We start from the raw sequence: 57,671 nt of genomic DNA, 5'->3' as shown, positions 1-57,671 counted from the left end.
TCGCGTTTAACCAGATGGCCGAGAATATCAACACGCTGGTCGCCAGCAAGAAGCAGCTCATTGATGGCATCGCGCATGAGCTGCGGACACCGCTGGTGCGTCTGCGTTATCGGCTGGAGATGAGCGACAACCTCACAGATGGCGAACGGGTAGCGCTGAATCGCGACATCGGCCAGCTTGAAAGTCTGATTGAGGAACTGCTGACCTATGCGCGCCTTGACCGACCCCGCGTCGATCTCAATCTGAAATCGCTGGATCTGGCCTGCTGGCTAGGCGAAAGACTGGACGATTTCCGCACCATCAACCCGGACATACGCCTTGACCTTGACCTGCCACAGCGGGAAAACATCGGCATTTCTGATACCCGCCTGATGGAGCGGGTGCTGGATAACCTGGTGAACAACGCACTGCGCTATGCCCAACAGCGGCTGCGCGTCAGTTTATGGTTCGACGGCCCGACTGGCTGTCTGCAGGTTGAAGATGATGGCCCGGGTATTCCGCCGGAAGAGCGTGAGCGCGTTTTCGAACCCTTTGTCCGGCTTGATCCTAGCCGCGATCGCGCCACAGGCGGCTGCGGACTCGGCCTGGCGATTGTTCACTCTATAGCCCAGGCACTGAGCGGCAATGTTACTATTGAGTCCAGCCCGCTGGGCGGCGCCAGCGTTCGCTTTTGCTGGCCGGTTGATCTAACCTTGCGGGAAATTCCGCTGCGTTAAAAACCACAAGGAGTCCTGCGTGACCTCAGCGTATCAACAACTTACCAAAACCTTCCAGCGCCTTTCCCGCTTCAGTCACGTCACAGCCATTGCAGGATGTGATATGCAGACCACCATGCCGCCAGGCGGCAGTCAGGCGCGTGGTGAAGCGCTGGCAGAAATGAGCGTGTTGCAGCACCAGATCCTCACCGCTCCTCAGGTCGGCGAGTGGCTTAAAGCCGCTGAACAGCAGTCGCTGAACGATGTCGAACGTGCCAATCTCAACGAGATGCAGCGCGCATATCAGCAAGCCAGCCTGCTGCCAGATGATTTTGTTGAAGCCAAATCGATCGCCGGTTCGGTCTGCGAACATGCGTGGCGCACTCAGCGTCCAGCCAATGACTGGCAGGGTTTCGCCGCCAACCTCAAAGAGGTGGTGCGTCTGAGCCGTGAAGAGGCTCAGCGCCGCGCCGACGCCAGTGGCTGCTCCCGTTACGATGCGCTGCTGGATCTCTATGAGCCGGGGATGACCCGCGCCCGGCTGGATGCGACCTTTGGCGAACTGAAAACCTGGCTGCCTGACTTACTGCAGCAGGTAGTGGAAAAACAGGCGCAACAGCCCTGTATTACGCCTCAGGGTCCGTTCGCCGTGCCTGCACAGCGTCAGCTCGGTCTCAGCATCATGGAAACCCTGGGTTTCGACTTTAACCACGGCCGCCTCGACATCAGTGCGCATCCCTTCTGCGGCGGCGTGCCGGAAGATGTGCGTATTACCACCCGTTACAACGAGAATGAGTTTCTCAGCGCCATGATGGGCGTGATTCACGAAACCGGTCACGCCCGCTATGAGCAGAATCTGCCGCAGCAGTGGCGCGGTCAGCCGGTAGCGCTGGCGCGCTCTACAGCTATCCACGAATCACAAAGTCTGTTTATGGAAATGCAGCTGGGTCGCAGCCGCGAATTCCTCCAGCGTATTATGCCGCAGGTGATCGCCACCTTTGGCGATCAGCCCGCCCTGCAGCCGGATAATTTCGTGCGCCTGGCCCAGCAGGTGAAACCCGGCCTGATCCGGGTTGATGCCGATGAGCTCAGCTATCCGGCGCATGTCATTCTGCGCTACGAAATCGAGCAGGCGTTGATCGAAGGCGAGATCGAGGTTGAGGATATCCCTGCGCTGTGGGATGAGAAGATGATGCAGTCGCTGGGCCTGGATACCCGCGGTAATTACCGCGATGGGTGTATGCAGGATATCCACTGGACTGATGGTGCATTTGGCTACTTCCCAACCTATACGCTGGGCGCCATGTACGCCGCGCAGCTGTTCCGGTCGGTACAGAACGCCATTCCGCAGCTCAGTGAGCTGATTCAGCATGGTGAGCTGCAGCCGGTATTCGACTGGCTGCAACAGAATATCTGGCAGCACGGCAGCCGTTTTTCCACCGACCAGTTACTGACAAACGCTACTGGCGAAGCACTGAATCCGGCTTTCTTCCGCCAGCATCTTGAACAACGCTACCTGAATAGCTAAGCTTTCGGGCGGTCATCTGACCGCCCTTTCCCGCCTTTGTACAATCGGTTACACGCCGATACCAAACACCCACGGACACCGTTCATTGATTTCCCTATAGTCTCTTCACCGGCCCCGCAGTGGGCTACACATGAAAAAATAGTCTCCGAGGGATTTGCAATGAAAAAATTATTTGCACTGGTTGTCGCCGCTGCTATGGGTATGTCTTCTGTTGCTTTCGCTGCTGACACCACAGCTGCTCCAGCTGCTGCGCCAGCCGCAACAACTACCACTACCGCTGCAGCACCGGCTAAAACTGTTCACAAAACTGCGCACAAGAAACACCATAAAGCTGCTCAGAAAGCCCAGGCTGCTAAGAAAGTTCACCACAAAAAAGCAGTGAAAAAAGATGCAGCGCAGAAAGCGCAGGCTGCTAAAAAAGTTCACCACAAGAAAGCGGTAAAACCTGCTGATCAGAAAGCACAGGCCGCTAAAAAAGTTCACCACAAAAAAGCAACTAAACCAGCCGCTCAGAAAGCCCAGGCTGCTAAAAAAGTTCACCACAAAAAAGTAACTAAACCAGCCGCTCAGAAAGCCCAGGCTGCTAAAAAAGTTCACCACAAAAAAGTAACTAAACCAGCCGCTCAGAAAGCTCAGGCTGCTAAAAAAGTTCACCACAAAAAAGTTGTGAAACCAGCAGCTAAAAACTAAGGTCGCCTTCAGCGCACGGCCACATGATGATTTAAAACACCCGGTTCTGCCGGGTGTTTCTTTACTGGAGTGGATGAAATGACGAGAGTGGATGAAATAGTGCGTCGCTATCGCTTCGAAATTATTCTGCTTGTTATGATCCTGTGTGGCATTGTTGCAGCCAGCTTTTTTATTTAGAAGCTGTAGCGTACTGATTAACCAATAAAACTCCCTTTTTCAACGCTCACCGACTATAGTTACCGTACTTACGTAATAACAATAACGTTAACTTTTCTCGCCATTGAGATTTCTATGCGCCTGGCTACCCTGTTAATGGTTGGACTCTTCAGTTTTGTCACCACGGTTCATGCCGATGATGACGACGACTCACCCACTCCTGCTGAAATTAAGATGCTGTTTTTCGGCAAAGATCATCGCCAGGCCATTACCGATATTACCGCGGCCCCCTGGGATGCCATTGGTCAGCTGGAAACCGAAAGCGGCAACCTCTGTACTGCCACGCTCATCTCTCCGCATCTGGCGCTGACGGCCGGACACTGTCTGCTCTCCCCGCCGGGAAATTTCGATAAGCCGGTTGCGCTGCGATTTATGGCCAGCGATAAAGGCTGGCGCTACGAGCTTCATGATATTGATGCGCGGGTTGAACCTTCGCTGGCGTCAAAACTAAAAGCGGATGGTGAAGGCTGGATCGTGCCGAGCAGTGCAGCACCCTATGATTATGGCATCGTGATTTTACGCAATCCGCCGTCAGCGATTACGCCTATTCCGCTGTTTGATGGCTCACGCAGCGATCTCACTGCCGCTCTTAAGCTGACCGGACGTAAAGTGACGCAGGCGGGCTATCCGGCCGATCATCTCGATACGCTCTATTCTCACAGCGATTGCCTGATTACCGGCTGGGCGCAGCGCGCCGTGCTGTCGCACCAGTGTGACACTCTGCCGGGTGACAGTGGTTCACCGCTGCTGCTCAAAAGCGATAAAGGCTGGCAGTTAATCGCGGTACAAAGCTCAGCGCCGGCAGCGAAGGATCGTTACCTGGCTGACAACCGTGCGATTTCAGTCACCTCGTTTAAAGACAAACTGGAATCCCTCGCGCAGTAACCGCACTGACTCTCTGCCAATTGGGTGCGCGCCTGTTACGACGCGCACCCTGGCTTCTTAACCCGCTATCTGTTCCATCGTCTGCAGAATACGCTTTTCTGAGATGGGATACGGCGTACCCAACTGCTGAGCAAAGTAGCTGATGCGCAGCTCTTCAATCATCCAGCGAATACTCTGCACCTCTTCATCATCCTGACGCTGCGGCGGCAGCTTATTGCGCCACGCCTGATACGCCTGTTCCACGGCTTGCACTTTTAACATCCGGGCACGATCGCTGTGCGGATCGGCAGGCAGTTTTTCCAGTCGCCGCTCAATGCCCTGCAGATAACGCAGCGTATCGGCCAGCCGCTGCCAGCCGTTGCCGGTGACAAAACCGCGATAGACCAGACCATTTACCTGCGCCTTGATGTCAGATAACGCCAGCGCCAGGGTCATATCGACCCGGCCCTTAAGACGCTTATTGATGTTGAAGACTGCGGTGAGGATCTGCTCAACCTGCTGTGCGATCGTCACTACGGTCTCATTGAGTTCACCACGTACTTTGTCACGCAACTGCTCAAACGCGCCCTGGTCCCAGGCCGGACCACCTGCTTCCCCTATCAGCTTATCGATGCCACAGGCGATGCAGTCGTCGATCAGCTCCAGCACTTTGCCATAGGGGTTAAAGTAGAGTCCGAGCTTGGCTTTGTTCGGCAGCTTCTCATGCAGATACTTAACCGGCGACGGCACATTCAGCAGCAACAGGCGACGCTGGCCGCGCCACATCATTTTTTGCTGCTCCTGCTCGCTGTCAAACAGGCGAATGGCGACGCTCTCATTCTCATCGACCAGTGCAGGCCAGGCTTTGACCTGATAGCTGCCGCGCTTCTGTTCATAGCTGCGCGGCAGATCGCCAAAGCTCCAGATGTGCAGTCCGCTCTGCTCCAGCCCGTCATCCGCCACTTTCGATAGCGTTTCCTGCACTTTATCTTTTAGCTGAGCCTTGAGCGCAGTGAGGTCTTTACCTTCCAGCAGCTTGCGATTGTGCTCGTCCACCACACGGAATGTCATTTTCAGATGATCGGGCACCTGTTCCCACTGCCAGTTTTCCCGCTCCAGGGTAACGCCGGTCATGCGGCGGAACTCCCGCGACAGCGCGTCAAGCAGCGGCATCTCCATCGCTTTCACCCTGCCTAAAAACGCCTCGGCGTAATTAGGGGCTGGCACCAGGTTACGGCGCAGCGGCTTGGGCAGCGACTTAATCAGCGCGATGATTAGTTCACGACGTACGCCGGGGATCTGCCATTCAAAGCCGCTGTCATCAATCTGATTCAGCAGCGGCAGCGGAATATGCACTGTGACGCCATCCGCATCTGCACCTGGCTCGAACTGATAGCTCAGCTTCAGCTTGAGGTTGCCCTGATGCCAGAAGTTGGGGTAATCGAGCTGGCTGACTTTATCCGCGCCCTCTTTGATCAGCATCTGCTTGTCGAAGTTCAGCAGCTCGGCGTTTTCACGGCTGGCCTGCTTCCACCAGCTATCGAAATGCTTCGCCGACACTACCTCTTTGCCAATGCGCTGGTCATAAAAAGCAAACAGCGTTTCGTCATCCACCAGGATGTCGCGGCGACGGGATTTGTGTTCCAGATCTTCCACTTCACTGCGCAGCTTCTGGTTAGCCCGGAAGAAGGCATGGCGGGTCTGCCAGTCGCCCTCCACCAGCGCGTGGCGGATAAACAGCTCACGGCTCAGCGTGGGATCGATGCTGCCATAGTTCACCTTGCGGGCCGCGACTATCGGCAGGCCATAGAGGGTGACTTTTTCGGCGGCCATCACCGCGCCCTGCGATTTCTCCCAGTGCGGTTCACTGTAGCTGCGCTTAATCAGATGCTGCGCCAGCGGCTCAATCCACTCTGGCTCAATACGGCCCGCGGTGCGCCCCCACAGGCGGCTGGTCTCAACCAGTTCTGCCACCATCGTCCACTTCGGCGGCTTCTTAAACAGTCCGGAGCCAGGGAAGATAGAGAAGCGGGTATTGCGTGCGCCGGTATACTCCTGTTTATCGCTATCTTTCTGGCCGATATGCGACAGCAGACCGCTTAACAGCGCGCAGTGAACGGGCTGCAGCTCAGCCGGTTCACTGTTCACAGGAATACCCAGTTCACGCACCACCTGCCGCAGCTGGGTATAGATATCCTGCCATTCCCGCACGCGCAGATAGTTAAGGAAATCGGTTTTGCACTGACGACGGAAAACATTGCCGGACAGCGCTTTCTGTTGCTCCGCCAGGTAGTTCCAGAGATTCACATAGGCGAGGAAGTCGGAATCTTTGTCGGCAAAGCGCCGGTGCTTTTCATCAGACGCCTGCTTTTTATCAGCCGGACGCTCACGCGGGTCCTGAATCGACAGGCCAGCGGTGATGATCATCACTTCACGCACGCAGCCAAACTTCTGCGCTTCCAGCACCATCCGCGCCAGGCGAGGATCCACGGGCAGCTGTGCCAGCTGACGCCCGGAGCCGGTGAGTTTGTAGTGACCGTTTTCTTCATTCAGGGTCAGCGCGCCCAGCTCTTCCAGCAGGCGAACGCCATCCTGGATATTGCGCTTATCAGGCGCTTCCACAAACGGGAAGGCGGCGATATCACCGAGTCCCAGCGAGGTCATCTGCAGGATCACCGACGCCAGGTTGGTGCGCAGGATTTCAGGATCGGTAAAGGCCGGACGACCCAGAAAGTCATCTTCTGCATACAGACGAATACAGATACCGTCCGAAACACGGCCGCAACGCCCTTTACGCTGGTTGGCAGAGGCCTGTGATATCGGTTCAATCGGCAGTCGCTGCACTTTGGTACGGAAACTGTAGCGACTGATACGAGCCGTACCGGGGTCGATCACATATTTGATGCCAGGCACCGTCAGCGAGGTTTCCGCAACGTTGGTCGCCAGCACAATGCGACGGCCACTGTGCGACTGAAATACCCGGTTCTGTTCCGCATTCGACAGTCGCGCATAGAGCGGCAGCACTTCGGTGTGCGGCAGATCGCGTTTGTTCAGCGCATCTGCTGTATCACGGATTTCGCGCTCGCCGCTCATAAAGATCAGGATGTCGCCACGGCTTTCCCGCCCCAGTTCATCCACCGCATCAAAAATCGCCTGCAGCTGATCACGATCGCCATCCTCCGCGTCTTCGACCACCGGGCGGTAGCGCACTTCAACCGGATAAGTCCGGCCAGAAACTTCAATCACCGGCGCATTATTGAAATGACGGGAGAATCGCTGTGGATCGATGGTCGCAGAGGTGATGATGACTTTCAGATCGGGGCGGCGCGGCAACAGCTCACGCAGATAACCGAGCAGGAAGTCGATATTCAGGCTGCGTTCGTGTGCCTCATCAATGATGATGGTGTCATATTGCATCAGCAGGCGATCCTGCTGGATTTCCGCCAGCAGAATCCCGTCCGTCATCAGTTTAATCTGCGTCAGATCGCTGACCTGGTCGTTGAACCGCACTTTATAGCCGACACAGCCGCCCAGTGAGGTGCTGAGCTCATCGGCAATGCGGTTTGCCACGGTCCGGGCGGCCAGACGGCGCGGCTGGGTATGGCCAATCAGACCGGTGATACCGCGTCCCAGCGCCAGACAGATTTTCGGCAGCTGGGTGGTTTTACCCGAACCGGTTTCACCGGCAACAATCACCACCTGATGGTTGCGAATCGCCTCAGCAATATCCTGCTGCTTCTGACTGACCGGCAAATTATCCGGGAAGGAAATCGCTGGCGTCGCCGCGCGGCGCTGGGCCACGCGCTGTTCAGCGGTGATAAATTCCTGCTCAAGCTCGCTGGCGATGCCCTGCTGAGCCTCAGGATTTTTGGCTTTTCTGGCACCCTGTAAACGGCGCTGTAGCCGCTGGCGATCGCGCAGCATTAAACCGTCGAGCCGTGACCAGAGCGCTGCCAGTGGGGAAGTATCGGGAGATGACATAATTGTGACGTACCTTACTCAGACGGTGTCGCTGCCTGAAGCAGCGCCCTGCAAGCCGGGATAACCAGCTGATCTAATAAAATAATTGCGCGTATCTTAGCACATTCTGAACCGTTCAGGCGGCTGGCCCCGGCTGCGCTTATTCAATAAATTCGAACATGGGTCTCGAAATATTGCGCTTTCACCGCGCCATCGATAACCGTAGAGTGTAAACCATTGAGCGGAAACTCTTCCGCGTTACAGACAGGAAACCACCATGACCAAAGTTTTAGTTCTGAAATCAAGCATCCTCGCAGGCTACTCACAATCAAGCCAGCTCGCTGACTTCTACGTTGAACAGGCAAAGGCACAGGGTAAAGAAGTGACTGTACGTGATCTGGCTGCTAACCCGATTCCGGTTCTGGATGGCGAGTTAGTGGGGGCAATGCGCCCTTCCGATACGCCACTGTCACCGCGTCAGCAGGAAGCACTGGACCTGTCCGATGAACTGATTGCAGAACTTCAGGCTCATGATGAAGTGGTGATTGCCGCGCCAATGTACAACTTCAACATTCCTACGCAACTGAAAAACTATTTCGACCTGATTGCCCGTGCTGGCGTGACGTTCCGCTACACCGAAGCAGGCCCGGAAGGTCTGGTTAAAGGCAAAACTGCGGTCGTTATCTCAAGCCGTGGCGGCATTCATAAAGACACCCCAACCGACCTGCTGACCCCATACGTTAAGCTGTTCCTGGGCTTCATCGGCATCACTGATGTTGAGTTCGTGTTTGCTGAAGGCATCGCTTACGGTCCGGAAGTGGCCAGCAAAGCGACGGCTGAAGCGAAAGACGCTATTAAGCAGATCGTGACCGCATAGTCTGAGCCATCTCAGGATGACACTGTAAAAAAACCGGGCCTCGCGCCCGGTTTTTTTTCGCCGGTTACTGACTGCTGTCTGCTTCTTTTCTCAGCCATTGACCATTAATGCCGCGCACATACTCCCCTGCAGCCGCACGGCTCACCAGCTTCTGTCCGGCAATACTGGCGACATCGGTCGTGGAGAGATTATTTTGCTCTGCCAGCCGCTGATACTCCAGCTGACGCCCGGCATTAATCCGCTGCACCAGCGCCAGCGTTTCACTGTCCTGCGAACGTGCCGCCAGATAGCCGGAGAGCGTTTCACCTGCACGGCCTGATTGCCTTGCCTCATCCAGCGTCAGTGCCCAGGCAGGTTGCGTCATCGTCAGGGCGAGTAACAGCGCCGCGCTTATGCGTTTCATCGTGGATCTCCTCAGAACAGTCCGCTCTGGTTTTTCAGTAACGCCTCCACGTCTTTATCAACTTTGATGTGAATCTCATGCTCGATTTTCACGTTCATGTTGATGGTGATGGGGTCTTTGGGTGCCGTGACTTCAATGCGCGGCACGCAGCCGATGCTCAGCAGTCCGGCTGCCAGAACCAGTAGTGGCCTCAGGCTCATGGTGAAGTGTCCTTGTTCGATGGCAAAGTCGCATGTTGCTCTAACCAGGATTGCAAATTATCGCCAAAGCGCAGGCTGCGCCAGAGCTGAAACAGGTTTTCCTGATGACGATAGTTGAGATTGACCGTCTGACGACGGTTACTGAACTGGCTGACGCCCTGTACCTGCGCCGCCATGGTGAGGTCGCCGAGGTTATTCAGATTGATTGTCGCCCAGGTGCGGGAGACTTCCATATAGCGTAACCAGTCCAGTGCGGCGCCGGTCGCTACGTTGTTGCGGGTAATCGCATCTGCCATATCTTTATCCAGCCGGAAAGTCAGCGGACCGCTGTTGGCAATCCACCCTTTCTCCACCAGCCAGCGCGGGTTATTGAGCCACAGCGGCAGCTCGCCGTTAACCTTGCCTGACATGGCAAACTGATTAGGCTTCAGCGCCGTCACCAGCTCGCTAAGGCTGATATTACGCAGCGACACCCTGGCAGGTTCATGCTGCGGCATACGCAGAGATGGCAGCGTGATTTGCCCGCCCAGCACATCAAGGCTGACATCCTGTAATGTCAGCGGTGTCTCTTCAGACCACGGCCAGTTACCCTGCAGATCGGCACGAATATTCTGCATCGCAAACTGGTTCTTCACCTCGGCAATGCGCAGTGACACCGGGCCATGCTGACCAAACTGCCATTGCTGCTCATGGAACCTGAACGGCAGTGAGAAGTCGATACCGTTCACCTGACTGTCCGGCGTCCAGACGCTGCCCTGTTTAACCGTCCAGTGGCCTCCGGCCTGGAAGCCCTGCTCACTGGCGGCGGAGAAAGCGACCTGTGCCTGCAAACTGCCGCCCTGAATCTGCATTTTCATGTCGGGGCTGAGCAGCGGCTGAAACACGGTCAGCGACTGTGCCGGCCACCACGCCTGGCCGCGTAACCGTTCGCCGTCCCAGCGGCCGTTCACCCGCAGCGGGCCAACCTTGCCCGCTTTTAATTCGCCACGCCAGAGAAAATAGCCGGGATCGCGGCCTTTCGCCTCGAAGTCCAGCGTGGAGTCAGCCAGACGGCCGCCATAGCTGAAGCGGGTCGGCCCCGCCTGCAGTCTGAAATGGCCCTTGAAGGAAGGTTGCGCCGCATCACGCTGCCATTTTACGGGTTCAGTCAGCGTCAGACGCGGGTTTGCGACGTTAACGCTGCCATAGGCCAGCTGATTAAATCCGGTGGAGAGCGTATCCAGATGGATCATTGTGTCGTGCCAGCCGCCAGTGCCTTTAACATCCCAGCGCGCCTGCAGCGGCAACATCTCGCCACCTCCCCAGTAGCGCCAGTTCCATTCGCCCTTATCGGGCCAGAAATCCGTGGCGCGACCATCAAGATGAAGCCGGAAGCGGCCAAAGCTGGCATCGTGCGCGTTGAGAATAGCCTGCAGGCGGCCATCAATACCCTGCGAGGAGAGTCGCACACCCGCCAGCGGCCAGCGCGCCTCATCGACCTCCAGCGTTGACAGCAGTTGACCCCGCAGACGCAGCAGCGATTTGGGTTGCAGTACTAACTGAGGATCGAGCAGCGAGCCGCTGAGTACGCCTGGGATGGAACCATAGAGTTGCAGATCAGCCAGCTTGCTTTCGCCGGTCAGCTGAAATGGCAGATTGCTGTTGGTGAGGCTCAGGTTGCCGGGACCGAGGCCCAGGACCACGTTGCCCTTGCCGCCGCGCCCCTGAGTCAGCAGGTTGATGCGACCGGTGATCTGACTGCCCTCCAGGCCCGACTGCCAGTTATCCAGCGTCAGGTTAACAAACCCTGACAGCGGCTGGGCCGCCAGTGGCCAGACGTATTCGCCCTTTTCAATCCGAATCTGATCGCGGCTAATCTGCCAGGGCAGTCTGAGAAGCGGCCGGTTCTCTTCCGCCATTGCCACGCGCAGCTCGCCCTGCTGATGCTGCCAGTTAAGGCTCAGTTGCAGCGGATGCGGCAATGCATTGAGTGCCAGCTTTCCGGCTACCTCGCCATTCACCGGCAGATCCGTGGCGAAGGTGGGTAACTCAAGATGACCACTCAGCGTGATGGGTTCAGGTAGTGCGGGATGAGTGAGCGTCAGGCGGCTGATCGCGAGTTGCTGACCGGTCAGCGTAGCCGCCAGTTGCAGATTATCGCCCTGGTAATTGAGTTGCTGGCGATCTTTTTCCAGCGTCAGATCCAGCGCGCCCGCATAGGTCTGCCACGGCGCGACGATCAGCTTGCCCAGATGAACGTCAGCGCCCGGCAACATGGCCTGCCATTCGGCCAGGGTTTTGGGCGCTGTCGTGCTGCCGTCACCAACAGGTAATTTTTGCAGACAGGTGCTGTCCAGCGTCAGCTCTTCCGCATTGAGTTTCCACCGGGACTGATGCCAGCCCAGTGATACCGCCTCTACGGTTGCCAGCGAGCAATCGCCTGCGAGATAACGAATCCGGGGCAACCACAGGCCGCCCTCACGCCAGCGCGGTGCACCGGTCAGCTCAATGCGGGTCGTATCAGGCAGCCAGATGCCGACCAGCCTTGGCAGCCATTGTGTCACTGTCAACATCAGGCCGAGCAGCAGCAGAATCAGCGCCAGAATGGCCGCCAGCCGTCGCCGAAAAATCCGTGGCATAAAAGCCATAATCCTTTCCCTTACCCTATCCTGACGCCGATGATGGCATGTAATCTGCCTGAGGTGAAGGACTGCGCCAGGTGCAGGTCAGCTGTTTCAGCAAAGTCAGTCAGAAAACGTTATCCTTGAAATATCACTCTGCAGGAGCATAACGATGAAGATCGCGGTATACAGCACCAAACATTACGATCAGAAATACCTTGAGCAGGTTAATCAGCAGTTCGGCTTTGAACTGGTTTTTTTTGACTTTTTACTCTCTGAAAGTACGGCCAAAACCGCTGTGGGATGCGATGCCGTCTGCATCTTTGTAAACGATGATGGCAGCCGTCCGGTACTGGAGGAGCTGGCCGGGCTGGGTGTGAAAACTATCGCGCTACGCTGTGCCGGCTTCAATAATGTTGATCTGACCGCGGCGAAAGAGCTGGGGCTGGAGGTGGTGCGGGTGCCGGCTTACTCACCGGAAGCGGTCGCTGAACATACGATCGGCCTGATGATGACCCTGAACCGCCGTATTCATCGTGCTTATCAGCGCACCCGTGACGCAAACTTTTCGCTTGATGGGCTGACCGGCTTCAACATGCATAACAAGACCGCTGGCGTTATCGGCACCGGTAAAATCGGGATTGCGACGATGCGCATTCTGAAAGGTTTTGGTATGCGGCTGTTGGCATTTGATCCCTACCCAAGTGAGCAGGCGCTGGAACTCGGTGCGGAATATGTCGATCTGAAGACGCTGTTTGCGGAATCCCACGTTATTACGCTGCACTGCCCGCTGACACCGGAGAATCATCATCTGCTCAACGCCGATGCGTTTAAACAGATGCGCGATGGGGTCATGATCATCAACACCAGTCGCGGTAGTTTAATCGATTCCCAGGCTGCGATTGACGCGCTAAAACAGCAGAAGATTGGCGCACTCGGCATGGATGTTTATGAAAATGAACGAGACCTGTTCTTTGAAGATAAGTCGAATGATGTGATTCAGGACGATGTGTTCCGCCGTCTGTCAGCGTGCCATAACGTGTTGTTCACTGGCCATCAGGCGTTTTTAACCGCCGAAGCGCTGACCGCCATTTCTGAAACGACACTGAATAATCTCAGCCAGCTCGACCGGGGTGAAGACTGCCCGAACCGACTCACTGCCTGACTAATCTCAGGATGACTGTGCGGGCCGGAGCCATCCGGCCTGTTTATCAGCGCGCGCAATTCCCGCCAATCAACGCTTGCTCATCACAGCGACGACCATTCACTAACTGACACATTCCCACACGCGTTCCATCCAGCTGGTGCGAAAACGCCAGCGTTCCACCCGCATTCGAACAGGTACTTTCTGCCAGGGAAGACATCACCACACGTGGCTGGATATGGGCGGCGGTGGCTTGTTGCGGTGGCTCGTTATCATCACTGTTACTGCTGCAGGCAGAGAGTAATAACGCGGCACCAGCCAGCAAAAAGGGGGCTGCTTTCATCAGTCGGACTCCGGGAATGGGGGTAATAGGCTGGCTCAGCATATGTCAGGCAGCACAAGGGGTCGAGAGGTGAAACAGCTTTTTACAAAATTCTCCGACATCATTTGCAAGCAGAATTATCTTGTTTACCTGTTATCGCTGAACTGGCACCCTTTTTCGGCCCCTATTATTTCGGAGTTAAGCCATGTTAATGGATATGTTAATTCGCATCGCCCTGGCCGGTATTCTCGGCGGTCTGATTGGCCTGGAGCGTCAGATGCGGGCCAAAGAAGCGGGACTGCGTACCCATATTCTGGTTGGTATCGGCAGTGCTATGTTCATGCTGGTGTCAAAATATGGTTTCGCCGACATGCTCACCAGCGACCATGTGGCACTGGACCCCAGCCGTATTGCAGCCCAGGTTGTCAGCGGCATGGGCTTCCTGGGCGCGGGCACCATTATGATTCAGAAGCAGGTGGTGAAAGGCTTAACCACGGCGGCGGGATTATGGGTGACGGCGGCGATTGGTCTGGTGATCGGCAGCGGCATGTATGAGATTGGCATTTATGGCACGGTGCTGGCGCTGGTGGTGCTGGAGGTGTTCCGCCGCCTGAGCCATCTTTTAATCGGCAAACATCATACGCTGCTGGTTTTCCTTAAGCCTAAAAGTGTGCCGCTGGTACTGCTGGTTATGCAGCGCGAAGGCATTCGCTACGGCAACGTGACAGTGGTTAATCGTGATGAGGAAAGTGGTCTGTGTGAACTCAGCGTTCAGGTGACGCTATCTCGCAAGTCAAACGATGCCCACCTCTATGATAAGGTCATGGAGATTAAGGGCGTGCAGTCACTGGAGATGATGTAACTCCCCCTCTATATACCCTTCTCTTCAGACACGGCCAGACAGGCATCCGCCGCCAGCAGAGGGCAGTCACCGCCCTCTGCTGGCTATTCAACTCTCTTCTGTAAAAATCAGAATCGCTGGCAGCCTGACCTGAAACATAGAGACCGCCGGGAATTGATGGCATAATCTGTCACTGTTTATTAGTGTGATAATTTTATCCGGAAACCAATGCCTCATAAATCTGACCTTCCTGAAGATGCCTTATGCGCTACAGCGCCTAAAAATCGGGTAGCGATAAGCGTGCTGATTTTTACGCTGATTGCGGGTGCTATCGCCATCATGGTGATTCTGGATCATCGTAATACGGTAAATAATGCGCTGGAGACCGGGCAATGTCTCGCTGAGGAGGGGGCAGAAGATTTATTTGAAGCACTCAGGCATTTTTTACATCACGCCTATCGCTGGATTTTCAGAGCCTGTGGCTGACAGTACAATTCCATTGCACATTCAGTGCAGCAGGAAATGCAGTAATCCGTGTCGGTTTACCAGCAGCAAAATGCCACAATACATGACTGCAACATAGCAGAGTAAAAAGAGTAACAGCATCATAATAAATTTGAGGCCATACTTTTTTATTTTTTGACGGCTAACCGAAAGTCTCATAATCGTTAATATTTGATTCATTTTACTCACATATATAGCCGGACATTAAACGGCTTCATCTGCACCCTGTATTGCCGAAATGTGCGAAACGAATAAGCTGTCGAAGCAGACACTATAATAATTCCCTGATACGCACAATCTATCGCCTGTTCCTTAACAATTTACTGATTATCATGACGTAAATGATACATATTCGCGCTAAATAAGACGACATCAACATCTGCAAGCCTGACACAAAACGGTTTGATTTTAATGCGATACATTATTTTTCAGCAAGATGAAGTGTAATTATATACGCGCAGTATTAACGCATACTCAACAGGCAGCACTTATCAGCATGCGATATCTGAAAATCAATCACGGTTCACAAACTCATCGCTAATGGATTTATGAAAAAATATTTAATTTGATTCGTGTAAAATCATAAGCGTACCAACAGGACCTCTGTTTATAGGGGATTGATTAATAGCGGCGCATGCTGTTTTTATTTCCGCATCCGGAAGCATGAATGAAAACGCTGTTACTTCTCACTGTCATGTTAATAACCGCCGGCTGTGCGGCAAAAAAAAACATTTGCAGGCTGATGCTAATCAGGCATCACTGCCCTTCTGCTCAACGTACAGTAATGAGATCGATTGTCAGTGGGAAAATGTCCCCACCCGCTGACATCGCGCACCCACGACTCGCCGCCTCCGGCAGCGATTATCCGCTGATTACTTCACTCCAGTACTGGCATTCGCGGCAACAATCCGTACCATACGCTGCATATTCGTGACACCGCAGTGAAGTGTCTGGCTGAGCGCGCACAGTAATTTGCCCTTCGGCTACGCTTTCTGGTTTTTGAGATAGGTGAAAATGCAAGATAATCAAACGGTTGACAAGAAAGAACAGTACAATCTGAATAAACTTCAGAAACGACTGCGTCGTAATGTCGGCGAAGCCATTGCAGATTTTAATATGATTGAAGAAGGCGACCGCATCATGGTCTGCCTGTCAGGCGGTAAAGACAGCTACACCATGCTGGAAATTTTGCGCAGTCTGCAAAAAAGTGCGCCGGTCAATTTTAGCCTGATTGCCGTTAACCTCGACCAGAAACAGCCAGGCTTCCCCGAGCACATCCTGCCGCAATATCTTGAAGCCCAGGGCGTTGAGTACCGGATTATCGAAGAAGATACCTACTCTATCGTCAAAGAGAAAGTCCCGGAAGGCAAAACCACCTGCTCACTCTGCTCGCGCCTGCGCCGTGGCATTCTCTATCGCGTTGCGACTGAACTGGGTTGTACTAAAATTGCGCTGGGCCACCATCGCGATGACATCCTGCAGACGCTGTTCCTGAACATGTTCTACGGCGGAAAACTGAAAGGTATGCCGCCAAAGCTGATGAGCGATGATGGCAAACAGATCGTGATCCGTCCGCTGGCCTACTGCCGCGAGAAAGATATCATTCGTTTCTCAGAAGCGCGTCAGTTCCCGATTATCCCGTGCAACCTCTGTGGTTCTCAGCCAAACCTGCAGCGTCAGGTCGTGGCTGATATGCTGCGCGACTGGGATAAGCGCTATCCTGGCCGTATCGAAACCATGTTCAGCGCAATGCAAAACGTCGTGCCGTCGCACCTGGCAGATATCAATCTGTTCGATTTTAAAGGGATTAAGCATGGCGATGCCGTCGTTGATGGCGGCGATCTCGCCTTTGATCGTGAAACCCTGCCGTTGCAGCCTGTGGGCTGGCGTGCTGATGAAGATGATGTGCCGGATCTTAGCGTACGTCTTGATGTGCTTCAGATTAAATAAGCCCCTTGCAATTTTAAGGGCGTGCTGCTGGCAGCACGCCCTTTTTTTATATGTTGCGGTGTGGCGGTGGATCCATTATCGGCGGATATTCCGGATCGGTCGGCTGATCAGGCTGGGGCTGCGGGTGGGGAATGGGCTCAGGAATCGGGACTGGATCCGTAGGGATCGGCTCGCTGTTAAAAATCGCGCTCATGCCGTACTCCTTTTCATGCGAATGGACTTTAAGCTTAGGAAAGGATTGGCGTTCCAGCCAGGCGGGCAAAAAAAAAGCCGGCACAATGGCCGGCATGTTTCGAATTAAATGTGCTATGCAATAATTCTAAATATGGAAATAAGACAATATGGAGCGCAACGCCCATCGCTTGACGTTGCATTCACCTGCGGGAGAGAGTTTGCGTCAGCGGCGACATTCGGTTATTGATGTCGATCAGCTTTTGTTTTCTTAACGCGATTTTCAGCCCACCCGACGGTACTTCCGTAATCAAATGAGACTCCCGCCCGGGTCACCTCTCCCTCGCTAAAGCCAGTGCCGTTTGCGCAGGTAGCCCGCGACCCCCACCGCCAGTGCCACCAGCAACAGACAAAAGATAGTAAAGCCATACTCCCATCCGCCGCCTGGAATGCCGCCCAGGTTGACACCAAACAGGCCGGTCAGGAACGTGGCGGGCAAAAAGATCATCGCCATCAGTGACATGGTATAGGTGCGGCGGTTCATCGATTCTGCCATCGCAGAGGCGACTTCGTCAGCCAGAATCGCGGTGCGCGCCACGCCCGCATCCAGATCATCCAGCCCGCGCCCCAGACGGTCGGCAATCTCCTGCATCCGGCGCCGTTCGCTGTCATCCATCCAGGCCAGTTTTTCACTGGCGAGCCGGGCATAGACATCCCGCTGGGGTGCCATGTAACGCCGCATCACAATCAGCTGTTTGCGCAGCAGACCGAGCTCGCCGCGCGCGGGCATCTGCTGGTCAAGCAGCGCATCTTCCAGCTCGATGATTTTGTCATGTAACTCTTCGATAAATTCACTGGTGTGATCGGTCAGGGCATCACAGACATCAACCAGCCAGCTGCCGCAGTCAATCGGGCCGTTGCCATTTTGCAAATCAGTGAGCACTTCATCGACGGCAGAAACTTTACGCCGTCGGGTCGAAACGATGAGCTTATCGTTGATAAACACCCGCATCACCACCAATTGGTCGCGGCGCGCATCGGTATTGTGGTTGACGCTGCGCAGCACGATCATAAATCCGTCGCCCAGTCGGCTGACGCGTGGACGCATGCTGTCGCCCGCTAAGGCATCACGCACGGCATCGGGGATCTGTGGCGTCGACTGCAGCCATTCTGCGCTCTTGCTGTGGGTATAGTTCAGATGCAGCCAGCAAGGCTGCTCACACTCAATAACTTCATCTTCAGCAATGGGGATCATCCCCCCCTTGCCATCCAGCTGGCAGGAGATGATAGCATCTGAAACCTGTAATGCTTTTCCTTCAATGACGTCCACAACGTTGCCTCACCACTAATATCAATACGATACAGTCTAACGTGAGGGCGTTGAGTTGCAATCGCAGGGCTGTGAAGAAAGATGTCAGCAGGTGGCCGGAAAATCGGCCACCACAGGCTTAGTGCTTTTCAATCCACAGTTCACGGCTGTAGGCGACATCTTCAGGGTTGGTGATCGGATAGCCTTTAACCCAGGGTTTAATCAGTCGGCCATTGGTGTACTGATAGAGGGGGGCGACCGGGGCCTGCTCAGCCAGGATTTGCTCGGCACGATTGTAATCGCTGTTACGTGCCTGATCGCTGGTTTCACGGCTGGCTTTAGCGATAACCGCATCATAATCCGCGTTACTGAAGCGTGAGATATTGCTGCTGTTGCCAGAAGTCAGCAAGTTCAGGAAGGTTGAGGGCTCGTTGTAGTCGCCGACCCACGAAGCCCTAATCACATCAAAGTTTCCGCTGTTACGGCTGTCAATGTAGGTTTTCCACTCCTGGTTCTCCAGGGTGACATCCACACCGAGATTCTTTTTCCACATTGAGGCCACGGCAATCGCAATCTTTTGATGGCTCTCTGAGGTGTTATAAAGCAGTTTGAGTTTTAATGGCTTGCCGGGGCCATAACCGGCGGCAGCCAGCAGCGATTTGGCCTGCGCATTCAGGCTATTCTGATCGTGCTGTTGCATGAAAACAGGCAGAGGCTTAAAGCCTGCAGTGACATCGGGCGTAAAGTGCCATGCCGGTTTTTCTCCGGTACCCAGCACTTTTTCGGCAATCACTTTTCGGTCGATTGACCAGGACAGCGCTTTGCGCACCCGCACATCAGCCGTCGGCCCTTTCTGCGTGTTAAACGCATAGTAATAGGTGCCTAACTGGTCGGGTGTGTAGACCTCTCCCGGCAACGTTTTCTTCAATAGCGCATACATATTTTTAGGGAAGGATTCGGTGATATCGATATCATTGGCACGATAACGTTTGGTCGCGCTCGACTCTTCATTGATGGGCACAAAGGTCACTTTTGTCAGCACCGAATGTGCATCATCCCAGTAGTGAGGATTACGGGTCAGGACGATCTTCTCGTTCACGACCCGCTCGCTCAGCTGATAGGCACCGTTACCGACCAGTTTGCCGGGTGCCGTCCAGCTGTCACCTTCCTGTGCAATTATTTTCTGGGGCACCGGGAAGAGCGCCACGTTGGCCACCAGCGCCGGGAACCACGGCACCGGACGATCCAGCGTCACCCTCAACTGGTATTTACCCTGGGCAGCCACGCCAAGCTTATCGGGCGTCATTTCGCCTTTGGTAATCGCCGCTGCATTTTCAATGCCACTCAGGCCTGCGAACCAGGCAAAAGCAGAACTGTTTTTGGGATCGACCAGGCGCTGCCAGCTGTAGACAAAATCCTGAGCAGTGACCGGATCGCCGTTCGACCAGCGCGCGTTATTGCGCAGGGTGAAGACCCAGGTTTTGTTATCGCTGCTGCTCCAGCTTTGCGCCACACCCGGTACAATTTTGCCCTGCGCATCCTGATTAGTCAGGCCTTCAAACAGATCCCGAATCACCTGAATTTCCGGCAGCCCCACCGCTTTAAGCGGATCGAGGGAAGCGGGTTCATCTTTAATGTGGCGGACGATCTGCTGCTGTTCAGCCAGCTGCGCGCCAGCGGGAGGATTCGCCGCGATGGCGGGTGTGAGGATGCTGCTCAGACTGATTGCTGCCAGCGTCATGCGAAAGGTCTTTACCATTATCACTCCTTTACCCCAAAGAAGTGCTGCACCAGTCTGTTGCCGATGCAGCTTGTGCAGGGCACTTTATCGCAAATGGCTGACAGATAAATAGCTATTTTCCGCGCACGGCTTTTCCGCTACTTTTAGTAAAACCCTATGAGGAAATGAGTATGTCGCCACTCCATCCGCGTACCCTGCGCGGCAAACTGGACGTTCCGTATCAGCAGTATGGCCGCTCAGTGCTGGGTGCACCGCTGCTGTGGTTTCCGGCCCCGTTGGGCGATCCCGACAGCGGTCTGATTCTGGCCGGCACCCACGGCGATGAGAATGCGGCCATCGCCACCCTCTCCGCTGCGTTACGGACATTACCCGATGGCATGCGTCGGCACCACGTGGTGCTGGCGGTCAATCCGGATGGCTGTCAACTGGGGCTACGCGCTAACGCAAACGGCGTCGATCTCAACCGCAACTTCCCGGCGGCGAACTGGCAGTCAGGCGAGACGGTTTATCGCTGGAACAGTGCGGCCGATGCGCGCGATGTGGCGCTGTCGACCGGCACCCATCCGGGTTCTGAACCGGAAACCCAGGCGCTCTGTGCCCTGATTCATCAGCTGAAACCGCGCTGGATCGTCTCATGGCATGAACCGCTGGGCTGCATTGACGACCCGCATCAGGTGGAGATTGGCGGCTGGCTGGCCAGCCATACCGGCCTCCCCCGCGTCAGCAGCGTCGGTTATGATACGCCCGGCTCATTCGGCAGCTGGTGTCACGATCTCAGCCTGCCTTGCGTGACCGCTGAAATGCCGGTGATTTCAGTGGATGAAGCCACAGAGACCTATCTTGAGATGATGGTTAACCTGCTGCGCTGGCAGCAATAATCAACTGACCGTTGCGCACGGTGATTGCCGGTTCTGAATCCACCGCCAGCCAGGTTGGCCCGTCAAGATCCGCGAAGCGGGTCTGCGGTACCAGCGGCAGCGCAGCGTGTATCGCCCGTGAGGTGCAGAGCATGCAGCCGAGCATTACTGCAAAACCCTGCTGCTGGGCGGCATCCGCCAGCGCCAGCGCCTCGGTCAGCCCGCCTGCTTTATCCAGCTTGATGTTGACCATCTCATAACGCCCTCGCAACGCCGCCAGGCTTTCACGGGTATGACAGCTCTCATCGGCGCAGATCGGTAAGGGATGGATAAAGTTCGCCAGCGCCGCATCTTCACCTGCAGGCAGGGGCTGCTCCAGCATCGCCACATTGATGTCCGCCAGCAACTGACAACGTGCCGCCAGGCCTTCGGCATGCCAGGACTCATTTGCATCCACAATCAAAGTCGCTTCCGGCACGGCGGCGCGGATCGCCATCAGACGTTCGGTAATGAAATTATTATCCAGCTTAACTTTCAGCAGCGTTGCACCATGCTGCCACAGCGCGAGTGCGCTGCTGGCCATCGCTTCGGGGGTATCAATACCGACGGTCTGCGCGGTCACCACATCCTCAGGCGGAGTGACGCCGTTAAGCTGCCAGAGGCTGCTCTGCTGCTGGTGCACGGCGAGATCCCACAGTGCGCTGTCGATGGCGTTGCGCGCGGCCCCGGCAGGCAGTGCCTGCTGAAGCGCCTCACGTGTCATGCCCTGCTGTAGCGCAGGTAGCAGGGTACCGATTTGCGCCAGTACAGAGGCTTCGCTTTCACCGTAACGGGCATACGGTGTCGCTTCTCCGACGCCTTTAACACCGTCTTCTTCGATTTCAACCACCACCACTTTAACTTCGGTCCGGGTTCCACGGGCGATGACAAACGGCGTATGCAAGGGCCAGGCTTCGGGATAACTTTTTACCGTTCTCATTTCCACTCCACAATGTGTGACGCAGTGGGTGAGCGCCACGTTAAATTCCACAATTGAACTCGTAAACCCTTAACTTTTATGTCATAAACAACGGCTATCTTTAGCCGTTTTGTGTCAGATCTTTTTTATCATCAAAAGGAATCACTATGTCTCAGACTGTTCATTTTCAGGGTAATGCCGTACCGGTTGCAGGTCAGTTTCCTCAGGCTGGCGATAAAGCCAAAGCTTTCACACTGGTCGCTAAAAACCTGGTCAACGTCGCGCTCTCTGAGTATGCAGGAAAACGCAAAATTCTGAACATTTTCCCAAGTGTTGATACCGGTGTCTGTGCTTCATCAGTGCGCAAGTTCAATCAGGCTGCTAGCGAGCTGAATAATACGGTGGTGTTATGCATCTCTGCCGATCTGCCCTTTGCTCAGTCGCGTTTCTGTGGCGCAGAAAACCTGAGCAACGTGGTAACGCTGTCGACGCTGCGCGGTTCAGAGTTTAAGTATGACTATGGCGTGGAAATTGCCGATGGTGCGCTGGAAGGTCTGACCGCACGTGCAGTGATCGTGCTGGATGAGAACGACAAAGTGATCTACAGCCAGCTGGTTGATGAAATCACCACTGAGCCAGATTACGACGCTGCGCTGGCCGCGCTGAAGTAATAAAAAAAGCGGATAACCCGGTTATCCGCTTATCACCTTCTCTTTGCCGCTTATTCGCTTTCGTTGCGCTTTTGCCCCAGACCATATTCCCGCAGCTTATTGGCTATCGCGGTGTGTGAAACGCCCAGCCGTTTTGCCAGCTTTCGGGTGCTGGGATAAGAGAGATAAAGCCGCGTCAGAATTGAGCGTTCGAACCGGCTGGTGATCTGATCCAGCGTTCCTTCCAGCGCCTCATCCCCCAGTGACACATCCAGCGCCTGTTCGGGCAACACGATATCCTGCGGACGCAGTTCGTAACCTTCCAGCTGAGTTAATGCGCGATAAAGGGAATTTTTTAGCTGACGCACATTGCCAGGCCAGGCATAGCGGGTCAGAAACGCATTGAGCTGTGATGAGAGGCGCGGACGCGCCATACCCTGCTCATCCGCAAAGCGGGCCACAAACATTTCGGTCAGCGGCAGAATGTCCTGTGGGCGATCGCGCAGAGGCGGCAGCTGCAGCGTCAGCACATTAAGGCGGTAGAAGAGATCTTCGCGGAACTCCCCGCGCTGCACCAGTTCAATCAGGTTTTTTTGCGTGGCGCAGATCACCCGCACATCGACATGCACTTCATGCTCTTCGCCGACGCGGCGGAAGGTGCCATCGTTGAGAAAACGCAGCAGTTTGGTCTGCATTCTCGGCGACATCTCGCCAATCTCATCCAGCAGGACCGAGCCGCCATTCGCCTGCTCAAAAAAGCCTTTCTTGCCTTCCAGCGCATTGGGATAGGCGCCGGCTGCATGTCCAAACAGCTCGCTTTCCGCAACGTCGTCAGGCAGAGAGGCACAATTCAGCGCCAGGAAAGGATTTTTTCCACGCGCACTGCGCAGATGACAGGCGCGTGCCAGCATATCTTTTCCGGTGCCGGTATCGCCAACAATCAGCAATGGTGCATCGAGCATCGCCAGTTTGCGCGCCTGATCGACCACCTGACGCATCTTCGGCGTGACGGCAATAATATGATCAAACTCCGATTCGTCGGTGACCACCAGATTCTGCAACTGACGGCCCATACGAGCGGTTGATTTCAGCATCACCATCGCGCCCACCGGCCTGTCATTCTGTCCCTCTTCGCCCGGCAAATAGATAGGACGCGCTTCCATCAGGAAATCACGCCCTTCAATGACGACATGCTGCGCCTGCGCCTCAACCCGATCGCTTTCCAGCCAGCGCATAAAGTTAAAGCCGTTGATGAGATTACCGGCGCTGAAGTTACGCATCTTCTCTTCATCAAGATTAAACAGGTTTTGCGCTGCCGGATTAGCCAGTTCCACCTTGCTTTTCAGATCGACCGAGAAGACCGGATCAGGCATTGCCACCAGCAATGCACTCAGTGCGCGATGCTCCCGTTCAGAAGGCATGTACGGGACCGTGCGCACATCTGTTACGCCTGGTGTACGGCGGATTTCCGCCATCAGATTGCTGAAAGCGTCGAATTCCAGGGCAGAGAAGTTCAGGTAGATGCGGCCCAGCGCCGTGATTTCTATACCGCGTAAATCAATGTTGCGTGCCACCAGCAGATCGAGCAGTTCACGCGTCAGGCCAATACGGTCCTGACAGAACACTTCCAGACGCATTGCGTTCGCCTTAATCAGGTTCAGATAAAATAATATTACGCTAAGTCGCAGGCCGGTAGAAAGGGATCTGTCAGGAAAAGTTGACAGCTCAGGCGCGTATGGCGGAGTTTTGTACTTCCTGCTGAATTCAAAGTTCGATCGCTGATTGTCAGCCTTTGTCAGTACCAGACTGTTGATTACTGGCTGATTGCTGTATATTTTTTCCAACTGATTAGAATTGATTATAATATGCTGACTTTCTTCGCAAAATATCTGACTGTGGGCCTGGTGAATACGTTGATCCACTGGGTGACCTTTTTTATTTGCCTCAGCCTGGGATTGTTCCAGTCGACTGCTAATCTGATTGCTTTTTGCCTGGCCGTCACCTTCTCTTTCTTTGTTAATGCGCGCTGGACCTTTAAACAGCAGGCGACCGCCTGGCGTTATATTCTTTACGTCGTTTTTATGGGCGCGATGGCATTCAGCGTAGGTTATCTGGCCGATTGGTACGGCCTTTATCCCCTTGTTACGTTGATTGCCTCATCGGCTATCAGTCTGGCGTGCGGCTTTCTTTTTTCCCGCTTTATCGTATTCAAAGGAGAATAATGAAAATCTCTCTGGTGGTACCGGTATTCAATGAAGAGGATGCCATCCCTCTTTTTTATGATGCGGTCAGAAAAGATGAAACGCTGGCCGCCTTGCAGGTTGAAATCGTATTTATTGATGATGGCAGCACAGACGCAACGCATGCGCTGATTACGCAACTCAGCCAGCGCGATCCGTTGGTGCACAGCCTGTCGTTTATTCGAAATTTCGGCAAAGAACCGGCGCTGTTTGCCGGGCTGGACGCCGCAACCGGTGATGCCGTTATCCCGATAGATGTGGATTTGCAGGATCCAATTGCGATTATTCCCGAGATGATTCGAAAGTGGCAGGCAGGGGCTGATATTGTTTTAGCCAAACGGATTGATCGCCGTGCCGATGGCCACCTCAAACGCAAAACAGCCCGCTGGTTTTACAAACTGCACAACAGTATTAGTCATCCTCAGATAGAAGAAAACGTCGGTGATTTCAGGCTTATGTCGCGTGAAATGGTTGAGAATATTAAGCTGTTGCCTGAGAAGAATCTCTTTATGAAGGGCATTCTGAGCTGGGTCGGCGGACAGACTGATATCGTGGAGTATGTGCGAACTGAGCGAATCGCGGGCCGCAGCAAATTCGGCGGCTGGAAGCTGTGGAACCTTGCGCTGGAGGGGCTTACCTCCTTCTCGACCGTTCCGCTGCGCATCTGGTCCTATCTGGGCTTTCTTGTTGCCTCGCTGGCCTTCCTGTATGGACTCTGGATGATCGTGGATAAACTGCTGTTCGGTAACCCGGTGCCTGGCTACCCCTCTATTCTGGTTTCCGTACTGTTCCTCGGGGGGGTTCAGCTGATTGGCATTGGGGTGCTGGGTGAATATATTGGCCGCATCTATATGGAAACTAAAAACCGGCCTCGCTATATTTTGCGGAAATCCGCGCCAGCAAAAATACACTCACCTCAGAACACCGAATAAACTGCCCATCCAGGAGCAGGGAAAAGAGTCAGATTAAAAAGGATGAATGATGATTGCCACTGATACCGGCTTATCCCACCGTAAGGTTTTTTTGCTTTTTGCGATCGTTTTTCTGATTGCTTACAGCCCCGCGTATTTAACCCAGTATGCCTACACCGATGACTGGACAAATCTCTACTGGGCTAACACTGATAAGCTCAGTATTTTAAACTGGGACACGTTATCCGGCAGGCCGGTATATGGCATTATTCAGTACAGCGCCTCTTTTCTGGTGGAGAGTGTAGAGCGGCTGGCGCTGTTACGATCTGTCGCGATTGTTCTGCTCATTTTTACCGGATATTACCTTTATAGCCTGTGTCAGAAAAATGCACTGCTGGAGAATCAGGCTCAGCGGATAACCTTTGCGTTATTGCTTTGTCTGCTGCCTTCATTCCAGGTATATGTTGCATGGGCATCCTGTTTCCCCTACATCGCTGCCATTTTACTGGCGGGTGCCAGCTACCGTCTTTCAATTAAACCGGGAATCGCCTGCCGCCTGTTCGCGTTCAGCCTGCTGACCATCGCTTTCTGTCTCTATCAACCGGCCGCAATGAGTTTTACCTTCTTTGCCGCGCTGGACCTGTGCTTTTCAGAACGAAAAATTGATAAGAAACGGGCGCTGATCTCTTTAATGGTCCTTGGCGCAGGCATGTTTGCCGCGCTGATAGCTTCAAAGGTTCTGCCGGTCCAGCTCTATGGCCATACGCTGCCACGTTCGGCCTTCAGCTACGACATCCCGATTAAGCTGAAATGGTTTTTCACCGAATACCTGAAGAACGTTATTTGTAACTTTGATCTCGGCGCAAAAACGGTGTCGGTGATCATCTCAGCAATCATTATTGGTTTTGGACTGAAGAAAATTAAAGCTGCGGGCAACGACAAATTTTATCTGATGTTCGTCTTACTGCTGATTGCCGCACTACCCAATCTGATTGTCAGTGAAAGCATGGCGGCCTACCGCACTTTAATCGCCGGTGCGCTAATTACCACCAGCGCATTTATCCTTGGCCTGTTTGAAATCAGCAAAAAGTTAAAATGGAAAAATGCTTTTTGTGCACTGCTGGTCACAGCGGCGGCCTCGCTGGCCATCAGTCACCTGATTAACGGTTACTCCGTCCCGGCTCGCAAAGAATTTGCCCTGCTCGATCAGGCGATCACCCAGCAGGTACCGAAAGGTTTCCGGGGTGCGCTCTATTATCGTCTGACCGGTGAGTATTTACCGAAGGTCGCGACGTTACGAAAATATGATGATTTCGGCGGGCTGGGCCTGAGCATGTCATGGACATTTGCCGGGATGGCGCATTTCATCAGGGAGAGAAATGGAATGGCCTTTACGCTACCGGCAGATCCGGTGATCACCGATGAAGCGACCTGTCCGGGTGAGTGCCTGACTATCGATTCGCGGCAGGTGCTTCGCCAGCCACACTGATTAATAAAGGCGGCCTGGCCGCCTTTATTGTGTCACGTGAACATCAGGCTGACTTATTGCCGCCCTTCTGTAACGCCTCTTTCAACTGGCCCAGCAGTTCACGTCGGAAATCGCCGAGTCGTGGTTTGTCCTGCTCCAGCCAGGGGAGTGGACGACAAAGCTCCATCGCTTTAATGCCCAGTCTTGCGGTCAGCAATCCTGCCCCAACGCCTTGCGCGGCTCTTGTGGAAAGCCGGGCGGCGATGTCCTGAGACATCCAGTCCATGCCCACTTCCCGTACCAGTTCCGAAGCACCGGCAAAAGCCATATTGAGCAGCACCAGGCGGAACAGCCGGATACGGCTGAAGTAGCCCAGCTCGATGCCGTATATCGCCGCGATGCGATTGACCAGCCGCAGATTACGCCAGGCGATAAACGCCATATCCACCAGCGCCAGCGGACTGACTGCAATCATCAGTGTCGCTTCCGCAGCATGGCGGCTGATTTCGCGCCGCGCCTGCCGATCCAGTACCGGCTGCACCAGTTGCGCATATAAGCGTACAATTTCACTGTCATTGTGGGTTTCATGCAGGGAGGCACGCCAGCGCTGCAGAGCCGGATGCGCCTGATCAAGCTCCGCCTGCTGTGCCAGTTTTTCGCAGAATGCCCGACCTTTGCCGATGCCATGACTGTGCAATAGCTCCCGGCCCACATCCCGCTCTTCGGCACGCTGACGCAGTTGATAAAGCCGACGCCACTCAGTAGTCAGCGCGCCGACACCTGCCAGCACGATCAGCCCACCCGCCACACCGCTGCCCAGCGAAAACCAGTCGCGGGCCAGCCAGGCGTCATGTGTCCACTGCACACCCTGCGCAATCACGCTGACGCCAAACAGCAGCGCGCCAGCCGTCACCATTTTGCGCCACAGACTGCGCTTAGGTTTCAGCGCGGCTTCCACCGCCCGTTCACCGGCACCCTCCTCTTCGACAGCGACATCTTCATCCTGCACCGCCAGAAAGGCAGCCTGCGCGTCCGCTTCAAAGGTCTGCGCCGGGCGCAACGGCGTGGTGGTGCTCTCATCCAGCGGGCGGGCAAAATCGATACGCGGCTTCAGTGGATCACTCATCGCAATTTATCTCCCAATAGAAATTCCAGCGCGGCATCCATGCGGATATGCGGCAGCGGGCGATCGACATCGAGCTGCTGCGGCCGGAACTGTTCAAACTGAAAACCCTGCTGTTGCCAGAAAGCGTTGCCGGGCAGGCGCGGCGGGACTTCGCCCGGATAGACGGTGAGCGGTTCGCCATCATCCAGCCGGTGACCGCGCAGGGCCGGGATCTTCTCGCCACGGTGATCGACCAGGCCGCTCTGCGTGGCCTGCACCGATGCCAGCCCGATGCAATCCATACTAATTCCCTCAAACGCGGCGTTCTGCCAGGCATCCTGCACCAGTTGCTGCAACAGCGAGACCATGTTGCCGTGCTGATCGCTGGTGATGTGATCCGCTTTGGTCGCGGCAAAGAGTAATTTGTCGATCACCGGTGAGAAGAGCCGGCGAAACAGGGTGCGCTGACCGTAATGAAAACTCTGCATGAGTTGCGTCAGTGCCAGTCGCATATCGTTAAACGCCTGGGGTCCGCTGTTCAGCGGTTGCAGGCAGTCAACCAGCACAATCTGGCGATCAAAACGCAGGAAATGATTTTTATAAAAGCCTTTCACCACATGCTGGCAGTAGTAGCTGTACCGCTGTTGCAGCATGCTGAAGTTACTCCCCTTGTCCGCCTGCGCCAGCTTAGTGCGTTGCGCCTCATCAGCCGTTGGCCAGGGGAAGAACTGCAGCGCGGGCGCGCCAGCCATATCGCCAGGCAGCACGAAGCGGCCGGGCTGAATAAAGTGCAGACCTTCAGATTTACAGCGGTGCAGATAGTCGGTCCAGGCCGCTGCAATCTCTGCCAGTTGCGTTTCATCGGCGGGAGCAAGCGGGTCGAGTTTTTCGCAGAGGGCGCGCCAGGGTTTTGCCCACTCAGCACGATCGCCCTGCAGCAGACCGTTCATCTGCCGTGACCAGCCGAGGTAATCCTGCGCCAGCATCGGCAGATCCAGCAGCCACTCACCGGGATAGTCGACAATCTCCAGATAGAGCGTTGCGGTCTCTTTCAGGTGGCGCAATAGCGAATCATTGGGACGGTAACGCAGCGCCAGACGCATTTCACTAACGCCACGGGTTGGCGTCGGCCAGGCGGGCGGCGAGCTGTAGAGCTGGGCCAGACCTTCGTCGTAGGTAAAACGCGCGGTGCCCATATCACGCTGGGGCACCCGTTTAACGCCTAACAACCGCTCATCCCGGACAACGGAAAACAGCGGCAAACGCGCGCCGCTGTGAACCGTTAAAAGCTGATTAACCAGTGAGGTAATAAAGGCGGTTTTACCGCTGCGGCTTAATCCGGTAACCGCCAGCCGCAGGTGGCGATCAACGCCACGGTTCATCAACGCCATTAATTCAGTTTGCAGTCTTTTCATCGTTCTCCCTGATGAAGCGCGATGCCAACCGGTTCATCACGCGTTTCAGCAATGGCTCAAGGGCCACAGCCAGCAGCAGGCGCAACGGGCGTCGCGCTACCGATTTTACCGCCCAGCCAGTAACGCCGGCGGGGCCGTAGGTAACCGCATTGATAATGATGAATTTAGCCGCCGACTTCAATGCAGGTGCCGCGCGGTGACGAAAAGCAGTGGATCGCGAAAAAGACATCAACACCTCCATTGAGAGAGCGGACGGGCCTTAAACGGCCCGTTAATAAAATGATCAAATCTGGCGAAAGCGGCTTCGCACGCTGAAGGTTTCAGACGTCACATAGCGTTCCACGTCGCGCACGCTGCGCTCATCCCGCTGCAAGGCGCTCTCCAGCTGGTCCAGCAATTCGCTGGCGCTGGGCTGGCGTTCACCTTCAAAAGCAGTGGCGGGTTTCACATCCAGCACAAAACCCAGTACGAAATAGGCGATCACCGTAAACACAAACAGGCCAAAGAACAGCGATAACACCACGATGACCCGCAGCAGACGGACCGGAATGTCGAGATATTCTGCCAGGCCCGCACAGACGCCCATCAACTTTCCTTCGTCAGGCTTGCGCCACAACTTACGGCCTTTCATCATGGCTGCCTCCAGTTAGGATGTTCGGCATCCAGAATGGCTTCCAGCGCGTCGATGCGTTCGCGCATCCGCTGCGCATCCTGCGTGACGCGCTGCAGGCGCTGGATTTCGCTTTGCGACAGTTCCGAACCGCCGTTGCGTTTGTTGTTGTAATGCAGCCATAACCAAATCGGTGCGACAAAAAGCACGAAGATCGTTAAGGGTATGGCGAGAAAAAGTGCGCTCATTGACTCTCCTTAATCACTTATTGCAACGTCAATAATTACTCACTGCGGTTCATTTTGGCTTTCAGCGCGTTGAGCTGCTGGCTGATTTCATCATCCGCTTTCAGGTCAGTAAATTGCTGATCCAGCGTTTTAGGTTTACCAAAACCGTGGCTCTCTGCTTCCGCTTCCATATGATCGATGCGACGCTCGAAAGATTCGAATCGTGCCATCGCTTCATCGATTTTACCGCTATCCAGCTGACGACGAACATCGCGTGATGAAGAAGCCGCCTGATGACGCAGGGTTAACGCCTGCTGACGGGCACGTGTTTCGGTCAGTTTTTTCTCCAGCTCGCTGATTTCGCCTTTCATGCGTTCCAGCGTCTCTTCAACCTGGCCCACTTCCTGTTTAAGAGAAGCAATCAGGTCGGTGAGTTTCTGTTTTTCAATCAGCGCGGAACGCGCCAGATCATCTTTATCTTTGCGCAGCGCCAGCTCGGCTTTTTCCTGCCATTCGGCCTGCTGGATTTCCGCCTGCTCAATACGGCGTGACAGCTGTTTCTTTTCAGCCAGCGCCCGCGCAGAGGTCGAACGCACTTCTACTAACGTGTCTTCCATTTCCTGAATCATCAGGCGGACCAGTTTCTGCGGATCTTCGGCACGCTCCAGCAGGGAGTTAATGTTGGCATTTACGATGTCAGCGAAACGAGAAAAAATACCCATAATGATGTTCCTCTTTTAATGTTTTAAAACGTGTTGCCCTGCTGAGCTAATACAAGATGCATGCCAATTTTACATCACTATGATTTTTAAGGTTTTTTAAATTTTACAGCTTTCAACGCTTATTTTAAGATAGCGAAAATGATTAAGGGGTGGCGAAATTCATCATGACAAACACTAACGATAATCTTCTGGGTGAATCGAACAATTTTCTTGAGGTACTTGAGCAGGTTTCTAAGCTGGCTCCCCTGGAAAAACCGGTTCTGGTGATTGGCGAGCGCGGAACAGGTAAAGAGCTGATCGCCAGCCGTCTGCACTATCTCTCTGACCGCTGGCAGGGACCGTTTATCTCGCTGAACTGTGCCGCGCTGAATGAGAATTTGCTCGACTCTGAGCTGTTCGGTCATGAGGCGGGCGCCTTTACCGGTGCACAGAAGCGACATCTCGGACGGTTCGAACGTGCTGACGGCGGCACGCTGTTTCTGGATGAGCTGGCAACCGCGCCGATGCTGGTACAGGAAAAACTGCTCAGAGTCATTGAATATGGGCAACTGGAGCGCGTCGGCGGCAATCACTCCCTGCAGGTCAATGTGCGACTGGTCTGCGCCACCAACGAAGATCTGCCTGTGCTGGCAGCCGAGGGGAAATTCCGCGCCGACCTGCTGGATCGTCTGGCCTTCGATGTGGTGCAGTTACCGCCCCTGCGTGAACGCCGCAGCGATATTCTGGTGATGGCCGAGCACTTTGCTATCCAGATGTGTCGCGAACTTGGTCTGTTACTCTTTCCCGGCTTTACCGACCGCGCGCAGCAGGCCCTTCTGGATTACCACTGGCCAGGCAATGTCCGCGAGCTGAAAAACGTGGTGGAGCGCTCGGTCTATCGTCATAACAGCAGCGAGCAGCAGCTGGATAACGTCATTATTAATCCGTTTGCTTCACGCCCTGAACCGGTTGCTGTCATTCGTGCCAGTCAGAATGCGGATAATAGCGGTCTGCCTGCCCTGCCGTTGGATCTGCGTCAATGGCAGAATCAGCAGGAGCGGGATCTGGTGGAAGCCAGCCTGCAACAGGCACGTTATAACCAGCGCCGCGCTGCCGGGTTGTTAGGTGTTACCTATCATCAGTTGCGCGCGATGATGAAGAAACACGATATAAAAGCGGAAAACTGAACACGTCCATCATGACGATATTTTCTGTATGTCATGAAATCTGATTAATCGATGTTGAAACAGTCCGGTCTGTTCCGGGCTGCTTTCGCAGTAAGAAAAACAGCCGTCAGGAGTTGTGCGGCTTAATTCTCATTCTTTCAGGTTGCCTGATGTCCGGTACTAATCCGATGCCAGCGGTAACAATGACCACAGCCAGTGCTGACATCAGCAAAACATTGGCTGTGCCATATTGTGCCGCCAGCGGCCCCGCAACCAGTTGACCAAAGGGAATGGAGATAAAGGAACCCATCGCATCATACGCATACACGCGAGCCAGCTTATCCGCTGGGATGTGAGTCTGTAATGACTGCGCCCAGGTTACGCCAAACAGACCTAATGAAACACCCGCAATAAAGAACCCGGCTATCAGCCATGCTGCTGACGCATTCTGGCTCAGCATAAATATCGGGAGTGCGCACAGACCTGCCAGCATAGCGCCAATCAGAAGGTCACGACGCGGATGCCATTTCATCGCCAGAAATAATCCAGCAATTAACCCTGCGCTATGGGCGGCCACAATCATCCCCCATTGCGCCCGCCCGAAAGAGGCGTCGGCAATCATCGGGCCATAGACCTCTACAATGCCATTCAAAGCGACGTTGATAATGGCGAACTGAAGGACTATCGACCAAATCCAGCTTCGGCCAGCAAATTCTGCCCAGCCTTCTTTGATATCGCGCAGGATGTTGCCTTGCGTCGTCCCGGCATTATTTGGGCTCACACGCATAAGGAAATAAAGCGGCGCGGAAACCGCAAAGCCCAGCGCATCAATCGCCAGCCCCCAGCCCGGCCCGACAGCGCTGGTGATCACACCGCCCAGCGACGCCCCCATCACCGTGCCCCCATAAATACCGAGCTGAATGAAAGCATTAGCCTGCCGCAGGTGATTTGCAGGCACAACCTGCGGAACCAGTGCGGATGAAGCAGGCAGTGCGATGCCCGCTGCCGCGCCATTCAGCGCACCCAGCAAGGTGAGGCTTATTACAGTGGCTGAACCCTCCAGCACAGACCACGCCACGAAAGCCTGAGAAACAGCAGCAAACAGCGCGGATACCACTAATACCTGACTACGTGAGTAGCGGTCGGCAACCACACCGCCCACCAGCAGAAACAGCACGTTGAACAGGGAGCGGGACGCCACCACTACGCCTAAATCAGAGGCAGAGCCCCCCATATCCAGAACGGCAAAGGCCAGCGCAATGGGTGCAATTCCATTACCCAGGACGGTAAACAGACGTCCGAAAAAGAGATAGCGAAAGGATGGATAATGGAAAGCCTGAGCGCTTTTCAGAAATTTAATCATTGTCCGGAATTGGGTGAGCAGAAGTTGTCGTTATAGTAACTGCGTTTTTGTAATAGTTAAGTCCGGTTTTATGCATGTGATGCTTAACAAACCGGGATACCCGCAGAGAAAGCTTCGATGGTTTGTCATGCCCAACAAAAAAAGCCCGCCATAAGGCGGGCAACAATACTGGAAGCAATGTGAGCAATGTCGTGCTCTTCTTCGGCAGAGCCACCGTCGAAGTGCAGAGGAATAATAATCATTCTTATTATCATCTGTAAACCCCTTATTGAGAATTTTTCTCATTACCACACCTTCTGTACGCTCTTTTTGCTGCTGCCAGGATGAAAAACAGGCGGGTGGCGGTTGCGGGTTTTGGGACAATGACCGCTTTGCGATACACTCTGTTTAATGCCTCAAAATCGTTGAGTTCTATGTCAAAACTATTATGTTCGCTGTTGCTCAGCCTCAGTGTGTTGAGTGTCCCTGCGTGGTCAGCCCCTGCGGGTGATATCCGACAGACCGGATTTGTCTATTGCGTCAGCGGCACGCTGAACACCTTTAATCCGCAGATGGCCAGCAGCGGGCTGACTATCGATACACTGGCGGCGCAACTTTACGACCGCCTGTTGGATGTCGATCCCTACACCTATCGGTTAAAGCCCGATCTGGCGTCGAGCTGGGAAGTGCGCGACAACGGCGCGACGTATCGCTTTCATCTGCGCAGCGGCGTGCAGTTTCAGCAGACTAATCAGTTCCGCCCTACCCGCACGCTTAACGCTGACGATGTAGTATTCAGCTTCGCAAGGATGTTCGACCGGAATCATCCCTGGCATAACGTGAACGGGGGGAACTATCCTTACTTTGATAGCCTTCAGTTTGCCGATTCGGTTCAGAGCGTGAAAAAGATTGATAGCAGGACGGTTGAGTTCAGGCTGAACAGCCCGGATGCGTCCTTCCTGTGGCACATGGCAACCCACTATGCGCCGGTGCTGTCAAAAGAATATGCCGACCAGCTTACCGCTCAGGGCCGCCAGGAAGAGATGGACCGACAGCCTGTTGGCACCGGTCCTTATCAGCTCAGTGAATATCGCACCGGCCAGTACATTCGCCTGGCGCGCAATCCTCATTACTGGAAAGGTGTGCCGCGTCTGCAGCAGGCGGTCATCGATCTTGGTTCTGGCGGCACCGGTCGATTATCAAAACTGTTAACCGGTGAATGTGACGTACTGGCCTATCCTGCGGCCAGCCAGCTCAGCATCCTGCGTGATGACCCGCGCCTGCGGATGACACTGCGTCCCGGCATGAACATCGCCTATCTCGCCTTTAATACCCGCAAACCGCCGCTCGACCGCCCCGAAGTGCGTCACGCGCTGGCGCTGGCGATCAACAATGAGCGGTTGATGGAGTCGATCTATTACGGCACTGCCGAAACGGCCGCCTCAATCTTACCGCGCGCCTCCTGGGCTTATGATAACGATGCGCGCATTACCAGCTACGATCCGGATAAATCGCGGGCCGCGCTGGCAGCATTGGGCATCCGCGATCTGCATCTGCGGCTGGTGGTGCCGGTTGCATCGCAGTCCTGGAACCCCAGCCCGCTGAAAACCGCTGAACTGTTACAGGCGGATCTGGCGCAGGTTGGCGTCCGTCTGACAATTGTGCCGGTTGAGGGCCGTTTTCAGGAGGCGCAGTTGATGGCGATGAATCATGATCTGACACTGACTGGCTGGGCAACTGACAGTAACGATCCGGACAGTTTTTTCCGGCCGCTGCTCAGCTGCGCGGCGATTCGCTCGCAGACCAATTATGCGCACTGGTGTTCTCCGGCCTTTGACGAAACGCTTCAGAATGCCCTGCTATCGCAGCAACTCGCTGGCCGCATCGACAGTTATGATAAAGCGCAGCTGATTCTGGCGCAGGAGTTGCCGGTGCTGCCACTGGCATCCTCACTGCGACTTCAGGCGTTTCGTCATGATATTAAGGGCCTGGTCCTGAGTCCGTTTGGTAACGCCTCGTTTGCCGGAGTTTATCGTGAAGCTGATGAGGGTAAGTAAGTGATTATTTATATTCTGCGGCGCCTGCTGCTGCTGCTCATTACCCTGTTTCTGCTGTCGCTGGTCAGCTTCAGTCTGAGCTACTTTACGCCTAATGCGCCGCTGGAAGGCGCGGCACTCTCGGACGCCTGGTGGTTCTGGTTCAAAGGGATGCTGCAGTTTGATTTCGGCGTCTCCAGCACCAACGGTCAGGAGATTGGCCTGCAGCTGCGGGAGGTGTTCCCGGCCACGATGGAGCTGTGTATTCTGGCGTTTCTGTTCGCGCTGCTGGTCGGCATCCCGCTTGGGATTTGTGCCGGCGTAATGCGCAATAAGTGGCAGGATAAAACCATCAGTGCCCTGGCGTTAATTGGCTTTTCTGCGCCGATTTTCTGGCTGGCGCTGATTCTGACGCTGTTCTTCTCGCTGACACTGGGCTGGCTGCCGGTTTCGGGTCGTCACGACCTGCTCTATCCGGTGCAGAATATTACTGGCTTTGCGCTGATTGACGCCTGGTTGAGTCCTTCACCGTGGCGACATGAAATGATTATCAGCGCCCTGACCCATCTGATTTTACCCGTGCTGGTGCTGGCGATGGCACCGACGACGGAAGTGATTCGCCTGCTGCGCAACAGCACCAGCGACGTGATGGACAAAAACTATGTCAAAGCAGCTGCTACGCGGGGTCTTTCGCGCTTTACCGTTATCTACCGTCACGTGCTGCATAACGCGCTCCCGCCGGTAATCCCGCGTCTGGGTCTGCAGTTTTCCACCATGATTACGCTGGCGATGATCACTGAAATGGTCTTCAACTGGCCGGGTCTGGGACGCTGGCTAATCAACGCGATTCGTCAGGAAGATTATGCGGCGATCTCAGCCGGTGTAATGGTGATCGGCGGGCTGGTGATTCTGGTGAATGTGATTTCTGACGTGATTGGCGCGGCAATGAATCCGCTGAAACATAAAGAATGGTATGCCCTGCGATAGGGCTTTCCACGTCAATAGAAAGCGATTCGAAACAGATAGAGAGTACTTTAACGGGCTGAAACTGCCTGCTTAACATGCAATTCCCTACACAAAATTTTCTCTGTTGTGACCGGTTTGTGTTTAAATCGTTAAAATTTTATGAGGTTCTGAATATTTATGGACGATGTAGATTTGGCTCAGGCGCGTGAAGAAGCGCATCTCGCAGCTTCTCTGGCCGCTCGTAAGAGCAAACTTCAAAGCCCTAACGGCTTATGCGTCTGGTGCAAAGATGAAGCTGTCGTGGCCGAAACGGCTTTCTGTTCAGCCGAGTGTGACGAGGATTATCACAAGCATCAGCGCGAGAAGAAGCAGCGCATCAGTTAATCGCGCCACGTATTCTGGCGTGTCCGGTGTAAGCAGGCAGTTCATACGAGGAAAGGCGATGAGTCTTAGCAGAGTGTTACTGGTACTGATATTTGCTGCATGTATTGCACTGTTAGTAAAGGCGGGATCAGTTCAGATTACGCATTATCTCGACGGCAGAATCGATGATCAGATTACTAAATGGGCTGATAGCAAATAGGCCATCCCATTCGTTTCAGAGAGCCCGCCATTGAGCGGGCTTTTTTGCGCCAGAGTTACCCGTTGTCTTTATTTATAACCGGCGTCGGGAACCCGGGCCTGAAGAGATCCACCTTCACCTCACCAGGCTGCCGTTTCATTATCGCGCGGTCAATCAGGCAGCGGCGCGTTAACTTTCTTCAGCGCTTTTTCATAGCACCCGCGCAGTTCCTGGGTGCAATTAAACGTCGGCCTGCCAGCTGGCTCAGTGAGAGCGCACTGTTTGCCGACAGTTGATCATTCTACGGCAGTGCGACCACGCACTGCGACTGCTCTGCAAAAGAGAATGTGATGCTGGCCCAGCTCGACCCTAAAGCCATCAGTAACCACGCTTTATCAGGATGATAATACTCCACTCGCTGAGAGGTATTCTCAGGCCAGGCTAAGATTCAATAAGAAAGCCTCGGCAAAAAGCACTGAGGTGACGACACGGTTCATCACAAAGAGGACAGAAAATGAAATACGCTGTGATTTTTGAAGATACAGGTGTTGAGGAAGAACATGAGTTTGACACCAAACCGGTGGCCGGAGATCTGGTGACATTAACGCGCGACGGAACAGGCAAAGATTATATCGTGATCATTGAGCCGGATCCGGACCATACCCATGACGATGGGCCTGAAGGACATCCAACCAAAGCCAGGGTCAGGCCAGCGTAGTAAATGATGATCTGCCCGACGCGGATCGTAACCCTCTGTAATCCAGCACCGAAATTGCTGACGCCCTTCCCTTGCCTGCGACAGGGATATCGACGGATAATCCCCTGTAATAGGCTGAACAAGCTTACCCTCCCGGCGAAAACGCCGGGAAAATTGTACACAAACACGTAAATTCACGCGATTCAGAGTTATCGATGACAAAGCAACATCAAGCATGCCAGCGGGGCAAACACCTGATATGAATGATTTTTATAAAGCAATGTTGCCCGAAGTTAAGCAGAGTAAAGTGAACGCGTATGCCCTCCGATAATATTTACGCCGAAAAGCGCCTGCCCAGTGCGTTTCGTCAGAGCTGGCATCATTTTTATGGTAATCCGATCTCGATGGTCGGCCTGTATGGCTTTGGTGCGTTGCTGCTGCTGTGCCTTTTTGGCGGCCTGATTGCGCCTTATGGTATTGACCAGCAGTTTCTGGGGTATCAACTGCTGCCGCCCTCCTGGTCGCGCTACGGCGATGTCTCATTCTTTCTCGGTACCGACGACCTGGGTCGTGATGTTCTGAGCCGCCTGCTGAGCGGCGCAGGTCCAACGGTGGGTTCAGCAATCCTGGTGACGCTGTTCGCCACGCTGGGTGCGCTGGTGCTGGGCGTGCTGGCGGGCATGACCCATGGCATACGCTCGGCGGTGATGAACCACGTGCTCGACACTCTGCTCTCAATTCCGTCGCTGTTACTGGCAATCATCGTAGTGGCGTTTCTCGGGCCGCGGCTTGAGCATGCGTTACTGGCGGTCTGGCTGGCGCTGATGCCACGCCTGGTGCGCGAGATCTACAGCGCCGTGCACGATGAGCTGGAAAAAGAGTATGTGGTGGCAGCGCGTCTTGATGGCGCACGCGGCCGCAATATTTTGCGCTATGCCATCCTGCCCAATATTCTGCCGCTGCTGATCACCGAGATAACCCGCGCGTTGTCGATGGCGATTCTGGATATTGCCGCTCTCGGCTTCCTTGACCTGGGCGCGCAGCTGCCTTCGCCGGAATGGGGAGCAATGCTGGGCGATTCGCTGGAGCTGATCTATGTCGCTCCCTGGACCGTGATGCTGCCCGGTGTGGCGCTGATGGTCAGCGTATTAATTGTTAACCTGCTCGGTGACGGCATCCGTCGCGCCGTCGAAGCGGGAGTGGAATAAATGCCATTACTCGATATCCGTAATCTGACCATTGAATTTATGACCGCTGACGGGCCGGTCAAAGCGGTCGATCGCGTCAATCTGACGCTGGGCGAAGGCGAAATCCGCGGTCTTGTCGGCGAGTCCGGTTCCGGCAAAAGTCTGGTCGCCAGGGCTATCTGCGGCGTGACCAACGATAACTGGCGCGTAACGGCCGATCGCATGGTGTTTGATGATGTGGACCTGCTGCGCCTGTCGACGCGCGAGCGCCGCCGCATTATCGGGCATAACGTCTCGATGATTTTCCAGGAGCCGCAATCCTGTCTGGATCCGTCTGAGAGAATTGGTCGTCAGCTGATGCAGGTGATTCCGCGCTGGACTTATAAAGGTCCGTGGCTGAAACGCTTCTGGTTCTGGCGCAAAGCCCGCGCCATCGAACTGCTACATCGCGTCGGCATCAAAGATCACAAAGACATCATGCGCAGCTTCCCCTATGAGCTGACCGAAGGCGAATGTCAGAAAGTGATGATCGCCATTGCGCTGGCAAATCAGCCGCGTCTGTTGATTGCCGATGAGCCGACCAACGCCATGGAACCGACCACCCAGGCGCAGATTTTCCGCCTGCTGAGCCGTCTGAACCAGAACAACAACACCACTATTCTGCTGATCAGTCACGATCTGCGCACCATGAGCCAGTGGGCGGACCGCATCAACGTGATGTACTGCGGTCAGACGGTGGAAACCGCTCAAAGCGAAGATTTAATGACTACGCCGCATCATCCTTATACGCAGGCGCTGATTCGGGCGATGCCCGATTTTGGTCGCGCGCTGCCGCACAAAAGCCGCCTCAATACCCTGTCAGGCGCGATTCCGTCGCTGGAGAGCCTGCCGATTGGCTGCCGTCTCGGACCACGTTGCCCTTATGCACAGCGCAAATGTATTGAAACGCCTCGCCTCACCGGCAGCAAAACGCATCTCTACGCCTGTCATTTCCCGCTGAATATGGAGGGCCAGTAGCATGGAGACCCTGCTGGAAGTGCGCAACCTGAGTAAAACCTTCCGCTATCGCACGGGCCTGTTCCGTCGCCAGCACGTTGAAGCAGTGAAATCAGTGAGCTTTACCCTGCGTGAGAAACAGACGCTGGCGATTATCGGCGAAAATGGCTCCGGCAAGTCTACACTGGCGAAGATGCTTAGCGGGATGGTCGCGCCCACCGAAGGCGACATTCTGATAGACGATCATCCGCTGACCTTCGGCGATTATGGCTATCGCAGTCAGCGCATCCGCATGATTTTTCAGGATCCCTCCACCTCACTGAATCCGCGTCAGCGCATCAGTCAGATTCTGGAGTTCCCGTTGCGGCTTAACACGGAGCTGAATGCGGAGGAGCGCGAGAAACGGATTATCGCCACCCTGCGTCAGGTGGGCTTGCTGCGCGATCACGCCGGCTATTATCCGCATATGCTGGCACCCGGTCAGAAGCAGCGTCTGGGCCTGGCACGCGCGTTGATCCTGCAGCCCAAAGTGATTGTGGCGGATGAAGCGCTGGCCTCGCTGGATATGACGATGCGGTCCCAGCTGGTGAATCTGATGCTGGAACTGCAGGAGAAGCACGGGATCGCCTACATTTATGTCACCCAGCATCTGGGCATGATGAAGCACATCAGCGATAAAGTGCTGGTGATGCATCAGGGGGAAGTGGTCGAGCGCGGCGGTACGGCGGACGTGCTGGCCTCACCGCTGCACGATCTGACCCGGCGGCTGATTAGCAGCCATTTTGGTGAAGCTTTGAGTGCCGAAGCCTGGCGGCGTGAGCGCTGATTTTTGCTGCATATCGCGGAAATTGCGGGCCGATTTACCTGATTTATGAGAGACGTGCTAGAATCCGCACGTCGATTAACGTCGGTCGCTTACTTATTAATCATGCGGCCGCCAACTACAATGACCATAAGGATTACAGCTATGGGTTTTCTTTCCGGTAAGCGCATTCTGATTACTGGCGTTGCCAGTAAACTTTCCATCGCCTACGGTATTGCACAGGCGATGCACAAACAGGGCGCAGAACTGGCTTTCACCTACCAGAACGACAAATTAAAAGGTCGTGTGGAAGAGTTTGCCAAAGATTTGGGTTCAGACATCGTGCTGCCATGTGACGTAGCCGAAGATGAGAGCATCAAATCGCTGTTCACTGAACTGGCAAAAACCTGGCCGAAATTTGACGGTTTCGTTCACTCAATCGGTTTCGCCCCTGGCGATCAGCTGGTTGGCGACTACGTGAACGCCGTTACCCGCGAAGGCTTTAAAATCGCGCACGATATCAGTGCTTACAGCTTCGTCGCGATGGCCAAAGAGTGCCGCGAGATGCTGAATCCACATTCTGCTCTGCTGACCCTTTCTTACCTGGGTGCTGAGCGCGCAATTCCGAACTATAACGTGATGGGTCTGGCGAAAGCGTCGCTGGAAGCTAACGTGCGTTACATGGCAAATGCCATGGGCCCGGAAGGCGTGCGTGTTAACGCCGTTTCAGCGGGTCCGATCCGCACCCTGGCGGCATCAGGCATCAAAGATTTCCGTAAGATGCTGGCACATTGCGAAGCGGTTACCCCGATTCGCCGTACCGTTACCATCGAAGATGTCGGCAACTCAGCAGCATTCCTCTGCTCTGACCTGGCTGGCGGCATTACCGGTGAAGTGGTACACGTTGATGGTGGCTTCAGCATCGCCGCAATGAACGAACTGGAACTGAAATAAGTTCTGCAAGGGCGAGCCTCGCTCGCCCTTCTCCGTGCTCCCGCCTCGCTCTTCCTGCCTGATTTCGCTCCCGTTATACCGTAACGCTATTAATTATCACCGATCATTCTTTTGCCCGGGACGGCCCATCAGCGACGATAACCCTGCCCTTCGGTTTATGCACATTTTCAGATTTTGCCGCCTGCATGCCGAACCCGAATTTGCAAAAGGATTGATCATGGAACAACGCCGCTATCCGGGCCATAACCACTGGTTTTACGAGAGCCAGACCAGTCCACGTATCGCTCAGGCCGCACCGCTGGTACCCGAGGCCGCCCATATTGATGACCGTTTCCTGCTGGGATGTTACGCCGATAACACCGTCGTGCAGTCACTGCTTCATGCGAACCAGCCGGCCCTGCTGGCAGCGCGCGATCTGGCGCAATTACTGTTCCCGGATCGCGTGGCGACGTCACTGACCCATACCTTAACGCTTTACGATCGCCTCAGCACCGCGCTCACCGTGGCGCAGGTTGCGGGTGTGCAGCGGTTGTGTAATCACTACTCTGCCCGTCTCAATCCGTTGCCCGGACCTGACTCTTCGCGCGAAAGTAATAATCGTCTGACTCAGATTACGCAGTATGCGCGCCAGCTGGCGATGCAGCCTGAGCTCATTAACGCCAGCGCCATCACCGCCCTGGACGGGGTCGGCCTGACCGAACCCGATATTGTGACGCTGAATCAGGTCATCGGTTTTGTCAGTTATCAGGCGCGGGTGGTCGCCGGATTACAGGCGCTGCAGGCCCAGCCGGTACGCTGGCTGCCCGGCACCACTGCACCTCCGGATGCGGATGCGACGGGTTTTGACCGGCCTGCACGCTGGCAACCGGTGCTGAAACCGCTGGAGTTACGTTATGCCAGTGCAGAGCAACTTGCTGCCGTTACCCGGTGTCAGTCACTGCCCGGCATGCAGGAGGCGGTATGGCTTCTGGCCCACGATCCCGCCGCGCTTTATGGCTGGGCGCAGCTGCGTCAGCATCTTTCGCATGACAACACGCTGGCTGAGGCAACTGTTGCCCGAATTCTTGGCAGTCGCTGGGCGTTCGGACTGCTGGAGGGAAATGAAGCTTTAATTGAGGGCGTGGATGATGCGGCTTTAAAAGCTGAAGAGCAGCAGATTATTGCGCTGGCAGCACAGCTGACCCGTTCACCTGAGCGATTCAGCGCGGCCCATCTGCAACCGCTGATGGAAGCGGGCTGGGAAGCTGAGGCGCTGTTCGCGCTGATTCAGAGCGTGGCGACAGGCAACTGGAACAGCCGCCTGTTTTACGCGCTTGGCGAGGCGCAGTAGCTGCGCTATACCGGCAGCAGGCCACGCGCTTCGTCGAAAAAATGCTGCGCAAGCGGTGTAGCACGGCCCGGTTCGGCAATCACCAGCGCCGCCTGGCGCGCCATCGGCGGCAGCGTAATCGCTCGCTGCTGCAGTCCCTGGCGTGATGCGGGCAGCAGATGCCCGACTGGCGAGACCAGTACACCCAGACCGACCTGTGCGCACTGCATCAGTTGCATAACTGAGGCGCTCTCCACAATCACCCGGGGCACCAGCGCCGCTTCACGAAAAGCCATATCAAGGTAGCGGCGGAAATAACGCGTTGGCTCCGCAAGGCAAAGAGGTTGTTGAGCCAGTTCATCCAGCGTCAGCGGGGTTTCGCCCACCAGCTCCGCGAAATGGTCAGGATGGAATATGGCTTCAACGCCCCGGTCTGCCAGCATCTCGGTCTGAAAATGGAGTTCCCGCAGGGTTGCCATCTCAAAAAAACCAATTCCGACATCCACGGTGTGGCTGTTGAGCGCTTCCAGCAGTTGGTCAGCACTCAGTACCGCAATACGGTAATCGAGCTGAGGGTAACGCGCCTGCACCGCTTTCAGCAGCAGCGGCAGTGCCATGCTGCACTGCGGTACCACGCCAACCCGCAGCGTGCCGTTCACCCCATGTTTCAGCGATTCGACTTCCAGCTTTAACCCCTGATAGACCGACACGATCTCCCGCGCCCACGCCAGCACGCGATCGCCCTCTGGCGTAAATCCGGCAAAGTTATTGCTGCGGTTAATCAGCGGCAGGCCCAGCTCGCGCTCCAGATTTTTCAGGCGCATTGAGAGAGTTGGCTGTGTCACAAAACTGGCTTCCGCGGCCCGCCCGAAATGGCGTTCCCGCTCCAGGTTACACAAGTAAATTAGTTGTTTAATGTCGATGTTAATTATCCATCAGCAGGTTGAAGGCTGTTTGCGTCACTGTCTCACCGCCAGGGTTAACCAAAGTATAAGACTCAATGTTACCCTGCTCAGGTCCTGATGTTTTAACCGCACGGTTCATTTGCACTGGCGAAACGATAAAATCAGGGCCGGGCACCACCCTGATTTTAACAGCAGAGGATAGTGCGCCATTAACGCACCGCACCCTGCTCTTTTGCTGGCTGAGTAAAAATAGCATTCAGCGCCAGGCAGATTAAACCGAACCCCACCGGCAGCAGGAAATCGTAGCTGAGCAGCCGGTAAAGTCCGATTCCGGCTACTCCCCCTGTGAGGAAAGCCAGCAGAGTCAGGCAGTGCAGCCGCAGACGTCCCAGCCAGATCGGCGCATCTTTCGGTGACGCTTTTCGCCGCAAAACCTCAAACAGCATCGCCAGCTCAATGCCGATATCGGTCGCCGTGCCGGAGATATGGGTGGTGCGAACACGGGCATCAGAGATCCGCGTGACGACCGCATTCTGCAGACCCATCAAAAAACTCAGGCTCATGATTAATACCACGCCAGGCGAAAGCGGCGGAAAGTGATTCTCAATCATGCCGAGCGCAATCAGCGCGGCGCCCTCAATCAGGATCACAAAGGCATAGATGGTACGAATGTTTCTGCGGTGTCCGGCGTTAATGGCAAGCGTTGAACACACAGAACCGGCAATAAACAGCAGGACGATCGACAGAAAAAACAGGCCAGGCCCCAGATTCGCTTTTGCCAGATGATCGGAAAGCAGCGAGACGTTCCCGGTCATGTTAGCTGAAAAAAAACCAACGATCTCAAAGGCAGCGGTGTTCAGCGCGCCTGCTGCAGCGGCAAGCGTGCAGGCCAGTCGGGTATCGGCGCTGTTACTGCGGGCAATGGTGCTAATGAGCATGACGACCCTGTTTTCAATGGAAAGCCCTATAATCTGCCGATTAACCGCTTGCTACAAGCCGCTGAATCAAACTCTCCCTTTTTGTCGTGCGTTGCTCAGCATCGTGGCATTCAGGGCTCCGCGCTGCATAAACTCAGCGCGGAGTGACCGGATTAATGGGTTGCCAGACGGAAGGTAGAAACCGACTGCGTCAGATACTGCACCTGTTCTTCCAGCGAGGCAGAGGCTGCGGCAGACTCCTGTACCAGCGCCGAGTTCTGCTGGGTGACGCTGTCCATCTCGGTGACTGCCTGTTCAATCTGACCGATGCCGCGACTCTGTTCATCAGACGCCGTGGAGATGTGCTCCATCAGCAGGTTCACGCGGCTGACCGAGGAGATAATTGCGCTCATCGCTTCACCGGTCCGGCTGACCTGATCGGAACCGGCATGAATGATGGAGACCGATTCTGCAATCAGTCCTTCAATTTCTTTGGCTGCGGTGGCGCTGCGCTGGGCCAGATTACGCACTTCGCCTGCCACTACCGCAAAGCCACGTCCCTGCTCACCCGCACGGGCAGCTTCGACTGCCGCGTTCAGCGCCAGAATATTGGTCTGGAAAGCGATGCTGTCGATCACGGTGGTGATCTCCTCAATCTTTTTCGAGCTGGCATTAATCAGCGCCATCGAAGTCACCACTTCCTGCGAGACTTTCTCACCGCTTTCCGCGTTTTTCACCGCTTCACTGGTAAGACGACAGGCTTCAAAGACGTTTTCCGTGTTCTGTTTCACCGTGGCCCCGAGCTGCTCCATGCTGGCTGCCGTTTCAGTCAGTGCGGCAGCCTGCTGTTCGGTACGCGAGGCGAGATCGATGTTACCTGCCGCAATCTCCTGCGAGGCGGTAGAAACGGAGCGGGTCGAATCACGGACCTGGAGAATAATGGTGGTCAGCGCGCTGCGCATCTGCTCAAGCGAGCCCATCAGCAGCTGAATTTCACTGCGTGAACCCGGTTTGACCGGCACGGTTGCATCCAGCACACCCGCCGCAATCAGCTTGCAGTGTTCCTGCGCATCATTAATTGGCGACAGCACATAGCGCTTTATGAAGAGATAAATGGCAACGATGATGGCGAAAAACAGCACGCCAAACAGACCCAGCAGGGTAATGCCGGAGGTGAAGTGGCTTTGTGCGTCGCTGTTCAACTTTTTGGCATAGGTTTCATGCTGCGCCAGTACCCGATCCAGGATGATTTCATACTGACGATCGAGGCGAACCACGTTGGGGATCTGACTTTTAAAGCGTACCTGATCGTGTGCTTCTGCCGCATCAATCAGCGGCTGCAGCCCCTGCTGACGATAGGCCAGATAAGCCTGACTATAGGCGTCAGCCTCGGCCTCTTCGCCCGGCAAACGCGGCGCATTCATGTAGGCCTGGAATGCGGCATCGGCTTTGCCTGCCACGATCCGCACGCTGTCCAGCGTAGCGGGATTATTCGCATCGCTGCCCTCAATCTCCTTCATGTACTCCATCAGACGGACACGCAGCGTGCGGCTGTGGTTGATCGGGTCAATGACCGAGAGCACCACGCGGATCTCTTTGTTAACCGCATTCAGGGAGTGATTGCTTTGAATCAGCAGCCAGGTACTGATCGCTACGCTGGTGAGAAACAATGCCAGCAGAAAGGAGAAAATAATCAGGGAAGATTTTTTTAACGACATGACTCAGTTCCAATAATCGGGAGGATGAGTCGCTATATCGGCAGAAAGATGCGGCCCATTAGGGTCATGCTTTTTTTAGTTACAATAAGCGGGACGGCAGCGGTCTGTATCTGTGCACTAAAAGGCGCTAACCACCCGCTTGCACCAGGCGGTTAGCTGGGTAATGCAGTCTGAAGCGGATTGTCGTTACGCGATGCCCAGCGCAGTTTTCACCTCGTTAGCGATCTTCTCAACCTGCGGGCCGTAGATCACCTGAACATCGTGCTCGCTGACGCGATTAACGCCGTTGGCACCCGTGCTCATTAGCGTCTGATCGACGACCTGATTCATCTCTTTGACCCGCACCCGCAATCGGGTAAAGCAGCAATCGACATCCTCGATGTTGGCCTGCCCGCCCAGTCCGCTGATGATCACCTGCGTCCGCTCATCTGCGGCGACCTGTTGGGGTTTCTCATCTTCCGATTCACGACCCGGCGTTTCGACGTTCATCCGGGTGATTACCAGCCGGAACGCGTAGTAGTAAATTGGCGCATAAATCACGCCCAGCGCCAGCGTCCACCACCAGTGCGTTTTCGCGCCGCCCAGCATGCCGAATACCACCAGGTCGATGACGCCGCCCTGCACGTTGCCGATCATCAGATGCAGCATCGACATCAGCATAAACGACAGGCCGGTCAGGAAAGCGTGCAGCAGGTAGAGCACCGGTGAAACGAAGATAAAGCAGAACTCCAGCGGTTCCGTAATGCCCGTGGTAAAAGAAGTCAGCGCCCCCGCCATCACCAGCGCTTTGACTCGCTGTTTATGTTCGGGCCGCGCGGTGTGATAAATCGCCAGTGCCGCCGCGGGCAGGCCAAACATCATCACCGGAATCTTGCCCTGTGCCAGAAACTGCGTGGCGGTGCGTAGCGTCTCATCGGGGATCGAGCCCGGATGGGTCAACGAGGCATTAAAGATGTTCAGCGCACCGACAATCGTCTGACCATCCACCACTGCCATGCCGCCAATCGGCGTGAAGCGCACCGTTTCGTTGAGAATATGATGCAGACCAGTGGGAATCAAAATGCGCTCAAAGGTCCCCAACAGAAACGCGCCATACTGGCCGCTTTTGCCAATCATCTGGCCTATCCAGGCGATACCGTTGCCAATCGTCGGCCAGACCAGCGCCAGCAGCACCCCCACCAGCGGCAGACAGACCACGGTGACGATTGGCACAAAACGCCGTCCACCGAAGAAGCTGATTGCCGTGGGCAGTTGCTGGGTATAGAAGCGATTATGCAGCACCACTGTGATCAGTCCGGCTATCACCCCACCCAGTACGCTCATGTTATAGGTAAAGACACCGAGCATGCTGATGTATTCCGCCGAGGTCATCATGGCGGTGGTCTGATCCATCCCTGCCTGCTGCAGAGCGGCCGGTGTAGTAGTGGCGGCCGTGATCCCTTTGGCCGCCAGCGTGGCGCTGATACCCACGTTCATTACGATATAGCCAATCACTGCAGCAAAGGCGGCGGTGGGCTTTTCCGCTTTCGCCAGTCCGATAGCACTCGCTACCGCAAAGAAGACCGGCAGGTTAGCGAACAGCGCGCCGGCGACCTTGCGAATAAAGCCAATGATTAATTGCGGCACCTGCATCTGCGCAAAGGCATCGCCAGTCACCGCGGGGTTCTGCATCGCTGCCGCCAGACCGAGAAAAATACCGGCGGCCGCAATGACCGAGATTGGCATCATCAACGCTTTGCCAAACGCATGGATCTGACTGGTCAGCTGTTTCATGGAGTCGCGCCCTCTCTGATTGTGAACAGCAAGTATTAGCCTGTTGTGAGGAGAACTCCCGTTATCAACAGGTTAAAGGCGGGTAAAATCTGACCACCATCACATTTCTGGCCGATGCACGATAAACGCCAGCTATCGCACCATTATGTCAATCAATTAGACAAGGTATGAGGATAACTGCAGACTTCCCTTCACCATCAGGCTATAACCTGATAACAAACATCAAACAATAATTCCTACTATAAAAAGCCTGCACTCAATATGAAATTTAAACGCCAAATCAAACCCTATCGCGCGGCTGCGGGCGGCTGGGGTTCACTGGAAGCCACTACGCGTTTCGTTCTTGACAGCAAAGCGGCCCTGAAAAATATGCGCAACCTGATGCGCATGAACAAAGCACGCGGTTTTGACTGTCCAGGCTGCGCCTGGGGTGATGACAATAAAAGTACATTCAGCTTCTGCGAGAACGGCGCTAAAGCGGTCACGTGGGAAGCGACACGCCGTATGGTCGACACCGACTTTTTCGCTAAACATAGCGTGACCACGCTCTATACCCAGAGTGATTACTTCCTGGAGTATCAGGGGCGTCTGACCCATCCGCTGCGCTACAACGCGGAAACCGACCACTATGAGCCGATCAGCTGGGATGATGCCTTTGCGCTGATCGCGCAGCACATCAAGGCAATGGATCATCCGAACCAGATGGAGCTCTACACCTCGGGTCGCGCCAGCAATGAAGCCTCCTGGCTCTATCAGCTGTTTGGTCGCCTGATGGGGACCAATAACTTCCCTGACTGCTCCAACATGTGCCACGAAGCCAGCGGCACCGGCCTGAAGCGCAGCATTGGCGTCGGTAAAGGCACCATTCGTCTGGATGATTTCGACCACGCCGATGCCATTTTTGTCTTCGGTCAGAATCCCGGCACCAACCATCCGCGTATGCTGCACAGCCTGCGTCATGCCGCCGATCACGGTGCGAAAATTGTTACCTTCAATACCCTGCGCGAGCGCGGTCTGGAACGTTTTGCCGATCCGCAGAAGCCGCTGGAAGTTGTCACCTCGAAAGCGGGCAACATCAGCTCCTCCTATTATCAGCCGAACCTGGGCGGTGATATGGCGGCGGTGCGCGGCATGGTGAAGTCGCTGCTGGAGACCCATCGCGCGCGTCTGGAAGCGGGTGAAAGTGGTCTGTTTGACCAGACCTTTATCAATGCCAAAACCAACGGCATTGAGGCCTATCTCGACGCGGTGGATAACACCAGCTGGATGCAGATTGTGGCGCAGTCTGGCCTGACGCAGGCGCAGATCCGTGAAGCTGCGGCGATCTACCAGAGCGCTGACCGGGTGATCTGTACCTGGGCAATGGGCATCACCCAGCACAAACACTCGGTCGACACGGTTCGTGAAATCACTAACCTGCAGTTGCTGTTTGGTCAGCTGGGCAAAAAAGGCGCAGGCCTCTGCCCGGTTCGCGGTCACAGCAACGTGCAGGGCAACCGCACCATGGGCATTGATGAGAAACCGGCTAAAGCCTTCCTGGACGCGCTGGGTAATCATTTCAGTTTCGAGCCACCGCGTGCAGCAGGCCACAACACCGTTGAAGCGCTGAACGCGATGCTGCGTGATGAAGTGAAAGTGCTGATCGCGCTGGGTGGCAACCTGGCCGCGGCTGCGCCGGATTCACCGCGCACCGAAGAGGCGATGTCACGCTGTGGTCTGACCGTGCATATCAGTACCAAACTGAACCGCAGCCATCTGGTGCCGGGTCACGAAGGTCTGATTCTGCCGACCCTGGGCCGCACAGAGCGTGATTTGCAGGCGACCGGCAATCAGTTTATTACCGTGGAAGATTCTTTCAGCATGGTGCACGCCTCTGAAGGAATCGGCATTCCGCTGGCGGAAACACAGCGCTCTGAGACCTGGATTGTTGCCGGTATCGCGCAGGCGGTGCTGGGTGATGAAAAGGTGAAATGGCGCGAGCTGGCCGGTGATTACAACCTGATCCGTGAGCACATCGCTGCGACGATTCCGGGCTTTGCCGATTTCAACGCCAAATGCGATATTCCAGGCGGTTTCTATCTGGGTAATGCGGCTGCCGAGTTGCGCTTTAATACGCCGAGCCAGAAAGCGGAGTTCAACGCCTCAGCGCTGCCAGCCTCGCTGTTCCCGACGCTGGATCAGGACGTGCCATTTACGCTGCAGACGCTGCGTTCACACGACCAGTACAACACGACCATTTACGGCCTTGATGACCGTTATCGTGGCGTGTTTGGTCAGCGGGAAGTGGTGTTCATCAACCCGGACGATATGGCAGACCTGGGCTTCACCGAAGGCCAGAATGTCGATATCGAAACACTGTGGAATGATGGCATTACCCGTCGCGTCAGTGGCTTCAAACTGGTTCCTTACAATATTCCGCGCGGTAACCTTGCGGCCTATTACCCGGAAACCAACCCGCTGGTCCCGCTGAACAGCTTTGGTGATGACAGCGGGACACCGACCTCTAAATCGGTACCGGTTAAGCTGGAACTCTCTGAAGCGCTGGCCGATCAGCGCATTGCCTGATAGCCCCTTCATCACTCCCTGAAAAGCCGGTTCGTCCGGCTTTTTGCCTTGCCGCGCGGCGTCGATTCGCGTAAAACTGTCAGCCGCAATCAGGCCACGAAACGTAAAAATTATGTTCCAGGATAACCCGCTGCTCGCGCAGCTGAAACAAAAGCTCCATTCGCAAACGCCTCGTGCTGAAGGCGTTGTTAAAGGCACCGAGAAAGGCTTCGGCTTTCTTGAAGTCGATGCGCAGAAAAGTTATTTCATTCCGCCTCCGCAGATGAAGAAAGTGATGCATGGCGACCGTATTACCGCCGTGATTCACAGCGATAAAGATCGCGAAAGCGCTGAGCCGGAAACCCTGGTTGAGCCGTTCCTGACCCGCTTTGTTGGCCGGGTCCAGAAGAAAGATGATCGCCTGTCGATTGTGCCGGATCATCCCCTGCTGAAGGAGGCTATCCAGTGTCGCCCTGCGCGCGATGTCAGCCATGAGTTTGAGAATGGCGACTGGGCAGTAGCAGAAATGCGTCGCCATCCATTAAAAGGCGATCGCGGCTTTTATGCCGAACTTACCGATTTTATCGTCAAAGCGGATGACCATCTGGCGCCATGGTGGGTGACGCTGTCGCGTCACAACCTTGAGCGTGAAGCGCCCGATGTCAGTTTTGGCGAGATGATGGATGAAAATCTGACGCGTGAAGATCTGACCGCGCTGGATTTCGTTACCATCGACAGCGCCAGCACCCAGGATATGGATGATGCGCTCTATGTCGACGCGCAGGAAGATGGCAGCCTGCGTCTGACCATCGCTATCGCCGATCCAACCGCCTATGTAGCAGAAGGCAGTCAGCTCGATAAGCTCGCGGCGCAGCGTGCGTTTACCAACTACCTGCCGGGCTTCAACATCCCGATGCTGCCGCGCGAACTCTCTGATGATGTCTGCTCGCTGCGTCCGAATGTGCGTCGTCCGGCGCTGGCCTGCCGCGTCACTGTGGCAGCCGATGGCACCTTAGGTGATGACGTTGAGTTCTTCGCTGCCTGGATCGAGTCCAAAGCCAAGCTGGCTTATGACGACGTCTCTGACTGGCTGGAAAACAGCGGGACCTGGCAGCCGGAGAGTGAGGCGATTGCTGAACAGATTCGTCTGCTGCATCGCCTCTGTCTGGCACGCTGCGAGTGGCGCCAGACCCACGCGCTGGTGTTTAAAGACCGTCCGGATTACCGTTTCCTGCTGGGTGAGAAAGGCGAAGTGCTGGAGATCGTGGCTGAACCTCGTCGCATCGCCAACCGCATTGTCGAAGAGTCAATGATTCTGGCGAACGTCTGCGCGGCGAAAGTGCTGCGTGATCGTCTCGGCTTTGGTATCTACAACGTCCATGCCGGTTTCGATGCCACGAATGCTGAACAGGCTGCCGCCGTGCTGGCCAATCACGGTATTACCGTGGATGCGCAGGCGATCACCACGCTGGAGGGTTTCCGCGTGCTGCGCCGTGAGCTGGACGCCCTGCCGACGCAGTTCCTTGACAGCCGAATTCGCCGTTTCCAGACCTTCGCAGAGATCAGCACCGAGCCAGGCCCGCACTTCGGCCTGGGCCTTGAGGCGTATGCCACCTGGACGTCACCGATTCGTAAGTTCGGCGACATGATCAACCATCGTCTGCTGAAAGCGATTATTCGCGGCGAGCAGGTTGCGCGTCCGGACGATGCGCTGACGGTAACGATGAGTGAGCGCCGTCGCCTGAACCGCATGGCGGAGCGTGACGTGGGTGACTGGCTCTACGCCCGTTATCTGGCACCGTTTGCAGCCACCGACCGCCGCTTCAGCGCTGAGATTATTGATGTCTCGCGCGGCGGCATGCGTGTTCGTCTGGTCGAGTTTGGCGCGGTCGCCTTTATCCCGGCACCGTTCATTCACGCGGTGCGTGATGAGCTGGTTCTCAGCCAGGAAAATGGCAGCGTCCAGATCAAAGGTGAAGTGGTTTACCGTGTCACTGACGTGATTGATGTCACCATCGCCGAAGTCCGCATGGAAACCCGCAGCGTCGTGGCCCGTCCCGCCGTCTGAATCACGCCTGTTTAAACCGTCAATCTGGCGGGATAACTGAGTTATCCCGCCTGTTCCCGCCTCGCCCGCATGGCAAAAAAGTTAAATTTGTACCCCGCTTCACACTTCTCCACTGATTAACTTTCACTTACATTCCATTACATTAAGTTTAACTCGTTGTTTTCGATCGCCTTCCCTCGGTCCTCACAAGGAGTTAGTCATGAAAAACGTCAAAACCAGTGCGATCTGGTTAGTGGTGGCGTTAATCGGCGCGGGCGCTTTCGCCATGCTGGCCCTCAGCCGCGGCGAACACGTCAACGCAGTCTGGCTGGTGATAGCCGCTGTCGCCTGTTACAGCATCGCGTATCGCTTCTACAGCCTGTTTATCGCCCGCAATATTTTCGAACTGGATGACCGCCGGATGACGCCTGCCGAGCGGCTGAGCGACGGGCTGGATTATGTCCCGACCAATAAATGGGTGCTGTTTGGCCACCACTTCGCAGCCATAGCCGGTGCCGGTCCGCTGGTCGGTCCGATTCTGGCGGCGCAGATGGGTTTTCTGCCGGGCACCATCTGGATTCTGGTCGGGGTAATGCTGGCCGGCGCGGTCCAGGATTTCCTGATCCTGTTTATCTCCACCCGCCGTGATGGCCGTTCACTGGGCGAGATGGCGCGGCAGGAACTGGGCGCGTTTGCCGGTGTGGTGACGATGCTCGGCGCACTGGGCGTGATGATCATTATCCTGTCGGCGCTGGCGCTGGTCGTCGTGAAGGCGCTGGCGAACAGCCCGTGGGGCTTGTTTACCATTGCAGCGACCATTCCGATTGCGCTGTTTATGGGCATCTACATGCGCTTTATCCGCCCGGGTAAAATCGCCGAGGTGTCACTGATTGGCTTTGTGCTGATGATGGCGGCGATTATCTATGGTGGCAATGTGGCACAACATCCATACTGGGGCCCCTTCTTTACGCTCAAGGGCACCTCGCTGACCTGGGTGCTAGTGATCTACGGCTTTATTGCCTCGGTGCTGCCGGTGTGGCTGCTGCTGGCGCCGCGCGACTACCTTTCGACCTTCCTGAAAATCGGCGTGATTGTCGGTCTGGCGGTGGGTATCGTTTTCGCCATGCCAGAAATGAAAATGCCGGCAGTCACCAAATTCATCGACGGTACCGGCCCGGTATTCTCCGGCGCGATGTTCCCGTTCCTGTTTATTACAATTGCCTGTGGCGCAATCTCCGGCTTCCACGCACTGGTCTCCAGCGGCACCACGCCAAAACTGGTGGAGCGGGAAAGCCATATTCGCTTTATTGGCTATGGCGCGATGCTGATGGAGTCCTTTGTGGCGATCATGGCGCTGATTTGTGCTTCGGTGCTGGATCCAGGCGTCTACTTTGCCATGAACTCACCTGCCGCGCTGATTGGCACCACGGTTGAAAGCGCCTCGCAGGTGATCAATGGCTGGGGCTTTGTCGTTACACCTGAAATGCTGAGTGGTATCGCCCGCGACGTGGGTGAAGGCTCAATTCTGTCCCGCGCAGGTGGCGCGCCGACCTTTGCCGTTGGAATGGCACACATCATCACCGAAATCTTTAACAGCCGGGCGATGATGGCCTTCTGGTATCACTTCGCCATTCTGTTTGAGGCGCTGTTCATCCTGACGGCCGTTGATGCCGGTACCCGCGCCTGCCGTTTTATGGTGCAGGATCTGGTGGGCACCGTGGTGCCGTCTATGGCGAACAACCGCTCCTGGCTCGGCAATATGGCAGGCACGACCGTTGCGGTCGCGGGCTGGGGCTTCTTTGTCTATCAGGGTGTGGTCGATCCGCTTGGTGGAATTAACACCCTGTGGCCCCTGTTTGGTATCGGTAACCAGATGCTGGCGTCGATGGCGCTGATTCTCGGTACCGTCGTGCTGTTCAAAATGAAAAAGCAGCGTTACGCCTGGGTGACCATCCTGCCGACCGTCTGGTTGTTTATCACGTCGATGACCGCGGGCTGGCAGAAAATCTTCCATGAGAAACCGTCTATCGGCTTCCTGGCACAGGCAAATAAATTCCGCAAAGGGCTGGATGAAGGCGTAATGATCGCGCCAGCAAAAAGCGTGGCGGATATGCAGACCATTGTATTCAGCAATCAGATTAACGCCGCGTTGTGTGCCTTCTTTATGCTGGTGGCGGTCACGATGCTGATCTCGGCATTCTTTGTGATTCGTCGTGCGCTGAACAGTACGGTACCGACTACCAGTGAGACGCCAGTGGCACTGCGCAGCAAGGAGGTGCGTCATGTCTGATGCTCTCTGCCAGGCCCACCGACCAAAGGGAAAGTGGCAGATTATCCGCTGCCACCCAACCGCTCCGGCACAGCCACAGGCGTTCAGCTGGCGCGAATTCTGGCGCGGCCTGCAACAGTGCTTTCGCTTAATGGTCGGGGTGCAGGATTATCAAAAATATCTGCAGCATATGCGACTGCATCATCCCAATCAGTTGCCGATGAATGAGCGGGATTTTCATCGGTACTGTCTGGACGCACGCTTCCCAAGCCAGGCGGGTAAACTGGGCAAATGTCCTTGCTGACGGCACTCTACAGCCCCGACACATCGGGGCTTTTTTGTGCCATTCTTATCTGGATGGGAAAATATATTCGGTTTGCATCTTGTGCTTGCATGAGATGATGAATACTGTTGCTAAAATAATGAGATAACGCCTGCAGAGCACTTCCCGGAGGAAGTTTCCATGACCGATGAACAAGGGCAAACGTTGTTGTACACGCTATTTGGTACAACCAGCCCTCATTGGCGTCTGACCGCGGACAGCGATGCGTTGCATTTTGCCGAAGATGAGTCGTCAAAAACCAATATCGCCCTCCCGTTAACACCCGGCCAGGCTGCAATAATCCGCGCAATGCCGGTTATCACCTCAAGTATCAATCTGAGCATAACTTTGCAGGGCATTGATGTGCCAATGCATTTTGTCGGGCGCAAAGTGAACCAGGCCTCCTGGGCCGGAACCGCCTCGGCCTGGGGTGATACGTCTGCGGTCGCCCGCGACTTAACCCTGGGACTTTCATTCGCCGAACAGGTCGTTTCTGAAGCCAATTCCGTCATTGTGATCCTCGATCAGCGCGGCAATATTCAGCGGTTTAACCGCCTGAGTGAAGAATACACCGGTCTGAATGAGCATGAGGTTATTGGCCGGAATGTCTTTCAGTTATTTATGACCAAACAGGAAGCCTCACAGTCGCGACGCAACATTGCGGGCTTCTTCCGTGACGGTAACTCTTACGAAGTCGAACGCTGGGTTAAAACCAAAAAGGGCCAGCGACTGTTCTTGTTTCGTAATAAGTTTGTTCACAGCGGCAGTGGCAAAAATGAAATTTTCCTCATCTGTTCTGGCACAGACATAACCGAGGAGCGACGGGCCCAGGAACGGCTTCGGGTGCTGGCAAACACCGATACGGTGACCGGATTGCCTAATCGTAACGCCATTCATCAACAGATAAGCCTGGCACTGGAGCGCGCGGAGAGCGATGAAACCGGCGTGGTCTATCTCGATCTCGATAATTTTAAAAAAGTGAATGACGCCTACGGTCATATGTTTGGCGACCAGTTACTTCAGGCCGTCTCACTGGCGATTCTTAGCTGTCTGGGCAAAGATCAGACTCTGGGTCGTCTGGGTGGCGATGAGTTTGTAGTGCTGGCTGAGCACACCAGCCAGGCGGCACTTGAGGCGATGTCCTCCCGCATTCTTGAGCGCCTGCGTCAGCCTTTCCGTATCGGATTGATTGAAGTTTACAGCGGCTGCTCAATCGGGATTGCGTTCGCGCCGCTGCATGGCGAAGATCGCGAGAGCCTGATTCGCAACGCGGATACCGCGATGTATCACGCCAAAGAGAACGGTCGCGGCAAGTTCTGTGTCTTTGCGGCCGAGATGAATCAGCGGGTTTTTGAATACCTGTGGCTGGACACCAACCTGCGCAAGGCGCTGGAGCTGGATCATCTGCTGGTTCATTACCAGCCGAAAATCGACAGCGATGGTCAGGTCCGCAGCGCCGAAGCTCTGGTGCGCTGGAACTCACCTGAGCGCGGCCTGGTCTCGCCCGCAGATTTCATACCCTATGCCGAAGAGTCGGGACTGATTGTCCCGCTGGGGCGCTGGGTGATGCTTAACGTGCTGAAGCAGATTATCCTCTGGCGCCAGCAGGGCATTTTCCTGCGCGTCGCCGTCAACGTGTCGGCACGTCAACTGATCGATCAAAGTATCTACACCGACCTGAAACAGGCGTTGCACGAGTCAAATGTCACTGACTGCCCGATTGATATTGAGCTCACCGAAAGCTGCCTGATTGAGAATGAAGCCGAAGCACTACGGCTGATGAAGCAGTTTCAGGAGCTGGGCGCTCAGGTTCATCTGGATGACTTTGGCACCGGTTACTCGTCGCTTTCACAGCTTGCACGTGTGCCGATCAATGCCATTAAGCTGGACCAGAGCTTTATCCGTGATATTAACAAGCAGCCGGTTTCACAATCGCTGGTACGAGCTATCGTCGCCGTCGCCAAGGCGCTCGATTTGCAGGTGATCGCGGAAGGTATTGAGA

General features: G+C 55.2%; 49 protein-coding genes and 1 pseudogene (2 of these 50 cut by a window edge). 29 read left to right on the top strand and 21 right to left on the bottom strand.

What is annotated here, in order from left to right:
* From rstB to HZZ01_RS04565, 4 genes are all read left to right on the top strand, one after another.
* Positions 1 to 716, top strand: the 3' portion of a protein-coding gene (gene rstB / locus HZZ01_RS04580) for a two-component system sensor histidine kinase RstB (RefSeq protein WP_179895685.1). Its footprint begins 586 nt before the window's first position; the window shows 716 of its 1,302 coding nt (coding positions 587-1,302); its start codon lies off the left edge, out of view; it ends in the stop codon at positions 714 to 716.
* 19 nt (positions 717 to 735) lie between these two features.
* Positions 736 to 2,223, top strand: coding sequence for a carboxypeptidase M32 (locus tag HZZ01_RS04575; RefSeq protein ID WP_179895684.1), 1,488 nt, complete (start codon positions 736 to 738; stop codon positions 2,221 to 2,223).
* A 159-nt stretch (positions 2,224 to 2,382) separates the two neighbouring features.
* On the top strand, positions 2,383 to 2,913 hold the full coding sequence (asr, locus tag HZZ01_RS04570) for an acid resistance repetitive basic protein Asr (RefSeq protein WP_179895683.1): 531 nt from the start codon (positions 2,383 to 2,385) through the stop codon (positions 2,911 to 2,913).
* Positions 2,914 to 3,204: 291 nt separating this feature from the next.
* Positions 3,205 to 4,014 carry a serine protease gene (locus HZZ01_RS04565; protein ID WP_179895682.1) on the top strand — a complete coding sequence of 270 codons (810 nt, stop codon included), beginning with the start codon at positions 3,205 to 3,207 and terminating at the stop codon, positions 4,012 to 4,014.
* A 57-nt stretch (positions 4,015 to 4,071) separates the two neighbouring features.
* Here HZZ01_RS04565 and hrpA read toward each other — a convergent pair whose 3' ends face one another.
* Positions 4,072 to 7,974: an ATP-dependent RNA helicase HrpA gene (hrpA, locus tag HZZ01_RS04560; RefSeq protein WP_179895681.1), complete on the bottom strand. Its 3,903-nt coding sequence runs from the start codon at positions 7,972 to 7,974 to the stop codon at positions 4,072 to 4,074.
* A gap of 256 nt (positions 7,975 to 8,230) precedes the next feature.
* Between hrpA and HZZ01_RS04555 the strand changes: the two genes are divergently transcribed.
* Complete coding sequence (locus HZZ01_RS04555; RefSeq protein WP_179895680.1) at positions 8,231 to 8,830, top strand: FMN-dependent NADH-azoreductase; 600 nt, start codon at positions 8,231 to 8,233, stop codon at positions 8,828 to 8,830.
* A gap of 64 nt (positions 8,831 to 8,894) precedes the next feature.
* Here the strand turns inward: HZZ01_RS04555 and HZZ01_RS04550 are convergent, their stop codons facing one another.
* Genes HZZ01_RS04550 through HZZ01_RS04540 form a run of 3 tightly spaced genes read right to left on the bottom strand, consistent with a single transcriptional unit; the run spans position 8,895 to position 12,060 of the window.
* The gene (locus HZZ01_RS04550; RefSeq protein ID WP_179895679.1) at positions 8,895 to 9,233 is read right to left on the bottom strand and encodes a YdbL family protein; all 339 of its coding nucleotides are present in this window, start codon (positions 9,231 to 9,233) and stop codon (positions 8,895 to 8,897) included.
* A gap of 11 nt (positions 9,234 to 9,244) precedes the next feature.
* Complete coding sequence (locus HZZ01_RS04545) at positions 9,245 to 9,433, bottom strand: YnbE family lipoprotein (RefSeq protein WP_003853757.1); 189 nt, start codon at positions 9,431 to 9,433, stop codon at positions 9,245 to 9,247.
* Positions 9,430 to 12,060 carry a YdbH family protein gene (locus HZZ01_RS04540; RefSeq protein ID WP_304622165.1) on the bottom strand — a complete coding sequence of 877 codons (2,631 nt, stop codon included), beginning with the start codon at positions 12,058 to 12,060 and terminating at the stop codon, positions 9,430 to 9,432. Before HZZ01_RS04540 ends, HZZ01_RS04545 begins: the two co-directional genes overlap by 4 nt.
* Positions 12,061 to 12,205: 145 nt before the next feature.
* Between HZZ01_RS04540 and HZZ01_RS04535 the strand changes: the two genes are divergently transcribed.
* Positions 12,206 to 13,198 carry a 2-hydroxyacid dehydrogenase gene (locus HZZ01_RS04535; RefSeq protein WP_179895677.1) on the top strand — a complete coding sequence of 331 codons (993 nt, stop codon included), beginning with the start codon at positions 12,206 to 12,208 and terminating at the stop codon, positions 13,196 to 13,198.
* Positions 13,199 to 13,244: 46 nt separating this feature from the next.
* On the opposite strand, the gene HZZ01_RS04530 is transcribed toward HZZ01_RS04535, so the two are convergent.
* Positions 13,245 to 13,520 (bottom strand): DUF333 domain-containing protein, encoded by a 276-nt coding sequence (locus HZZ01_RS04530; protein ID WP_179895676.1) that lies wholly within the window; start codon positions 13,518 to 13,520, stop codon positions 13,245 to 13,247.
* 184 nt (positions 13,521 to 13,704) lie between these two features.
* Between HZZ01_RS04530 and HZZ01_RS04525 the strand changes: the two genes are divergently transcribed.
* From HZZ01_RS04525 to ttcA, 3 genes are all read left to right on the top strand, one after another.
* Positions 13,705 to 14,361, top strand: a complete 657-nt coding sequence (locus HZZ01_RS04525; RefSeq protein ID WP_179895675.1) for an MgtC/SapB family protein — start codon at positions 13,705 to 13,707, stop codon at positions 14,359 to 14,361.
* A 207-nt stretch (positions 14,362 to 14,568) separates the two neighbouring features.
* The gene (locus HZZ01_RS04520) at positions 14,569 to 14,826 is read left to right on the top strand and encodes a hypothetical protein (RefSeq protein ID WP_179895674.1); all 258 of its coding nucleotides are present in this window, start codon (positions 14,569 to 14,571) and stop codon (positions 14,824 to 14,826) included.
* A gap of 1,032 nt (positions 14,827 to 15,858) precedes the next feature.
* The gene (ttcA, locus tag HZZ01_RS04515) at positions 15,859 to 16,794 is read left to right on the top strand and encodes a tRNA 2-thiocytidine(32) synthetase TtcA (protein WP_179895673.1); all 936 of its coding nucleotides are present in this window, start codon (positions 15,859 to 15,861) and stop codon (positions 16,792 to 16,794) included.
* Positions 16,795 to 17,311: 517 nt separating this feature from the next.
* Here ttcA and zntB read toward each other — a convergent pair.
* Both zntB and HZZ01_RS04505 read right to left on the bottom strand, forming a co-directional pair.
* Positions 17,312 to 18,295 carry a zinc transporter ZntB gene (gene zntB, locus HZZ01_RS04510; protein WP_179895672.1) on the bottom strand — a complete coding sequence of 328 codons (984 nt, stop codon included), beginning with the start codon at positions 18,293 to 18,295 and terminating at the stop codon, positions 17,312 to 17,314.
* 118 nt (positions 18,296 to 18,413) lie between these two features.
* Positions 18,414 to 20,033, bottom strand: coding sequence for an ABC transporter substrate-binding protein (locus HZZ01_RS04505; protein ID WP_179895671.1), 1,620 nt, complete (start codon positions 20,031 to 20,033; stop codon positions 18,414 to 18,416).
* 152 nt (positions 20,034 to 20,185) lie between these two features.
* Here HZZ01_RS04505 and mpaA point away from each other — a divergent pair, with 152 nt between their 5' ends.
* Entirely contained in the window at positions 20,186 to 20,893 is a 708-nt protein-coding gene (mpaA, locus tag HZZ01_RS04500; RefSeq protein ID WP_179895670.1) for a murein tripeptide amidase MpaA, read from the top strand.
* Here the strand turns inward: mpaA and ycjG are convergent.
* The gene (gene ycjG / locus HZZ01_RS04495) at positions 20,868 to 21,851 is read right to left on the bottom strand and encodes an L-Ala-D/L-Glu epimerase (protein WP_179895669.1); all 984 of its coding nucleotides are present in this window, start codon (positions 21,849 to 21,851) and stop codon (positions 20,868 to 20,870) included. The two genes, mpaA and ycjG, sit on opposite strands and share 26 nt — an antisense overlap.
* A 146-nt stretch (positions 21,852 to 21,997) precedes the next feature.
* Here ycjG and tpx point away from each other — a divergent pair, with 146 nt between their 5' ends.
* Entirely contained in the window at positions 21,998 to 22,501 is a 504-nt protein-coding gene (gene tpx / locus HZZ01_RS04490; protein ID WP_013357974.1) for a thiol peroxidase, read from the top strand.
* Between the two features lie 50 nt (positions 22,502 to 22,551).
* On the opposite strand, the gene tyrR is transcribed toward tpx, so the two are convergent.
* Positions 22,552 to 24,117, bottom strand: coding sequence for a transcriptional regulator TyrR (gene tyrR, locus HZZ01_RS04485; RefSeq protein WP_179895668.1), 1,566 nt, complete (start codon positions 24,115 to 24,117; stop codon positions 22,552 to 22,554).
* Between the two features lie 228 nt (positions 24,118 to 24,345).
* Here tyrR and HZZ01_RS04480 point away from each other — a divergent pair, with 228 nt between their 5' ends.
* The 3 genes from HZZ01_RS04480 to HZZ01_RS04470 are packed head-to-tail and all read left to right on the top strand — an operon-like array spanning position 24,346 to position 27,120.
* Positions 24,346 to 24,702: a GtrA family protein gene (locus tag HZZ01_RS04480; RefSeq protein ID WP_179895667.1), complete on the top strand. Its 357-nt coding sequence runs from the start codon at positions 24,346 to 24,348 to the stop codon at positions 24,700 to 24,702.
* Positions 24,702 to 25,652: a glycosyltransferase family 2 protein gene (locus HZZ01_RS04475; RefSeq protein ID WP_179895666.1), complete on the top strand. Its 951-nt coding sequence runs from the start codon at positions 24,702 to 24,704 to the stop codon at positions 25,650 to 25,652. Before HZZ01_RS04480 ends, HZZ01_RS04475 begins: the two co-directional genes overlap by 1 nt.
* A 46-nt stretch (positions 25,653 to 25,698) precedes the next feature.
* On the top strand, positions 25,699 to 27,120 hold the full coding sequence (locus HZZ01_RS04470) for a hypothetical protein (protein WP_255434114.1): 1,422 nt from the start codon (positions 25,699 to 25,701) through the stop codon (positions 27,118 to 27,120).
* A gap of 43 nt (positions 27,121 to 27,163) precedes the next feature.
* On the opposite strand, the gene HZZ01_RS04465 is transcribed toward HZZ01_RS04470, so the two are convergent.
* Genes HZZ01_RS04465 through pspA form a run of 6 tightly spaced genes read right to left on the bottom strand, consistent with a single transcriptional unit; the run spans position 27,164 to position 31,178 of the window.
* Complete coding sequence (locus HZZ01_RS04465; protein WP_179895665.1) at positions 27,164 to 28,225, bottom strand: YcjF family protein; 1,062 nt, start codon at positions 28,223 to 28,225, stop codon at positions 27,164 to 27,166.
* Entirely contained in the window at positions 28,222 to 29,619 is a 1,398-nt protein-coding gene (locus tag HZZ01_RS04460) for a YcjX family protein (RefSeq protein ID WP_179895664.1), read from the bottom strand. Before HZZ01_RS04460 ends, HZZ01_RS04465 begins: the two co-directional genes overlap by 4 nt.
* The gene (gene pspD, locus HZZ01_RS04455; RefSeq protein ID WP_179895663.1) at positions 29,600 to 29,848 is read right to left on the bottom strand and encodes a phage shock protein PspD; all 249 of its coding nucleotides are present in this window, start codon (positions 29,846 to 29,848) and stop codon (positions 29,600 to 29,602) included. The genes HZZ01_RS04460 and pspD overlap by 20 nt, the downstream gene beginning before the upstream one ends.
* Before the next feature lie 54 nt (positions 29,849 to 29,902).
* Positions 29,903 to 30,253 carry an envelope stress response membrane protein PspC gene (pspC, locus tag HZZ01_RS04450; protein ID WP_179895662.1) on the bottom strand — a complete coding sequence of 117 codons (351 nt, stop codon included), beginning with the start codon at positions 30,251 to 30,253 and terminating at the stop codon, positions 29,903 to 29,905.
* Complete coding sequence (pspB, locus tag HZZ01_RS04445; protein ID WP_003853799.1) at positions 30,250 to 30,477, bottom strand: envelope stress response membrane protein PspB; 228 nt, start codon at positions 30,475 to 30,477, stop codon at positions 30,250 to 30,252. Before pspB ends, pspC begins: the two co-directional genes overlap by 4 nt.
* Before the next feature lie 35 nt (positions 30,478 to 30,512).
* Positions 30,513 to 31,178 carry a phage shock protein PspA gene (gene pspA / locus HZZ01_RS04440; RefSeq protein ID WP_008925259.1) on the bottom strand — a complete coding sequence of 222 codons (666 nt, stop codon included), beginning with the start codon at positions 31,176 to 31,178 and terminating at the stop codon, positions 30,513 to 30,515.
* Between the two features lie 164 nt (positions 31,179 to 31,342).
* Between pspA and pspF the strand changes: the two genes are divergently transcribed.
* Positions 31,343 to 32,344 carry a phage shock protein operon transcriptional activator gene (gene pspF, locus HZZ01_RS04435; RefSeq protein ID WP_179895661.1) on the top strand — a complete coding sequence of 334 codons (1,002 nt, stop codon included), beginning with the start codon at positions 31,343 to 31,345 and terminating at the stop codon, positions 32,342 to 32,344.
* A 106-nt stretch (positions 32,345 to 32,450) separates the two neighbouring features.
* Here pspF and HZZ01_RS04430 read toward each other — a convergent pair whose 3' ends face one another.
* Complete coding sequence (locus tag HZZ01_RS04430) at positions 32,451 to 33,686, bottom strand: MFS transporter (protein ID WP_179895660.1); 1,236 nt, start codon at positions 33,684 to 33,686, stop codon at positions 32,451 to 32,453.
* Positions 33,687 to 34,099: 413 nt separating this feature from the next.
* Between HZZ01_RS04430 and sapA the strand changes: the two genes are divergently transcribed.
* The 4 genes from sapA (at position 34,100) to HZZ01_RS04410 (ending at position 37,947) form a co-directional block, all read left to right on the top strand.
* Positions 34,100 to 35,722 (top strand): ABC transporter substrate-binding protein SapA, encoded by a 1,623-nt coding sequence (sapA, locus tag HZZ01_RS04425; RefSeq protein WP_179895659.1) that lies wholly within the window; start codon positions 34,100 to 34,102, stop codon positions 35,720 to 35,722.
* Complete coding sequence (gene sapB / locus HZZ01_RS04420) at positions 35,723 to 36,688, top strand: putrescine export ABC transporter permease SapB (protein WP_179895658.1); 966 nt, start codon at positions 35,723 to 35,725, stop codon at positions 36,686 to 36,688.
* Positions 36,689 to 36,844: 156 nt separating this feature from the next.
* Positions 36,845 to 37,051: a hypothetical protein gene (locus HZZ01_RS04415; protein ID WP_179895657.1), complete on the top strand. Its 207-nt coding sequence runs from the start codon at positions 36,845 to 36,847 to the stop codon at positions 37,049 to 37,051.
* 692 nt (positions 37,052 to 37,743) lie between these two features.
* Entirely contained in the window at positions 37,744 to 37,947 is a 204-nt protein-coding gene (locus tag HZZ01_RS04410) for a hypothetical protein (RefSeq protein WP_179895656.1), read from the top strand.
* Positions 37,948 to 37,971: 24 nt separating this feature from the next.
* On the opposite strand, the pseudogene HZZ01_RS20940 reads toward HZZ01_RS04410, so the two are convergent.
* A pseudogene (locus HZZ01_RS20940) lies at positions 37,972 to 38,163 on the bottom strand (Arm DNA-binding domain-containing protein); the annotation flags it as partial.
* A gap of 80 nt (positions 38,164 to 38,243) precedes the next feature.
* On the opposite strand from HZZ01_RS20940, the gene sapC reads away from it, so the two are divergent.
* The 5 genes from sapC to HZZ01_RS04380 all read left to right on the top strand — a co-directional run bounded on the left by sapC (position 38,244) and on the right by HZZ01_RS04380 (position 43,195).
* Positions 38,244 to 39,134, top strand: coding sequence for a putrescine export ABC transporter permease SapC (sapC, locus tag HZZ01_RS04400; RefSeq protein ID WP_179895655.1), 891 nt, complete (start codon positions 38,244 to 38,246; stop codon positions 39,132 to 39,134).
* Positions 39,135 to 40,130, top strand: coding sequence for a putrescine export ABC transporter ATP-binding protein SapD (gene sapD / locus HZZ01_RS04395; protein WP_179895654.1), 996 nt, complete (start codon positions 39,135 to 39,137; stop codon positions 40,128 to 40,130). It begins immediately after the preceding gene.
* 1 nt (position 40,131) lies between these two features.
* Positions 40,132 to 40,935: a putrescine export ABC transporter ATP-binding protein SapF gene (gene sapF / locus HZZ01_RS04390; protein ID WP_179895653.1), complete on the top strand. Its 804-nt coding sequence runs from the start codon at positions 40,132 to 40,134 to the stop codon at positions 40,933 to 40,935.
* 141 nt (positions 40,936 to 41,076) lie between these two features.
* The gene (gene fabI / locus HZZ01_RS04385; protein ID WP_179895652.1) at positions 41,077 to 41,865 is read left to right on the top strand and encodes an enoyl-ACP reductase FabI; all 789 of its coding nucleotides are present in this window, start codon (positions 41,077 to 41,079) and stop codon (positions 41,863 to 41,865) included.
* A 217-nt stretch (positions 41,866 to 42,082) separates the two neighbouring features.
* Positions 42,083 to 43,195 (top strand): oxidoreductase, encoded by a 1,113-nt coding sequence (locus HZZ01_RS04380; protein ID WP_179895651.1) that lies wholly within the window; start codon positions 42,083 to 42,085, stop codon positions 43,193 to 43,195.
* Positions 43,196 to 43,200: 5 nt separating this feature from the next.
* Here the strand turns inward: HZZ01_RS04380 and HZZ01_RS04375 are convergent, their stop codons facing one another.
* The 4 genes from HZZ01_RS04375 to HZZ01_RS04360 form a co-directional block, all read right to left on the bottom strand.
* Complete coding sequence (locus tag HZZ01_RS04375; protein WP_179897049.1) at positions 43,201 to 44,097, bottom strand: LysR family transcriptional regulator; 897 nt, start codon at positions 44,095 to 44,097, stop codon at positions 43,201 to 43,203.
* A 191-nt stretch (positions 44,098 to 44,288) separates the two neighbouring features.
* Positions 44,289 to 45,017, bottom strand: coding sequence for a YoaK family protein (locus tag HZZ01_RS04370; protein WP_179895650.1), 729 nt, complete (start codon positions 45,015 to 45,017; stop codon positions 44,289 to 44,291).
* Positions 45,018 to 45,169: 152 nt separating this feature from the next.
* Positions 45,170 to 46,714, bottom strand: coding sequence for a methyl-accepting chemotaxis protein (locus tag HZZ01_RS04365; RefSeq protein ID WP_179895649.1), 1,545 nt, complete (start codon positions 46,712 to 46,714; stop codon positions 45,170 to 45,172).
* Positions 46,715 to 46,900: 186 nt separating this feature from the next.
* Positions 46,901 to 48,487: a PTS transporter subunit EIIC gene (locus HZZ01_RS04360; RefSeq protein ID WP_179895648.1), complete on the bottom strand. Its 1,587-nt coding sequence runs from the start codon at positions 48,485 to 48,487 to the stop codon at positions 46,901 to 46,903.
* 261 nt (positions 48,488 to 48,748) lie between these two features.
* Between HZZ01_RS04360 and HZZ01_RS04355 the strand changes: the two genes are divergently transcribed.
* The 5 genes from HZZ01_RS04355 to pdeR all read left to right on the top strand — a co-directional run.
* Positions 48,749 to 51,052 carry an FdhF/YdeP family oxidoreductase gene (locus HZZ01_RS04355; protein WP_179895647.1) on the top strand — a complete coding sequence of 768 codons (2,304 nt, stop codon included), beginning with the start codon at positions 48,749 to 48,751 and terminating at the stop codon, positions 51,050 to 51,052.
* 112 nt (positions 51,053 to 51,164) lie between these two features.
* Entirely contained in the window at positions 51,165 to 53,099 is a 1,935-nt protein-coding gene (locus HZZ01_RS04350; RefSeq protein WP_179895646.1) for an exoribonuclease II, read from the top strand.
* 199 nt (positions 53,100 to 53,298) lie between these two features.
* Entirely contained in the window at positions 53,299 to 55,368 is a 2,070-nt protein-coding gene (locus HZZ01_RS04345; protein ID WP_179895645.1) for a carbon starvation CstA family protein, read from the top strand.
* Complete coding sequence (locus HZZ01_RS04340) at positions 55,361 to 55,651, top strand: YbdD/YjiX family protein (RefSeq protein WP_179895644.1); 291 nt, start codon at positions 55,361 to 55,363, stop codon at positions 55,649 to 55,651. Before HZZ01_RS04345 ends, HZZ01_RS04340 begins: the two co-directional genes overlap by 8 nt.
* 159 nt (positions 55,652 to 55,810) lie before the next feature.
* Positions 55,811 to 57,671, top strand: the 5' portion of a protein-coding gene (gene pdeR, locus HZZ01_RS04335) for a cyclic di-GMP phosphodiesterase (protein WP_179895643.1). Its footprint extends 125 nt past the window's final position; the window shows 1,861 of its 1,986 coding nt (coding positions 1-1,861); the start codon lies at positions 55,811 to 55,813; its stop codon lies beyond the right edge, outside the window.

This window comes from Pantoea sp. WMus005 (assembly GCF_013415305.1).
Classification (GTDB): Bacteria; Pseudomonadota; Gammaproteobacteria; order Enterobacterales; family Enterobacteriaceae; genus Pantoea; species Pantoea rara.
The sequence above is the reverse complement of the archived record's forward strand: the minus strand, read 5'-3'. Positions and strand labels throughout refer to the sequence as shown.

Excerpts from the sequence above, each read along its gene's own strand:
- asr (WP_179895683.1), top strand. The coding sequence starts at position 2,383 with ATGAAAAAATTATTTGCACTGGTTGTCGCCGCTGCTATGGGTATGTCT.
- HZZ01_RS04565 (WP_179895682.1), top strand. The coding sequence starts at position 3,205 with ATGCGCCTGGCTACCCTGTTAATGGTTGGACTCTTCAGTTTTGTCACC.
- hrpA (WP_179895681.1), bottom strand. The coding sequence starts at position 7,974 with ATGTCATCTCCCGATACTTCCCCACTGGCAGCGCTCTGGTCACGGCTC.
- HZZ01_RS04555 (WP_179895680.1), top strand. The coding sequence starts at position 8,231 with ATGACCAAAGTTTTAGTTCTGAAATCAAGCATCCTCGCAGGCTACTCA.
- HZZ01_RS04550 (WP_179895679.1), bottom strand. The coding sequence starts at position 9,233 with ATGAAACGCATAAGCGCGGCGCTGTTACTCGCCCTGACGATGACGCAA.
- HZZ01_RS04545 (WP_003853757.1), bottom strand. The coding sequence starts at position 9,433 with ATGAGCCTGAGGCCACTACTGGTTCTGGCAGCCGGACTGCTGAGCATC.
- HZZ01_RS04540 (WP_304622165.1), bottom strand. The coding sequence starts at position 12,060 with ATGGCTTTTATGCCACGGATTTTTCGGCGACGGCTGGCGGCCATTCTG.
- HZZ01_RS04535 (WP_179895677.1), top strand. The coding sequence starts at position 12,206 with ATGAAGATCGCGGTATACAGCACCAAACATTACGATCAGAAATACCTT.
- HZZ01_RS04530 (WP_179895676.1), bottom strand. The coding sequence starts at position 13,520 with ATGAAAGCAGCCCCCTTTTTGCTGGCTGGTGCCGCGTTATTACTCTCT.
- HZZ01_RS04525 (WP_179895675.1), top strand. The coding sequence starts at position 13,705 with ATGTTAATGGATATGTTAATTCGCATCGCCCTGGCCGGTATTCTCGGC.
- HZZ01_RS04520 (WP_179895674.1), top strand. The coding sequence starts at position 14,569 with ATGCCTCATAAATCTGACCTTCCTGAAGATGCCTTATGCGCTACAGCG.
- ttcA (WP_179895673.1), top strand. The coding sequence starts at position 15,859 with ATGCAAGATAATCAAACGGTTGACAAGAAAGAACAGTACAATCTGAAT.
- HZZ01_RS04505 (WP_179895671.1), bottom strand. The coding sequence starts at position 20,033 with ATGGTAAAGACCTTTCGCATGACGCTGGCAGCAATCAGTCTGAGCAGC.
- mpaA (WP_179895670.1), top strand. The coding sequence starts at position 20,186 with ATGTCGCCACTCCATCCGCGTACCCTGCGCGGCAAACTGGACGTTCCG.
- ycjG (WP_179895669.1), bottom strand. The coding sequence starts at position 21,851 with ATGAGAACGGTAAAAAGTTATCCCGAAGCCTGGCCCTTGCATACGCCG.
- tpx (WP_013357974.1), top strand. The coding sequence starts at position 21,998 with ATGTCTCAGACTGTTCATTTTCAGGGTAATGCCGTACCGGTTGCAGGT.
- tyrR (WP_179895668.1), bottom strand. The coding sequence starts at position 24,117 with ATGCGTCTGGAAGTGTTCTGTCAGGACCGTATTGGCCTGACGCGTGAA.
- HZZ01_RS04480 (WP_179895667.1), top strand. The coding sequence starts at position 24,346 with ATGCTGACTTTCTTCGCAAAATATCTGACTGTGGGCCTGGTGAATACG.
- HZZ01_RS04475 (WP_179895666.1), top strand. The coding sequence starts at position 24,702 with ATGAAAATCTCTCTGGTGGTACCGGTATTCAATGAAGAGGATGCCATC.
- HZZ01_RS04470 (WP_255434114.1), top strand. The coding sequence starts at position 25,699 with ATGATGATTGCCACTGATACCGGCTTATCCCACCGTAAGGTTTTTTTG.
- HZZ01_RS04465 (WP_179895665.1), bottom strand. The coding sequence starts at position 28,225 with ATGAGTGATCCACTGAAGCCGCGTATCGATTTTGCCCGCCCGCTGGAT.
- HZZ01_RS04460 (WP_179895664.1), bottom strand. The coding sequence starts at position 29,619 with ATGAAAAGACTGCAAACTGAATTAATGGCGTTGATGAACCGTGGCGTT.
- pspD (WP_179895663.1), bottom strand. The coding sequence starts at position 29,848 with ATGTCTTTTTCGCGATCCACTGCTTTTCGTCACCGCGCGGCACCTGCA.
- pspC (WP_179895662.1), bottom strand. The coding sequence starts at position 30,253 with ATGATGAAAGGCCGTAAGTTGTGGCGCAAGCCTGACGAAGGAAAGTTG.
- pspB (WP_003853799.1), bottom strand. The coding sequence starts at position 30,477 with ATGAGCGCACTTTTTCTCGCCATACCCTTAACGATCTTCGTGCTTTTT.
- pspA (WP_008925259.1), bottom strand. The coding sequence starts at position 31,178 with ATGGGTATTTTTTCTCGTTTCGCTGACATCGTAAATGCCAACATTAAC.
- pspF (WP_179895661.1), top strand. The coding sequence starts at position 31,343 with ATGACAAACACTAACGATAATCTTCTGGGTGAATCGAACAATTTTCTT.
- HZZ01_RS04430 (WP_179895660.1), bottom strand. The coding sequence starts at position 33,686 with ATGATTAAATTTCTGAAAAGCGCTCAGGCTTTCCATTATCCATCCTTT.
- sapA (WP_179895659.1), top strand. The coding sequence starts at position 34,100 with ATGTCAAAACTATTATGTTCGCTGTTGCTCAGCCTCAGTGTGTTGAGT.
- HZZ01_RS04415 (WP_179895657.1), top strand. The coding sequence starts at position 36,845 with ATGGACGATGTAGATTTGGCTCAGGCGCGTGAAGAAGCGCATCTCGCA.
- HZZ01_RS04410 (WP_179895656.1), top strand. The coding sequence starts at position 37,744 with ATGAAATACGCTGTGATTTTTGAAGATACAGGTGTTGAGGAAGAACAT.
- sapC (WP_179895655.1), top strand. The coding sequence starts at position 38,244 with ATGCCCTCCGATAATATTTACGCCGAAAAGCGCCTGCCCAGTGCGTTT.
- sapD (WP_179895654.1), top strand. The coding sequence starts at position 39,135 with ATGCCATTACTCGATATCCGTAATCTGACCATTGAATTTATGACCGCT.
- sapF (WP_179895653.1), top strand. The coding sequence starts at position 40,132 with ATGGAGACCCTGCTGGAAGTGCGCAACCTGAGTAAAACCTTCCGCTAT.
- fabI (WP_179895652.1), top strand. The coding sequence starts at position 41,077 with ATGGGTTTTCTTTCCGGTAAGCGCATTCTGATTACTGGCGTTGCCAGT.
- HZZ01_RS04380 (WP_179895651.1), top strand. The coding sequence starts at position 42,083 with ATGGAACAACGCCGCTATCCGGGCCATAACCACTGGTTTTACGAGAGC.
- HZZ01_RS04370 (WP_179895650.1), bottom strand. The coding sequence starts at position 45,017 with ATGCTCATTAGCACCATTGCCCGCAGTAACAGCGCCGATACCCGACTG.
- HZZ01_RS04365 (WP_179895649.1), bottom strand. The coding sequence starts at position 46,714 with ATGTCGTTAAAAAAATCTTCCCTGATTATTTTCTCCTTTCTGCTGGCA.
- HZZ01_RS04360 (WP_179895648.1), bottom strand. The coding sequence starts at position 48,487 with ATGAAACAGCTGACCAGTCAGATCCATGCGTTTGGCAAAGCGTTGATG.
- HZZ01_RS04355 (WP_179895647.1), top strand. The coding sequence starts at position 48,749 with ATGAAATTTAAACGCCAAATCAAACCCTATCGCGCGGCTGCGGGCGGC.
- HZZ01_RS04350 (WP_179895646.1), top strand. The coding sequence starts at position 51,165 with ATGTTCCAGGATAACCCGCTGCTCGCGCAGCTGAAACAAAAGCTCCAT.
- HZZ01_RS04345 (WP_179895645.1), top strand. The coding sequence starts at position 53,299 with ATGAAAAACGTCAAAACCAGTGCGATCTGGTTAGTGGTGGCGTTAATC.
- HZZ01_RS04340 (WP_179895644.1), top strand. The coding sequence starts at position 55,361 with ATGTCTGATGCTCTCTGCCAGGCCCACCGACCAAAGGGAAAGTGGCAG.